This is a genomic window from Sporocytophaga sp. (genome assembly GCF_017745095.1).
Taxonomy (GTDB): domain Bacteria; phylum Bacteroidota; class Bacteroidia; order Cytophagales; family Cytophagaceae; genus Sporocytophaga.
Window position 1 is genome coordinate 1 of the sequence record NZ_JAGHZZ010000023.1, and the last position, 57,671, is coordinate 57,671.

The following is a 57,671-nucleotide window of genomic DNA, read 5'->3' on the forward strand; positions in this document are numbered from 1 at the left end:
ACTTTTCCTATAGAGTTATTGTATTTTACAAATTTCAAGATACCTTTGTATTAGAATTACATGCGGTTACTGCATTTAATTTATAAAGAATAGGGAAGAGAGCAGGCTCGATGAACCTATAGCAACCTGTTTCATTTCAAGGTGCTAATTCCTGCCCAATAAAGGGAACTATAAATAATTACTACCATGAACAAACGATGTAGAACAACCTCGAATAAGTATTGATAAACCATAAAGGTTTTCAACAATGAATTTTCAACCAAATTTTAACTCATGTAATTCACAAAAGCTATGAAATCCATTCAAATAGATAAGATAACACACAGTCATCTCAATGATGCTGCCGAAGATAATTTACATTTTAATACAACCTGGGATACTTTGAGAAAAATAGAAAAGAAAGTTGCTATTTCTGAATCAGGTATTGAGGCTTTAGCATTCAAATCAATTCGCTCTGCACGATATACACTTATAAAAAACATAGTCGGAGAAAGAAAAAATATTCTGACTTTCCATCTTGGTCAATGGGAAATTGAAGCTTTCAAACGGAACGGAATCAACTTGTTCTTCGCGAAAGATTATTCAGAGATTAATCTTAAAGATATTATCGCATTAAATAATATTGGTGTGATCTATTTGCAAACTATCGATAGTCTGACATTAGCTGTTGAAGATTTATCCCACATTATAGAACAGGCCCATCTGTCGTTGATTCCCGTTATCATTGACAATTCAGCGGGAGGTTTAGGAAAGATATTCAATCCTCTGGAAATAGGAGCTGACTACGTTATCACTTCAGTTAAAAATTATAGTGCATTTAACAATACTGCTATTGGAGCTTTTGTAGTACAAGGGTTGAATAGCTGGCAAAAAAAAGATCTATTTCAAATGCTTATTCAAAAGTCGTTGCTGGAAGAGCTTAAAGAGCAACGTGAAAAAAACATTACTCCTGAATTTCTTATAACTGACATAACAGGTGAGCTTATAGAAAATCAACTTAATATAGAAGAGAATAAATATAAAGAATATTCTTCAGTTGCTTTTCAACTTGCAAAATGGCTTAACCAATTGGAAACAGTGATGGAAGTGAGCTATCCTGGACTTAAATCTTCAATATCAAATTTAAATGCGGAAAGATTTTCTAAAGGCGGATTTGGCAACAGACTTAAATTCAATTTATGGGATGATAAATTTAGCTTTGGTTTATTAAAGGGATTCTTTGTCGCTGGTAAGCCTGATGGACTGGTCATTGAAGTGAATACTACGAACAGAGAGTTTTTAATCGAAATAAAGATTAATAACCTTCAAATAGTCCTGGAATACTTTCAGCAGGTATTTACCCAGCTAAACAATGAAGTAAACTATAGACTGTATTTGTCAAGACAACTAGAGCTCGAACAAGCATTACAAAAGTTTTTGAGTTTTGGAGTACCTATTGCATTGATAAAAGAAAAACTAACTAACCAAGTCTGATCATGAGACTATTCAAAGAAAATAAATCTGTAAAGACAAGTTTATTTCAATTTACTGAAGTAGGCTCTGGAGAGCCAATTTTACTGCTGCATGGGCTGTTCGGAAGGTTGAGCAACTGGCATGATACTGTAAAATATTTCTCTCAAAAATACAGAGTTATAATTCCAGAATTACCAGTATATGAAAAATCGTTACCTAAAGAAGGTCTCGATGGATTAGTTGACTATTTGGATAGCTTTATTCAATCACTTAATCTGGATAAAGTAACACTGGTAGGAAATTCTCTCGGTGGTCACCTGGCTATTCTATATACTGTTAACCATCCTGAAAAAGTTGAAAGACTTGTCCTTGCCGGAAGCTCTGGTTTATATGAAAATAGCCTCGGTGTTACATACCCTAAAAGGGGCAGCTATAAGTATGTGGAAGAAAAAGTCAGAAATATCTTTCACAATGAAAGAGTAGCAACGCCTCAGTTAGTTGACGAGGTATACGAGGTAGTTAATAACGTCAGGAAAACCATTAAAGTAATTAAAATGGCTCGTTCAGCAAATACTAATAATGTAGCGTCTGTGCTTGACAAAATAAATGTACCAGTACTGCTAATTTGGGGGAAACAAGATAAAGTAACACCTTTAGATATTGCATACCGCTTTAAAGATCTAATACCTGGAGATGTAACACTACATGTCATAGATCAATGTGGACATGTGCCTATGATGGAGCATCCTGAAGAATTTAATAATGTGCTTGAAACATTCTTAATACAAACTTCAGATTATGTCTTATCAAGCAAAAGAGCGTGATATATTAAATCCTAATCATCATAAATAAGTTAACGAGACTTTAAAATGATGTTAAAAATGGATTAAAAAAAAGAGCCGTCCATGGCAGGAACGGCTCTTTTACTTTAGATAGAAGCTTCATCTGAAGTAAATTGCTTCGTTTTTTTAACTTTCGTATCTTTTGAATACGTAGCGCAGGTTTCTTCTTTTCTGCATGCAGATAATAAAAGAACTGCAACAAAGAATAAGTATGGTATTTTTCTCATAATCCAACAAGTTTTTTAGCCTAACCATAATTACTAATCTAACCTGATTCCCTCAGGGATTGTTTAGTTCTCGTATCCGAGAATCTTTAGCATTGTATTTTTATCCTGCTCAGGCGCAAATAATGTATCTGTAAAGTTACCATTTTCATCCTTTTGAATTAGGACATGTTTAGGTGCAGGCACAAGGCAGTGCTGAATTCCACCATATCCTCCCAACGATTCCTGATAGGCTCCTGTATGGAAAAAACCTATTATCTGCTTCTTCTGTTCTTGCAGCTTTGGTAAGAATACCATGTTTAGGTGAGCTTCAGAATTATAATAATCCATACTATCGCAAGTAATACCACCAATTTTCACTTTGTCGTATTCCTTGTTCCAGTTATTTACAGCAAGTAAGATAAACTTTTGATTCAATCCCCATACGTCTGGCAGCGTGGTGATAAATGAACTGTCAATCATATACCACTCTTCTTTGTCATTCTGAAGTTTGCTTCCAAGCACTGAATAAAGCACTGCTCCGCTTTCACCTACAGTAAAGCTTCCGAATTCTGTAAAGATATTGGGAACAGGTACCTGATTCTCAGTACAGATTCTTTTGATAGTCTTCACAATTTGGTCTGCCATGTATCCATAATCATAATCAAAGTGAACGGAAGTCTTAATTGGCCAGCCGCCTCCGATATCTATAGAATCCAAATCAGGACATACCTTCCTTAACTCACAGTATTTGTGTACGAACCTGCTTAGTTCACTCCAATAATAAGTAGTATCCTTCATTCCTGTATTAATAAAGAAATGAAGCATTTTAAGCTTAAACTTCGGATTATCTTTTATTTTAGATTCATACAGAGGTAATACATCATTGTATCTAATGCCCAGTCTGCTTGTATAGAACTCAAATTTAGGTTCCTCATCAGCCGCTAATCTCATACCTACAAAACATGGATTGGTCACCAGTTTATCATAAGCATTGATTTCGTCAAGATTGTCCAGAATCGGAATACAGTTTTTGAAACCATCATTAATCAGATCACTGATATATTGCGTGTATTCTGGTCTTTTATATCCATTACAAATTACAAAAGTGTCTTTACTGATTTTGCCTTTTTCAAAGAGAATTTTTACAATGGGAATATCATAAGCACTTGATGTTTCGATATGGATATCATTTTTCAAAGCTTCTTCAAGAACAAACTGGAAGTGCGAAGATTTAGTACAATAACAGTATACATAATTGCCCTGATAGTTATTGTTTGTAATTGCTTCATTGAAGAATTTTTTGGCCTTCTGAATCTGACTGCTGATTTTAGGCAGAAAGGTTAATTTTAACGGAGTACCATATTTATTTACTATGTCCATTAAAGGTACTTCATTGAAATACAAATCATTGTCAACTACTTTAAACTCTTCTGTAGGAAAATAAAATGTCTGTTCAATCAGGTCAATGTATCTGTCCATTATTTGTTCTTAATTGCGGATAGTGCTGTTTAAAATTTGTGCAATATTGCTATAAAATTATAATCTTTGCAACGCCATTGAAGCAAACAAATAAAACTTAATACGGAATTCGTCCAATGGCTGAAAAATAACTTTAAAATGAATTTAGAAAAAAAGATAAAATCAGGAATATCAGAAGCTTTGAAAAGTCAATTCGGTCTGGAAGATCAGACTGAAACAATTCAATTGCAACCGACTAAGAAAGAATTTGAAGGTGCATTAACTTTTGTATCTTTTCCATATACTTCCAAAACCAAAAAGGCCCCGGAGCAGATAGGTGAGACGATAGGTAAGTTTTTGAAAGATAATCTGGAGGAAGTGGCAGATTTCAACGTTGTAAAAGGGTTTTTAAATCTTGTTATTTCTGATAAAACTTGGCTTTCAATATTTTCTAATAGCGTTTTAAGTGAAGACTTTGCCGTTTTACCTTCTAACGGCAAAAGGGTAATGGTAGAATATTCAAGTCCAAATACCAATAAGCCACTTCACCTTGGCCATTTAAGAAATAATTTCCTTGGTTATTCTGTTTCTGAAATCCTTAAAGCCAGCGGATATGATGTTGTGAAGGCCAACCTTATTAATGACAGGGGAATTCACATTTGTAAATCCATGTTGGCTTATCAATTGTGGGGAAATGGAGAAACTCCTCAAAGCTCAGGATTGAAAGGTGATCACCTTGCAGGCAAATATTATGTGCTTTTTGACAAAGAATATAAGAAGGAAATAGATGTGCTTAAAGGTCAGGGAGTAGAAGAAGAAGAGGCAAAGAAGCAGGCTCCTTTAATGAAACAAGCTCAAGAGCTTTTATTAAAATGGGAAGAAGGAGATAAAGAAATCGTAGCTCTATGGGAAAAAATGAATGGTTGGGTGTACGATGGGTTCAATGCAACATACAAAACAATAGGTGTCACTTTTGACAAGTTTTATTATGAATCGAATACCTATCTTTTAGGTAAAAACATAGTAGAAGAAGGGCTTGCGAAAAAGGTGTTCTTTAAAAAGCCTGATGGCTCTGTTTGGGTAGACCTAACTTCAGATGGACTGGATGAGAAACTCTTGTTAAGAGGGGATGGGACATCAGTCTATATAACTCAGGACTTAGGAACCGCAGACCTTAAATTCCAGGAATACAAGGCAGAGAAATCTGTATATGTGGTAGGAAATGAGCAAGATTATCATTTCAATGTTTTGAAACTTATCTTGAAAAAGCTTGGTAAATCTTATGCTGATGGCGTTTACCATCTTTCTTACGGAATGGTTGATCTGCCGAGTGGCAAGATGAAATCAAGAGAAGGAACTGTAGTAGATGCAGATGATTTAGTAAAGGAGATGCTTGAAACTGCAGAGGCAAGAACTAAGGAGCTGGGCAAAATTGAAGGGTTCAGTGAGGAAGATCTTCAAGCATTGTATAAGAAACTTGGATTAGGCGCTTTAAAATACTTCTTGTTAAAAGTAGATCCTAAAAAGCGTATGCTATTCAATCCTGAAGAATCCATCGAGTTCCAAGGCCACACAGGTCCTTTTATTCAATATACATATGCCCGTATTTCTGCTATTTTAAGGAAAGCAAAACAACTGGAAGTAGACTACAACAAGGAAACATTTAGCTCTTTGGGAAATCTTCATCCTTCCGAAAGAGAAGGAATTGTGCTTATGACAAAGTTTCCGGAGAAAATTCAGGAAGCTGCAAGAAATTATGCTCCTTCAGAAATTGCTCAGTACATCTTTGATCTTGCAAAAGCGTATAATCATTTCTATGGAGAGGTTGCTATATTCTCGGAAGAAAATAAAGCTGCATTGAGCTTCAGAATAGCATTTTCTTTCGCTGTAGCCAAAATAATCAATAGAGGGATGCAGTTATTAGGAATAGAAGTACCTGAAAAAATGTAAATTATGAAATTATCAATTAAATTTTCTTTTGTTGTTTTAGCTTTAACATTCATATATGTATTACCTGGATGTGGACAGATAAAGTCTAAACCTCTGGATAGTAAAGATGCATTCTTTTCATTCTATTCCCTTAGAGCTTATACTTTGGAAGGAGATTCAATTGATTTCTCAAAATTCAGAGGGAAAAAAGTTTTGATTGTAAATACAGCATCCAAATGTGGCTATACACATCAGTACGCTGAACTTCAGAAACTGCACGAAACACATGGAGATAAAGTGATAATCCTCGGGTTTCCTTCTAACGATTTCTTTAATCAGGAGCCAGGGAATAGTACCCAAATCAGGGAATTCTGCACAGCAAATTATGGGGTAACTTTTCAAATGATGGAAAAAGTTACTGTGAAAGGAAAAGGACAGCATCCTGTATTTGAGTGGTTATCGGTAGCAGATAAAAATGGCTGGAACGATCAGGCACCCAAATGGAATTTTTGCAAATATTTAATTAACGAAAATGGTGAATTGGTGAAGTTTTTCCCTTCCGGATCTACACCAATGGGTTTTGAAATTACAGAAGCGATCAACAAATAATGAGTTCAGCAAAAGCTTGGGTATCGGCATTCAGGTTAAGGACACTTCCCTTGGCACTTTCCAGTATTATTATGGGAAGTTTTCTTGCTGCGAATGATGGGAGTTTTAAACTTATAATCTGCCTTTTAGCAATTTTAACTACAATATTTCTTCAGATATTGTCAAACCTGGCTAATGATTATGGGGACTCTCAAAATGGTGCTGATAGTGTCTTCAGAAAAGGCCCTCAAAGAGCAGTACAATCAGGGAAAATATCTCCGGAAGCAATGAAAAAAGGCATGTATCTTTTTGGAACTCTCTCATTAGTTACTGGTATTATTCTTTTGGTAAATGCTATTTCATTTTCTGCATTTGGCACATTTGGCTTTTTCCTTATTCTAGGTATCCTTTCAATTGTGGCAGCTATTAAATACACTGCAGGAAAAAATCCTTATGGCTATGCAGGCCTTGGGGACATCTCCGTATTTCTATTCTTTGGGCTTGTTGGTGTTGGAGGTTGTTATTATCTGCATACCCATACATTGGATTATAAAATATTATTGCCAGCTTTTGCTTGTGGCTTTTTTTCTGCAGCAGTATTAAACATCAATAACATCCGTGATATAGAATCCGATAAACTAGCCGGAAAATATTCCATTCCAGTCAGGTTAGGTAAAGGAAAAGCGAAGATCTATCATTGGTTTCTTCTTATCGGAGGTTTTGGCTCAGCATTTACCTATATTCTTTTAAATGAAAATCATTCAATAGGAAAGTGGCTGTTCCTGTTAAGTTTCCCTCTGATATTGATAACCGGAATAAAAGTTACCAAAGAAAATGAATCAGAAAAAATTGATCCTCAGTTAAAACTCATGGCTCTTTCAACATTAGCCTTTGTAATCCTGTTTGGATTAGGCTTATTGTTGTCTTGAAGCTGTTAATAACTAAATTATTTTCCTCTTTCTATTTCCCTTATTTTTTCTGTATTTAAGCTTTCTATTTTATTATAAATTTTTCGGTGTGTGAAGAAGCTAGAAGGCAAAGTTAGTATTATTACCGGAGGAGCTCAGGGAATTGGCAAGAAGACTGTAGAGAGATTTTCATGTGAAGGTTCATCTGTTATTATTTGGGACATTGATATTGAAAAGGGAAATGAAACCCTTAAAGAAATAAAAGCAAATGGAATGGAGGATGTGACTTTTATGGAAGTAGACACCACCCGTTTTGCTCAGGTAGAGGAGGCCGCTCGAAGTGTTTTTGCATCAAGAGGACAAATTGATATTTTGATAAACAATGCCGGTATCACCAGGGACGCTGCATCTCTGAACATGAGCATTGAACAATGGCAACAGGTTATAGACCTGAATCTCACAGGTGTTTTTAACTGTACTAAAGCTATTGCTCCATATATGGTTCAAAAACAATTCGGCCGTATCATTAATACTTCGTCACTAGTAGGTATCTATAGCAATTTTGGGCAAGCAAACTATGCTGCAGCAAAATCAGGATTAGTTGGTATAACCAAAGTATGGGCAAGAGAATTAAGTAGAAATGGTATTACTGTAAATGCAGTTGCACCTGGCTTTATAGAAACCGAATCCTTGAAAAATGTTCCGGAAAAAATCGTAAGAAGTATTAAAGATAAAATACCGGTAGGAAGACTGGGCAAGCCAGAAGACGTTTCAAATGCCTACATATTTTTGGCCTCAGAAGAAAGTTCCTACATAAGTGGATCAGTGCTCACAATAGATGGAGGCTTTGTTTCGTAAAAATGCGGAAAGCTAAAAGTTAACGTAAAACTTGCATTGCAAGTCTTCACTTTTAGCTTTCTGCTTATTTAAACAGTCTCGAACTTTTCCTCAATAACGACTTCCTTTAGCCTTTCACTTTCAACTTTTAACTTTTTGTTTTTAGCTTTCCTCTTTCTGCCTTTATTCACAGGATATTTACGTCCTGAAAGGTTATTAAATACCATCGCAATTGCAAATAGAATAATTACTCCTGTTGCGACAGGAGAGACTACATACCAGTATCCCAAAGCTTTTATTTTAGCAGAGCCTATATTTGCAATAAGGGCTGTTGCGCCTCCCGGAGGATGCAGAGTTTTGGTCATTTGCATAACCATGATGCTTAGTGAAACTGCCAGTGTTGATGCAAACCAAAGTGTGTCAGGTAATAATTGAGCTACAGTTACCCCCACAAGAGCTGAAAGGATATGTCCTCCAAATAAGTTTCTTGGCTGAGATAAAGGGCTGTTTGATACACCGTATAACAATACTGCAGAAGCTCCAAAAGATCCTATTAAAAATAAATGATCCTGAACTTCGAAAATCTGACTATTGATGAGACCAATAAGTCCTATTCCGCAAAACGACCCAAGGAAAGTCCATAAGAGATCACTCTTATGCAACATGGTTTCCCGGTACATGACATATTTGGCAATTCTGTATTTTCGTGAAAGGTTAATGTTAGGGGAATTTTTAAATGGTTTCGATATTTTAAGTTTCATTTTAAGGTTAAACTGTATAAAAACGGAGGGCTGCTTCAATTTATATGAAGCAGCCCTCAAATTTATCTAAAAACCAGGAATTAATTCAGATTCCAGGTGCATTGTTTTAGCGGGGATTGACCAGCCACCGCCAGGTCACATTTATAATTAACCATTTCTGAAATGGTCAGATAAGTTTCGTAAGTCAATCCAGGTGTTTCGTTAAAAGGATACAGATTAACTGAATATACAGGATTGCAAACTTCGTTATTTTGAGAATTAGAAATTCCAGCTGTGAGTGCCAACGTCTTAAAAGTAATAGAAATAGTTTTTGTCATGGCATTAAGGGTTAAATTGTTAAAGAATTGATTTAAACCTGTTACTACAGGAAATTAGCCAAAGCCAACTACGAAAGCTTACAACAACAATAACTGTTGTTATATGCATTAAACGTAATGGCAAAACGAAAGTTTACTGAAGAACCTTGTCCTTTAGTCGCTTTTTCTTTTGAATCTCTAAATTGGGCTGTATTCATAAGTGTCAATTTATATGTGTTCCGAAAATCGAAACTAGGATTTAGCACCTTACATTTTTGGTGGCAGGTTGCTAGAAGTTCTCAGAGCCTATTCTCTCCCTTCTTCTTTATAAATCAACTACACACGGTAGGTGATCGCATTACAAATATATGCTGCTGGAAATTTTGTTCCAAATAGTTTAACAAAAATAAATTAACCGGTGAATTTATTAAAAAATAATATCCTCAGTCCGGCTTTGAATACCAAACTGAGGATCAGGCAAATTGTTATGAGAAATTTTAATGATGAATCAATTAACTAAGTCAATATCAAAGCTTTTCTATGAATTCAAATAATTCGTTTTTAAAGCTTTTCATTTCTTTGTAAAAGCCATCAACTTTTTCGGTAAGGTCGCGATGTCTTTCCCTGTATGCTTCGTCATAGTCTTTGGGACGGTTTTGCATAATTCCAGCCAAATACATTTCATGGGCCTGGGTTTGCATGAAAAGATGTTCCAGCCAGTCGTTATGCATTTTACTCAGAATTTTTTCATAATCTCTCAACTCCTCCTTGTCATCTTCTGATTTAACTTTCAGAAGTTGTTTATTGATAAGATTTTTAAAAAAACGTATCTCATCCTTCCACAAGTCCATTTCGCTCAGCCATTCGCTAGTCTGCTGATGTAAGACCTCAAGACTTCCTTCAAGAAGGTAAGTGGTTTTGGGTGATTCCAGTAATTGTGTCATAACCAACTATTATATTATTTGAGATATTTTAATTTCTGATACAGGAAATCTTAAAATTGTAACTAACTGATTTGACTTTAAGTCTTCCGGATTTTCAAAATATATTTCATGGTATTTACCAATGAATTCCAGATTATTACTTTTTGCAAAGGCTCGGACCTTTTCCAGAGATTTTTTTCCTTCTGTTCTGCCTCCTTTAAATGATGTCTGCAAACTTAAGCCCTCAGAAAGGTGACTTAGTGTAATAGACTGGGTAAAAGACCATCCCGGGTTCTCTTCCAAAACCATTTTCTGTGACAAGCTCAAGATATCTTCATTGATTAAGGTCGGCTCATTGATCATGATTGCCCATTTCCAAATGGCATCCATATTAAAATCAAATGGTCTGTCATCTTTCCACCACAAAACCTCAATAGGAGTGACTCCATTAGTGCAAATGTTAACCATTGGAGTTTTGGCAGATAAAATTCTTTTAGCATATTCATCAACTTTGAATAGTGTCAATGCTGCCTGCAAAAAATGCATATCAAATTCAGCCGGCCCTTCTCCATAAAGAGTGAAATAATTAAAATCAGGTACATCAACTAGTCTAACTTCCTCTATAGAAGGATCATACAAATGCTTATCCTGATCAATCAAAGTCTCCATATTATTATATTTTGCATTAACCTTAACCGAGGTAAATTTTGTTCTCCAGAAATACCAGGTCAATCCTTACTACATATATAAAAAGCACAAACCAAAAGGTATTTGTTCCATTTAAGTTTGGAGTAGTCTAGCCTTCAGGAAAATCAAATTGAGGATTTTAGAAGACAAATACCTTGTAATTTACTAATAAACAATAGTTTGCATCTATTTACTTAAAGTTCTAATTGTATACTGGTTTCATTATCAAAAAAACAGGAATATAAGGGCCTGAATGTGTATAAATAAAAGCCAAATTTAGGATGCCAAATTGTGGCCATTCACTAAAAATACTTATCTTGCTACATTAAAAAATCCTAATTTCCATTTATAATATCTATGGCTGAAGGCGAAAACATTATTCCTATTAACATTGAAGATGAGATGAGAGGAGCTTACATCGATTATTCGATGTCGGTTATCATTTCGAGGGCATTACCAGACGTAAGAGACGGATTAAAACCTGTACACAGAAGGGTACTTTTCGGGATGTCAGAATTAGGTGTTAACTGGAACAAACCTTACAAAAAATCGGCGAGAATTGTTGGTGAGGTCCTTGGTAAATACCACCCTCATGGTGATGCATCAGTATATGATTCTATGGTTCGTATGGCACAACCATGGTCTTTGAGGTATATGATGGTCGACGGACAAGGAAACTTCGGATCTATAGACGGTGATTCTCCTGCAGCAATGAGGTATACTGAGGCAAGGTTCAAAAGAATTGCCGAAGAAATGCTTTCAGATATCAATAAAAATACCGTTGATTTTCAGCCAAACTTTGACGATTCTCTTGAAGAACCAACAGTTCTTCCGTCAAAAGTACCCAATCTACTGATCAATGGGACCTCTGGAATTGCCGTAGGTATGGCTACGAATATGGCTCCTCACAATCTTCGTGAAGTGGTTGATGGAGTTTGTGCTTATATTGACAATAATGACATCACTGTAGAAGGTTTGATGGAATTCATAAAAGCACCTGATTTTCCTACAGGAGGAACTATTTATGGATATCAAGGCGTAAAATCAGCATTTGAAACAGGCCGAGGAAGAATTGTAGTTCGGGCTAATGCTACCTTCGAAAATACACCGACCGGTAGAGATATGATTGTGGTCCACGATATTCCATATATGGTGAACAAAGCCTCTATGGTTGAAAAGACGGCACAATTGATCAATGAAAAGAAAATCGAAGGAATTTCTGATATCAGAGACGAATCAGATAGAGAAGGACTTCGCATAGTCTATGAATTGAAAAAAGATGCTATCCCAAGTATCGTTTTAAATAACCTATACAAATACACTCAGCTTCAGTCATCTTTCGGAGTAAACAACGTTGCCCTTGTAAATGGCAGGCCAATGACTGTAAATCTGAAAGACATGATCAGGCACTTTGTGGATCATCGTCATGAAGTGATAGTCAGAAGAACGAAGTTTGAGCTGGAGGAAGCTGAAAAACGTGCACATATATTACAAGGATATCTGATTGCTCTGGATCACCTTGATGAAGTGATCAAGTTGATCAGAAATTCGAGAGATCCTGAAGAAGCCAAAAAAGGCTTGATGGAAAACTTCGGAATGTCAGAGATTCAGGCAAAGGCCGTTCTTGAATTAAGACTTCAGCGTTTAACAGGCATGGAGCGTGACAAAATCGTTAAAGAATACGAAGAAGTTATGGCTTTGATTGCAAGGTTAAATGAAATACTTAACAGTGTTGAGATCAGAATGCAAATCATCAAAGATGAGTCTCTTGAAATGAAAGAGCGTTATGGTGATGAAAGAAGAACTCAAATCGTACATTCTGCAGATGATATTGACATAGAAGATATTATCGCTGATGATGAAATGGTTATTACTATTTCACACGAAGGCTATATCAAGCGTACTCCATTAACAGAGTATCGTTCACAGTCAAGAGGTGGTGTAGGATCTAGAGGAGCAGTATCCAAAGAAGATGATTTTACAGAACATCTTTTCATTGCAACGATGCATAATTACCTCCTGATTTTCACGGATTCAGGAAAAGTTTTCTGGCAAAAAGTTTATGGAATACCTGAAGGAAGCAAAACTTCTAAAGGAAGACCTATTCAGAACCTGATTAATGTAGAAAAAGAAGATAAAGTAAGAGCTATTATTAATGTAAAGACATTAGAGAATGTTGACTACATCAATAATAACTTTATCATAATGGTGACGGAAAATGGAACAATCAAGAAAACTTCGCTTGAGGCCTTCTCTCGTCCAAGATCTAATGGTATTCAAGCAATTACAATTAATGAAGGAGACAAACTTCTAAATGTAAGGCTAACGAATGGAAATAATGAAATCGTTATCGCTCTTAAATCTGGAAGAGCAATAAGGTTTAATGAAGAGCATGTGCGTCCTATGGGTAGAAATGCTGCCGGAGTTAGAGGTGTCACTTTAGCTGATGATGATGACAGAGTAATCGGGATGGTTTGTCTGAGTTGTTCAGATAATAATTTGCTTGTTGTGTCAGAAAAAGGATACGGTAAGCGTTCTGATATTGATGACTACAGAGTAACAAACAGAGGTGGAAAAGGAGTTAAGACCCTTAATATCACTGAAAAAACCGGTAAACTAGTAGCTATCATGGATGTTTCGGACAAAGATGAATTGATGATCATCAATAAATCTGGAATTACTATAAGAATGCCGGTTTCAGATCTACGAGTTGTTGGAAGAGCAACACAAGGAGTTAGACTTATAAAACTTAGCGAAACCGATGAAATCGCATCTATAGCTAAGATTGAAAATTTGGCAACAGAGGAAAATCTATCTGAATCAACTGAAACAACATCAGAAATTCCGGACATTGAAGCACAGCTTCCAAATCCTGAAGCTCCTGAAGAGACTCAGTCTGAAGAGGAAGAAAATGATAATGAATAAAAATTAAAATGCCGGAATTACATTTCGGCATTTTTTTATAAGTATCACTTAAACAGTTTTTTAACTACTTAATTCTAAAGAATTGATTTAACTATGAAAAGAATCTTATTTAGTATTATATTTTCTGGCTACTGCCTAATTGGGGTGGCCCAGAACTCTGCTGTTACCAATGCAATCCTTTATCATAAAGATGGCGATTTGATAAAAGCCAAACAGGAAATTGACGAAGCCAGTCAACACGAAAAAACAAAAGCCAATGCAAAAACCTGGTATTATAAAGGGTTGATATATCAGGACATAGCAATGAACCAAAAGGCGGAAGTAAAGGCTGCTGCACCTGAGGCGCTTCAAACGTCTTATGAATCCTATAATAAAGCAGTTGAGTTAGAACCTTCCAAAGGAGAATATTCCAAAATGTCTTCAGCAAAATTGCAGGAAATATGGGGGTTATTTATTAATAAGGGATTTTCTGAATATGAAGCTAGTAACTATAAACAGGCTATCTCAAGTTTTGAAATTGCCCAAAAAATCAAACCTGCCGATACTCTTGCTTATATTAATGCCATTTATGCTGCAGAGCAAATACACGACATGAATGTCATTAAAAACAGCGTGGTTAAACTTAATTCTCTGAATTACAAAAGCCCTGTTCTTTATTATTATCAGATAACAATTGAAAACGAAATAGAAAAAAGCCCTGAAAAGGCTCTTGCTACTGCTAAAAAAGGGCTTGTTGATTTTCCTAATAATAAAACCATTCTAGAACTTCAAAAAAATCTTTATTTACAAACAGGTAAAGATTCAGAAGCAGCTGCTTCTATTGAAAATTTGGTTAAGAATAACCCTAATGATATAAATCTTCTTAATCAGCTAGCTGTATTATATGGCAAAACTGACACAGACAAAGCTTTGCAGACCTATGCAAAAGTATTAGCCATTGATCAAAATGATCTGATTGCCAATTTTAACACTGCTGTTATCTATTATAATACCGGAAAGGAGAAGCACCAGAAACTCGGTACTCTTAGCGTAGGAGCTTATCAGAAAGAGGGAAAAGCCCTTGAAACTGAAATTGATGAGTTATTCAAAAAATCTTTGGATCATGCACAAAAAGCTATTGCTAAAGCAGAAGATCCGAGCGATAAGCAACAACTTGATGTGCTAATCAAAGAATTAAATAAGTCAATTAAAAAATAAGTGCTAATTTATATAACTTAATTATTAATACCTGAAAGGTGACTTTCAGGTATTTTTTTTGGATTTCGACAAATATGTTTATCCCGATTTATTTGGTAACAATCTGAAGTTCAATTGTATTTTTTCAGTAATTAATTTACCTTACTGCGTGAAAATAGAATAAAAGCAGGATTATTAGTTAAAGTTCTTTTTTTAGTCATATTTAATCTTCATTAAAAACAAATTAAAACTTGTTAATTTTGAATCTTATCCATTAATTTTACTTCTTTATCGAATTTCCCTATGTAACTATACTTTAGTTTATTTCGTAAAAATACATTGAAACCTTCCTATACCGTTATGCAAAAAATTGATCAGGTAATTATTGTAGGCAAAAACAGCGACTTCACTAGCCGCATAAAGTCTTCCATTGAATCCTCTGGCATGGCTGACCAAGTTAAAATGGCCCTTAATGGAGGACATGCATTCCTATTTCTTGACCATCTTCATTTAGGCAGAAAGTTAAAAGAATCTAAAGTATTGGTATTACTTGACATGGACACCCCAATAGTGGATGGATGGGATTTTCTAAAAGATTATGCTCATGCATCAAGACTTGAAAAGGAAAATGTGATCATAGTTATATTGAACGAGCATCTTTCTAACGAAGAAAAAAGCAGAGCAAGTAAAATGGGAGCCAACTATTTCTTGTTTTCTTCATTCACTATTAATGCTCTTACATATATTGTACAGAAACATTTCTTTAATAGTACAGTCAGAAAAATCAGGAATTGTTACGAAACATTCAGACCATTGAGATTAGGTGCTGCTTAATTCTATATAAATTCGGAATTATCATCTGATTATTTTTTAAACTTCAACTTGTCAATCAGATGTACCAAAGCACATTATCCCATCGGATTTACCGATTCTTGTTATTTCTAATTTTGAATTAATTAAATAAATTATCTTATGTTGGAAAGTAAGACAATTTATCATTTTTAGGGGACTAAATTAATTCAAAAAATCATACTTCAGCTCTTGATAATGCAAATGGAAATTCTATTTTTGACATTCTTAAAAATAGATTTTTATAGCTATGAGCGAAATTAAACCTGGAGACTTTGTAAAAATCAATGGTCAGGATACCGTGGTGGAAGTCCTTTCTGTCAAAGGCAACGACCTTGAAGTTGCTATGGGTATTATGAAAATGACTGTTAAGAAAAATAAAGTCACCTTTTCACAACCACCTCCTGAATCCATCAAATCTTCCCATGAATATTCGGGAAATGTTAAAATTGACACCAAAGAAAAGTTATTACACTTTCAATTTGAACTTGATGTCAGAGGAAAGGCCAAAGAAGATGTAATTACTTTGTTGACAAACTGGGTTGATGATGCTCTTCTTTTGGGTTTACCCGAAGCTCGCATTGTACACGGAAGAGGCAGCGGAGTATTGAAAGATACAGTAAGGTCATTTCTACGAAAATATAAAGAAGTGGAAAGCGCAACAGATGAAGCCCGTGAAAAGGGAGGGGACCATGTAACGCTTGTAAAATTTAAAGCATAAAGGGAACATTCAAATTAAAATATCATAGCATCAGATTCTGTTATCGTATGAATCTGATGCTTTTTTTATTCCTACTGACACACTGTTGTCAGTCATCCTCTTTTTATTTGTATTGATAAGTTGCTACTTGAAAATAATTACATCAAAAATCATGACACCTTCTGAAATTTTAAACTATAGACTTATCAACCATGGGCTGGTGAATAGTAGAAATACATCTTGCGAGGAAGTTGTGCGAAAATCAGGTGTCATTCAGTCTCAGGATTTTCCAGCATCTAAATTGGCAATTGGAATACGTTTGCCCAATTCTTTCGAATCCGATATCATTAGGAGTATTAATGATGGATCCATTATAAGGACTTCCGCATTGAGAGGTACTTTGCACCTTGTTTCTTCAAAAGATATTAAGTGGATACTTGACCTGGCGGGCCCTGCGGTAATTACTAAAATGAAGAAACAGTATAACAGTGTGGGCTTAGAAGAAAAGATATTTTCAAAAGCTTTTAAAATATTTTCCAAAGAGCTTGATGGTAAATATCTGACAAGACAAGAGCTCTATGCATTGCTTATGAAAAACGGAATATCTCCTGAAGAAAACAGAGGTGTATACCTGATTAACCGTGCATCGCTTCAGAATGTCATTTGCCAGGGGCCGATGAAAGATGATAAAGAAATAACCTTTACACTACTTGATTCCTGGGCACCTAAATCCCCAATCCTTGAGCGAAAAGATGCTTTACATGAATTGGCAAAAAGATATTTTCAAAGCCATGGTCCAGCGACATTTGCTGATTTTGTAAACTGGTCAGGTTTATCGAATGCGGATGCAAAAAAAGCATTTGAATCTATCCAATCCGAGATAAATAAGGTATCCTTGAATCAATCTGAATATGGGTATTATGATAATATAAAAGTTGGACCTATGCCTAATAAGGTATATCTGCTTCCTGCATTTGACGAATACATTTTGGGATATAAAAACAGGGAGTTATTTCTGGATAAAGAATATAGTAAAAACGTTATTACTGTAAATGGTCTATTTTACCCAACAATAATTGTAAAAGGCAAAGTAATAGGGACGTGGAAAAGGAGTATATCCAAAGGTAAAGTAAACATTGAAATTCAGCCCTTTGAGTTATCAAATAAAATAAAGCATTCAGCAATAAAAGAAGAACTTAAAAGCCTTGAGAGTTTTCTGGATATGCCAATCGTCCTGAAAACCTTATAAACAGCAATAATCAATGATCCATGAAGTCGGAATTTAATATTATGAGAGAGCAATTTAAGAACGTATTAGTTTTCAAAACAGACAAGAAAGTTTTAACCTATCAGGAAATGGTTCAAGAAGCATTAATGGATTATAAAGACATAATAAAGTGGAATGTTGATATGGATGATCAAGATAAAGTGCTGAGAATAGAATGTGATTCACTTTCGGCAGAAGAGATTATTCTTAAAATGAAGCAGGCTGAGTTCTTTTGTGAGGAACTGAAAGATTAAAGCTGGAAACTCTGATTTGATGAAATCCGGAAAATCACCTATAGATTCAGTTCTTTTCTGTAATTTAAGATTTAATTTTCATTACAACCAATACCTCTATACAATTGTATGAAAGGGATTCTTAAAATACTTGTTATTCTCCTTCAATTTTCCTTCTCATCTATTAAAAATTCCAAGCCCGAAATATTTGTCTTCATTTCAGAAGATGTCTTTCAGCTTTCAGACGGAAGGCTTATTGTAAGTGGACAAATTAAAAGCGGGAATATAAATAAGAATGAAAGACTTATTGTAAAAGTTGATAACAGTGATAAACTCGTGATCATTCAACAAATGGAAGTTTTTGGAAAACCTAACGGAACAGAAACTGGCGTTAAAGGTGATTTTGTTGCATTTACTATTTCTGATATTGCCAAAGATAAAATTGGAAAAGGAACTGTCTTTTTGAAAAAAATATAGATTTGTTAATCTATAAAATCAATTTGCCAGGAAATGAAATTTTGATTGAATATTAATTAATATTTTAAAGTAAATTCAAAATGTACGTCCATTATGGCACCCAATAATGTCCGAAAAAGACATTTGTGTTTATACTCATAGTAAAAATGGGGCAATGTTTAAATCAGATTATAGGTACCGCTTAACTACATTCATCGTAGAAGGATTAAAGCCCATAATTCTGACTTTTTAAGTAAACCTCTATTGTTTTAAAGCAACCTAAGAGTAAGTTAGCTCCCTTTATATTAAGATAACTTATTTTTTAAGCTAAAAATCTTGTAAACCAGCTCTCGATTCTGTTTTTCATGAACAATCTCAAGTTCAAGATCTAACCATTGCTTCAAATTGACCTTAAAATTCAATTTTTATCTATCCAGAAGCCAATTTCCGAACATATCTATTAGAATAATTCAATAAAAGCTATTTTTTAGTCTACTTATTTTTAATCTAAAAAAATAAGTAGTTTTACTTACTTTTTAATTCGTTTTTCACTATGTTTGATTTGTGAGGCATTAAAAGCTAAAATGATATAAAAAACTTAAAAATAGGTTGAAATTTTAGGTGTAAAATCTATATTTAACTATTTTTTCATATCAAAGTAGTAGGTATAATGCCTTAAATATAAAATAAGCTGAGTTTTGTAATTTAAAATTGTAATACTATGTCATCAAACCATAAAGAAAGTTTAAAATCTACTTGCTCATATTGCGGAGTTGGTTGTGGTATCATAGTAGAAAAAGATAAAAAGGGTAAGATCAATGTAAAAGGGAATCCAGATCACCCCGGAAGCAAGGGAATGCTTTGCTCCAAAGGAATGAATCTTCACTATACAGTAAACGATAAAAGTGACAGGTTGCAGTATCCTATGATGCGCTATAGCAGGGGAGATCAAATGCAAAGAGTTTCGTGGGACAGTGCATTGGATAGAGCAGCAGCTGTATTCAAAAATTTTATCGAAAAATATGGCCCGGATTCAGTAGGACTCTATGCCTCAGGTCAGATGCTGACAGAAGAGTATTATGTTGCGAATAAACTGGTAAAAGGATTTTGGGGAACCAACAATATAGACACAAACTCCAGATTATGCATGAGTTCAGCAGTTGCCGGATATAAACTTGCACTTGGCGAAGATTCCGTACCAGTGAGCTATGATGACATTGAACTGGCTGATACATTTTTGATAACAGGTGCCAATCCTGCCTGGTGCCATCCGATCATTTTTAGAAGACTAGAAGCTCACAAAGCTCAAAATCCCAACACCAAAATTATAGTGGTAGATCCCAGGAAGACACAAACAGCTTCCGTGGCTGATATTCACCTGCAAATCAATCCGGGAACTGACATCGTCTTGTATAATGCAATAGGAAGAGGACTTATCGAAAGAGAAAGAATTGATGTTGATTTTATCATAAACCACACTGACGGATTTGAAGCTTACAAAGAGCAGGTAATGAAACGCACGCTTAAAGAAGCTGCTAACATATGCGGAGTAAGATTAGATGACATTCGTTGGGCTATAGAGTATATTGGGAGAGCTGAAGGTTTTATTACAATGTGGGCTATGGGCTTAAATCAAAGCGTAGTTGGGGTAAATAAGAATTTAAGCTTATTAAACTTAAGCCTAATCACTGGCCAAATCGGAAAACCAGGTTCAGGTCCTTTCTCGCTTACAGGACAACCAAATGCTATGGGAGGTCGTGAAGTTGGAGGATTAAGCAATCTATTATCAGCTCACAGAGACATGAAAAATCCGGAACATAGAAAAGAAATTGCGGACTTCTGGGGAGTGCCTTCTGTTCCTGATAAGCCGGGACTTTCTGCAACAGAAATGTTTGAGGCATTAAAAAGTGGGAAGATGAAAGCCATCTGGATTATGTGTACAAATCCACTGGTAAGTCTTCCGAATTCGAATATCGTTGAAGAAGGTTTAAAAAATGCAAAATTTGTAGTAGTTCAGGATGTCTTTAATACATCTGACACTGCAAAATTTGCAGACCTTGTTCTTCCTGCAGCAGGCTGGACTGAAAAATCAGGCACTATGACTAATTCAGATCGCAGAATAAGCTATCTTAATAAAATCACCGAAGCTCCAGGTGAAGCCATCCCAGACTCTGAAATCCTTATAAGACTGGCAAAGAAAATGGGATATGGAGATTCATTCAATTATAGCGGCCCAGCTGATATCTATTCTGAACATTGCAAATTAACCAAGGGTACCAATATTGATATCAGTGGACTTAGCCATGAAAGGCTAAAAGAAAAAGGGTCTATGCAATGGCCCGTTCCTTCGCCGAATTCAGAAGGAACTCCGAGGTTATTCACTGATAAACAGTTTTACACTCCTAACAAAAGAGCTAAAATTCATGCTGTGCCAGATGATAATAACTCGGAAGCGGTCTCTTCTGAGTTCCCGCTAATCCTTACTACTGGAAGAATTCGTGATCAATGGCATACTATGACCAAAACTGGGAAGGTCAATAAGCTCAAGAAACATATAGATAGCCCTTTTGTAGAGATTCACCCGCTTGATGCTGAAATAAGAGGTATTAAAAATGGAGATCCAGTATTGATTAACAACGACAGGGGAAGTGTTAGAGTTAATGCTAAGATAACTCAAGATATAAAATCTGGTGTGGTATTTCTTCCAATGCATTGGGGGCGTATCCTGAACAGAAGCTTTGCCAGAGCTAATAACCTAACAGGATCATTGATAGACCCTATCTCAAAAGAACCTGATTTTAAATTTTCTGCAGTAGAAGCAGTTAAGTACCAAAAGCCAAAACAGAAAATTATAGTAATAGGAGCAGGTGCAGGTGCTTGCAAGTTTGTAAGTTATTATAGGGAAATAAATACCACAGACGAAATTCATGTTTTCAGTAAAGAGATATTTCCTTTTTATAACAGAGTAATGCTTCCGGACTATATCAGTGGAGCCATGCCATGGCACAAACTTGTAAAGCTTACATGTGAGGAGAGTGAAGGGCTTGGAATTAAATTACACCAGGGTAATGGCATTACATCTATTGATAAGGAAAATAAAACTGTCACTGATGAGAAGGGGGAAGTTCATAGTTATGATGTCCTTATACTCGGAATGGGAAGCAGACCCTTTCTTCCAAAGGATATTGACCTGAGCTTTGAAGGTATATTTTCTATGAGAACTCGTCACGATGCTGACAAACTTAAAGAATATACATCTCCAGGCGACCATGTTGTAATTGTCGGAGCTGGTTTGCTAGGCCTTGAATTATCAGCTTCTTTAAGAGATATTGGTATTGAAGTGACAGTATTACAACGTTCATCAAGATTAATGGATAGACAACTGGATGAAACTGCAAGTATATTGCTACATGAGGAAGTTACAGACAGGGGAGTAGAAATACTTTATAATGATCAGGTTAAGTACTTTACAGGAAGAGAAAAACTTACAGGAATAAAGTTGGTAAGTGGACGTACACTAGAATGTAAAGCTGTTGTATTTGCTATCGGAACAACTCCAAACATTGAAATTCCTAAACAGGCAGGCTTGGAATCTAAGAGAGGGGTTGTTGTAAATGAATACCTACAGACTAGTGATCCGAATATTTTTGCAATGGGAGAACTGGCAGAATTTAATAGTAACCTCTATGGAATTACAGCAGCTGCAGAAGAACAGGCTGAAGTAATTGCCAGGTATCTCAATGGAGATATGTTGAGCTATTACAAAGGAACTCTTTCAATGAATATATTAAAAATGGAAGGGTTGTCACTTTGCTCATTAGGTCTGTCCGAAGTGCCATACGACAGGAAAGATGAATATGAAGAAATAACCTTTCTGGATCAGGCTCAGAGATATTACAAAAAATGTATCGTCCATGAAGACAAACTTGTAGGAGCTATTTTACTTGGAGATAAATCAGAGTTTCTGGAATTTAAAGAGCTTATTCAAAATCAAACTGAATTATCTGATAAAAGAACGGAATTGCTTAGAGGAAAAGGAGGAGGAGCTGAACCAGTTCTAGGTAAACTTGTTTGTTCTTGCAATAATGTCGGAGAAGGTAATATTGAAGCTGCAATTAAAAAAGGCTGTAAAGACTTTTCTGATTTATGTAAAACCACCGGTGCGGGCATGGGATGTGGCAGTTGCAAGCCTGAGGTAAAGGCAATCCTCGAAGGTTCGCTTGTGAAAGCTTAAAATTTTTAGTTATTCATTAATAAATAAAAAAGCTACCTGAATTTCAGGTAGCTTTTTTATTGGCTAAATCAATTTATAACACAATTTAATGGTACGTATTATTACGTATATTAAGGGTTTGCTAAAATAAATCTGCACATAAATTAACATGTTGTTTATAAGTAGTTTAATTTAACTTAATAAAATTTTAACTAAATATATTTCACAACTTTATGTGCAAAATATAAAGACAATTGTTAAATATACTGTACTTTTTAAAACAATAACCCCTATTTTAAAAAGGAGTTTTATGAAAAATATATACTTTTAAATATTTTATGTTAACATTTAAGGTCAAATATAATTTACCTTTAAAAAAAGTAAGTAATACTACTTAATTTTATTTTTTTTATTTATGTTTGTTTAAAGACATTATCAGAAACAAAACAGAAATATTCTATGACAACTAAAGATCTGATTTGGTGGAATCTGGAAACACTATTTCCAGTTGAAGAAGAAATCCCTGCACAATACTCTTATGGATCACCAATAAGCCATACAGAGTATTTGATAAATGGGGAGATCCGTCATTGGAATGGGCAAATGCAGGATATTTTTTCTCCAGTTTGTCTTGATACTGATAATGGTCCTGTAAAAAAACTTTTAGGTACTTCTCCATTACTTACCGAAAAGGAAGCATTAGAAGCTCTTGATGCTGCATACCTTGCATATAATAACGGAACAGGTGAATGGCCAACTATGGCTGTTGAAGATAGAATCAAAGCGATGGAAAAATTCGTGGTTGCGATGAAGGAACAAAGAGCTCTTGTTGTGAAAACACTTATGTGGGAAATCGGCAAGACCTTAAAAGATTCTGAAAAGGAGTTTGACCGTACAGTAGAATATATCATCGACACTATTGATGCATACAAAAATCTTGATAGAGACTCTGCTCAATATGAATTTGAACAGGGAATCATTGGCAAAATCAGAAGGTGCCCGCTTGGTGTGGTATTGTGTATGGGACCGTTTAATTATCCTTTAAATGAAACCTTCACCACGCTAATTCCAGCATTGTTAATGGGTAATACGGTCTTATTTAAACCGGCAAAGATAGGGGTATTGCTTCACAGACCGCTTCTGGAAGCATTCAAGAATTCTTTCCCTAAAGGTGTTATCAATATTGTTTTTGGAAGGGGGCGTGAAACAGTGGGGCCATTGATGAAAACCGGTAAAATAAACGTACTTGCATTTATTGGTACCAGCAAATCTGCTAATATCTTAAAAATGCAGCATCCTAAGCCAAACAGACTTCGTTCGGTCCTGGCACTAGAAGCAAAAAATCCTGCTATTGTTTTAGACCATGCTGATATAGATCTGGCGGTTAATGAATGTATCCTTGGGGCCTTATCCTATAACGGACAAAGATGTACTGCATTAAAAATCTTGTTTGTTCACAATTCTGTTGTTGATGAATTTAATTATAAGTTTACTGAAGCACTTGGAAAATTGAAATGGGGAATGCCATGGGAAAAAGATGTACAGATCACTCCTTTGCCAGAGCCTGAAAAACCAGCATTCTTAAATGAATTGATTGAAGATGCTATTTCAAAAGGTGCATCCATCATCAATGAAGGAGGAGCAACTGTGCATCAGACTTTTTATGCTCCTGCAGTTGTGTATCCTGTTACGAAAGATATGAAACTATATCATGAAGAACAGTTTGGTCCGGTAGTACCTATAGTTTCCTTCGAAAAGATTGAAGAAGTAATTCAATATATGGTGGAGTCAAATTATGGACAGCAAGTCAGTCTGTTTGGAACGGATCGTGAAGAAATGGCTGGCCTTATTGACAAGTTTGTAAATCAGGTTTGCCGTGTAAACATTAACAGTCAGTGTCAGCGTAGTCCCGACGTATATCCGTTTAACGGCAGAAAAGATTCGGGAGAAGGTACTCTTTCTGTAGTAGATGCTCTGCGGACCTTTAGTATTCGAGCTATGGTAGCGGCAAAAGAAATCTCTGCCAATAAAGAAATGTTGAGAGGTATCATAAAAGACCGTCAATCAAACTTTATGTCTACTGATTTTATATTTTAATAAAATTGACAATGACTCATTAATTAATACTCAATCCTGTCAAAAAGAACTATGGAAGAGGTAATCAGAATACTAACAACCGGTGGAATTATATCTCCGGGAGAGCTTGAGAAAATTGCTCTGAGTGCCAAAGAACATAATTGCTCGGGCATTAATTTCGGTTCAAGGCAGGAAATATATTTAACCTGCCCAGATAAAACAGCTAATAAGCTCAAAGATGACCTGAAATCATTAAGCTTTTTCTGTGAATCATCCTCCGGACAACATTGCAATATAGTAACATCATCTGCAAGCGTAGGATTATACCCATCTACAATATGGGTAACTGCTGATACTTTTTTTGATGTACTGGAGGAGTTTGACTATCAGCCTAAGCTTAAAATCAATATAACTGACCCTGCACAAAGACTGATACCTCATTTTACCGGACATCTGAATTTTATAGCTTCTCATCATCGCAACTACTGGTTTTTATATGTTCAGCTCCCAGGATTTGCGCTGCGAGAACTATGGCCTGCATTGATTTATATAGATGATGTAGCTCCTCTTTCAAAAAAAATTGAGGAACTGTATTATAAAAATAAGCCTGCTGATCTTAATGAAGTTTTTAATAAGATAACAACAGACGTTATCAGCAACAGTAGAGCTGTAGATGGTAATTGTAATATTGTCAAAGGGTCTATACCATACTATGAAGGCCTTAACCCTATGGCTGGTGTTTATTGGCTTGGTATATACAGGAGAAATTATGAATATCCGATTGAATTTATACTTGATGTTTGTGAAATATGTAATGAGGGTCGAATTGGTAAAATTAATCTGACAACTTGGAAATCATTGCTTATAAAAGATATAAAGGATGAAGAGCGAATAAAATGGGAGGTACTTTTAGGTAAGCATGGAATCAATATCAGACATTCTGCGCTTGAGTTGCATTGGCAATTGCCTGATCTAAACCCGAAAGCACTGGAACTCAAAAATAAACTTGTAAATATTTTTGACAGAAAGGATATCAGGACATATGGAATTTGCTTTGGAATAAGTACAAAGGATTCTGACAGTTATGGAAACATTATTATCAGATTCAATTCCAATGAGGCTCAAAATACTTATTCCATATTCCACACTGAAGATTTTGATCCCACCAATGCAGAATTGATATCATTTGCAGAAAGTATTACGGAAAATGAACTGGCAGAAAAGCTTCAAAGTCTTTGTCTTATTTTTTATTCGCAGCTAAACAAGAAAAAAGAGGATGAGGCTCCTGTTCAAACAAGATTGCTTAAACCTGAGATAGATCTTTTTCAGTGTAAAACCTGCTTTACGATATATAATCAGACAATAGGTGATGTGGTTGCTGGCATCAATCCAGGTGTGCCATTTAATCTACTTCCTGATAATTATTGTTGTCCGGTTTGTGAAGGTGAAAAAGAAAGTTATATAAAAATGGTTTCTTAAAAATATTCTATAATCCAAGGTTGCCAAAGAGGGAGTCATCGGGAAACCGGTACTTCCTCGTTTTTTAAAAGCTATTCCTCTTCCTTTTTTAGAAAATTTCTCACAACCTGTCTTAGATTCTCTTTAAGTTTAATATTATCCTGAGCAATTTTTTTTGTTTGCCCTTTCAATAATGACTTTCTATAGATTAATTGATTTTCAAGATCTTGTTTCTTATCCTTTCTAAACGGAGAATCTTCTGACATATACTAATTAAATTGATAGACCAAAACTATCATTTTCGTCTATTATAACCTATAGATCTACCCTTATTTTTGATTTAGAATATCAATTTCATTTTTTAACAAACCGTAAATAATTCAACTTTTTAACTGAATTAATTATAGTCAGAATAATTTTTTTTTGATACATTTTTTTTGAAATATATCCCCAAAAAAATAATTCAAAACTTTTCGAATATTTTATTAAAATAGTCGAAAAGTTAATTTACATTTGCTTTATCATTTACTCAACCAAATTAGTCAATTGTTCGAAAGTTACCATTCAAACAAATAAATTATTGATAATTAGTGATTTAGTTTTATGTATTTTATGAGAGTTATTTATTGTTTGCTTTTTTTTATCGGTATTGTCAATAGTGTCAGGTCTCAGACATCGTCAGACGGACCAACCTCCTTTTCTTTAAAAGAGGCTATTGATTATTCTATGGACAATAGTTTTAATGTTAAAAATTCAGTTTTACAGAGAAACATGACCTCAGCTAAAAAAGGTGAGGTGAGGTCTTTATTGCTTCCTCAAGTGAGTGGAAATGCAGATTTCAATCACTTCTTTCAGGTACAAAAGAATATTCTAGAAGGAGGAATTGGCTTGATGACTTCAGCAGCTCCAGGAGCTGTTGTTCCACTCCAACTTGCCCTGCCAAATCAACTTGTTCCTTCGGTTTCTGCATCTCAGGTACTATTTGATATGGCACATTTCTCCGGCCTGAAGGCTGCAAATGCTTCAGAAGTTATAGCCGATCAGACTATAAAAAAGTCTCAGATTGATATGACTGTAAATGTAACAAAAGCATATTATGGTGTACTTGTGAATGAGAAACAACTGAAGGCAATTCTCAAGAACCTTGAAAGGATGGACTCTTTATATAAAGAGACAATTGCCCGCTATGAAACAGGTCTTGCCAGAAAGATAGACGTGAGCAGAATTGAAGTAAGTCTTAATAACATGAGAGAAGAGAAGGAAAAGACAATCAGGGCAGTTGAATTAAGTCGGGCCATATTAAGGTATCAGATGAACTTGCCAGAGGAAAATCCATTGGTTCTTACAGATTCATTATCTGAAAACGTATTGCTGGAGGTAGAGCAAATCCTCAATTCAAAACAAAAAGTTAACTATTCAAACAGAATTGAATACTCCATTATTGAGTCTCAAAAAAAATTAAGCAAGTTGGATCTGCAGGCCACGAGGGCTGGCCATTATCCAAGGCTTTTTGCAGTTGCTTCTACAGGATATACTCCTTCGGCTTCCAAGATTGAAAACCTTACTCAAAGTAGTCGTTGGTATCAATATTCATCTGTTGGGCTAAGATTACAAGTACCTATATTCTCGGGCTTTGCTACGCACTACAAAGTACAGCAAAAGAAAATAGAAGAAGAGGTGATTGATAATAATAAAGTTGCATTAGAGAAAGGAATCAATCTAGAAGTAGATCAGGCTTTGATCAATCTGGAGAATAGCATGCAATCTTTAAAGATTCAGAAAAGGAACCTTGATCTTGCGCAAGAAAACCTACAGGTATTAAGAGCTGAATATGAACATGGAATTGCTCTCAACATAGAAGTCACGACAGCAGAGGCTTCTTTGATAGATGCTCAGACAAGTTATTATAACGCATTATATGGAGCCTTGCTTTCAAAAGCAGACTATGACAAGGCAATGGGGAATATCAGGAAATAAAAGCTGAATCGCTCCTCATTTAATAATTAGGTAACAAATTGATTTAAGAAAACACAAATAACCAGAATATACTCCAATGGATATGAATAAAAATCTATTATCAGGTGCTTTTTTGTTAGTAGGATTAGCAATACTGGCTTTTTCATGCAAAGGTCCAGCTCCAAATATGCAGGCAACAAACGTTCCTGTAAACCTGCAGAAGGTAAATTTTGAAGATGCCGTTTATCATAGTTTCTATCCGGGAAATGTGGTAGCATTGGATGAAGTGGAAATAAGCAGTGAGGTTAGCGGTTTCATAACAGATATATCTTTCCAAGAAGGACAGCTAGTCAGAAAAGGGCAGAAGTTATACGAAATTGAGCAAAGTAAATATGCTGCCTCTAATGCTCAAGCAGAAGCCAATGTAAAGATTGCCAAGGCTAATCTTGAAAAAGCGAAAAACGATGCAAAGCGTTATAGCGAACTTGGACAAAGAGGAATGGCAACTCAGCAGAAACTTGAATACTCAGCAACAGATCTTGAAAATGCAGAAAACCAGCTTGCAGTTGCAGAAGCTGAACTATTAAGAGCCAAGACCGATTTAAGACATGCAACTATATACGCTCCATTTGACGGAACAATTGGTATTTCTCTGGTAAAAAAGGGAGCCTTTGTTACAGGAGGGCAAACCAGGCTCAATACAATTTCATCCAACGATCCTATTGCTGTTGACTTTGTAATCAGTGAGAAGGAGATCAATAGATTCCTTGAATTAGAGAAAAGAAAAGTTTCCAAGACTGATTCCTTATTTACAATTGTATTACCAGATGGCAGTGTTTATAATCATCCAGGAAAAATTCTCTTTCTTGACAGAGCTGTAGATAGACAAACAGGAACATTAAAAGTAAGGCTTACATTCCCTAATGGTCAAAGAGGACTGAGAGCAGGAATGAGCTGTAATATAAGAGTTGAAAACAAGAATGCATCAAAGCTGCCTGTTATTCCTCAAAAGTCAGTGACTGAGCAAATGGGAGAATTCTTTGTATATGTTGTAAGTCAGGATACAGCAAGACAACGTAAAATTAAGCCAGGTCCGGTCATTGGTCATAATATTGTTATATATGACGGCCTATCAGAGGGCGAAGATATTGTTGTTGATGGAGTACAGAAACTTCGTGATGGTTCTGCTGTAGTAATCAATACAGAGAAACCGACAGCTTCAGCTAAATAATCTTAGGTTTAAAAGGCAAAATTTATGATAGCAGATATATTCATTAAAAGACCGGTAACAGCAATTGTAATATCGGTTGTTATCACAATCGTAGGGATACTTACGCTGATAAGCCTTCCGGTAAGTCAGTATCCTGAAATTACGCCACCATTGGTTCAGGTAACAGGTGCTTTTTCAGGAGCAGATGCCCAGACTGTGGAACGTACTATGACAACTCCTATAGAGTCGCAAGTGAACGGTGTTCCAGGAATGTCATACATTCAAACCAATGCAACGAGTGACGGAAGTATGACTATGAACGTTACGTTTGATGTTGGTACAAATGTGGATATTGCAACATTGGATGTTCAGAACCGTGTGAGTGTCGCTACTCCCCAGCTTCCAGATGATGTAAAAAGAGTTGGTCTTACAGTCAGAAAGCGTAATCCATCTATTCTGATGCTCGTTGCTTTGTATTCTCCAAAAGGGACACACGATATTAAATTCCTTGATAACTATGTAAACATTTACATAAAAGATGCGCTCTTAAGGGTGAAAGGAGTAGGAGATATTTTCAGCAGAGCGGATAACTTCAGTATGCGTGTTTGGTTAAAACCTGATAAACTTGCTCAATACGGAATTACAGCAAGCGAGGTAATTACCAAGCTACAGCAACAAAATATGCAAGTGGCAGCAGGTTCTACTGGTGCCGCTCCCCAGGCTAATGATCAGGCATTTGAATATACCATTCAGATCAATGGTATGCTTGAGAAAGAATCGGACTTCCAGAATATTGTAGTACGCACAAAGCCTCAAGATGGATCTATTGTATATCTGAAAGACGTTGCAAGAATCGAACTAGGTAAATACAATTATGCCAATAACAACTTTGTAGATGGTATGAGATCATCCTACCTTCTTATTTACCAGGCTCCAGGTAGTAATGCAATGGAAGTGGCTGAAGGAGTTACCAAGGCTATGGACGAATTGAAAAAATCATTTCCTTCTGATGTGCAGTATGTGGTACCATTTGAATCAGTTTCGGTTGTGGATGTTTCAATCAATGAAGTGGTACATACACTTGTTGAAGCCTTGATATTGGTTGTAATCGTTGTATTCCTCTTTTTGCAAAGCTGGAGAGCGACATTGATCCCGATACTGGCTATACCGGTTTCCATTATAGGTACATTCATTTTCTTCATCCCGTTAGGATTTACAATAAATACATTGACCTTATTCGGATTCGTACTTGCCATTGGTATAGTTGTGGATGATGCCATTGTGGTGGTGGAAGCTGTACAGCATTATATTGATCACGAAGGTCTTTCTCCTAAAATGGCAACTATAAAAGCCATGAAGGACATTTCAGGACCTGTAATAGCCATTGCTCTTATTCTTGCGGCTGTGTTTGTACCTGTAGGATTTGTACCTGGTATTGTCGGAAGATTGTATCAGCAGTTTGCAATTACAATTGCAGTTTCCGTATTGATTTCAGCCTTCGTGGCTTTATCGCTTACACCGGCTTTATGCTCATTGCTTCTTAAACCGATGCATCTGGATGAGAATTCAAAAGGATTGAACAAATTCTTCTTTAAATTCAATAACTGGTTTGCAAGAGTTACAGCTTCTTATTCTTCTGGTGTTCAGAAGACAATTAAAAAGGCACCTTTAGTACTCGTATTATTGGTTTGCCTGTTTGCAGGAACAGTAGGAATGTTTAAAGCGAAACCAACAGGTTTTATTCCAACAGAAGATGAAGGTCGTTTGCTGATCACATTTGAACTTCCTGAAGCATCATCCACAACAAGAACAGTAACAGTGTTGAAAAAAATGATGGGAATCATAGACGGAATACCAGCTATTCAGCACTATGCAGCCCTAGGAGGGTTGAATGCAATCACCTTTGCTTCGAAATCTAATAGCGGAACTTTATTCTGCCAGCTAAAACCATGGAAAGACAGGAAGGATAAGTCTATGCAGGTAGAAGCCATTATCGGACAGCTTCAGAAAGGGTTCTCGGAAATTAAAGAAGCTAACATCATTGTTATTCCACCTCCACCAATTCCAGGTTTAGGTAATGCTTCCGGTTTTAGTTTTGTATTGGAACAAAGAGAAAGTAACGATGATATTAAAGGTTTTGAAAAAGTGGTTCAATCATTTGTGATGGAAGCTAACAAGAGACCTGAAATCGCAAGAGCCTTTACTTTCTTTACAGCAAAAGCTCCTGGTTATAAAATAAATGTAGACAGAGCAAAATGTGAATTGATGGGTGTGCCTGTCACTGAAGTATTCAGTACCATACAGACCTATATGGGAGGGAAATATATCAATGATTTCACTGCATACGGACGTACCTTCAGAGTGGTGGCACAGGCAGATACTTTATATAGAAAAGACATGAATAATCTTGATCAATATTATGTAAGAAATAATAAAGGTCAGATGATACCTTTAAGTACACTTGTTTCGTATACAGTTATTGAAAGTGCACCGGTTGTGCCGCATTATAATCTTTTCAGGTCTGCTGAAATAAATGGCGTACCTAAGCCTGGTTTTAGCAGTGGTGAAGCCATCGTTGCTTTAAAAGAAGTAGCGGAACAAGTATTACCTGCAGGTTATGGATACGAGTTTTCCGGATTGAGCAGAGAAGAAATTAAGTCAGGGTCAACTACAGTATATATATTTGCGTTATCTGTACTGTTTGTATTCTTATTCCTTGCAGCTCTATATGAGAGCTGGTCTGTACCATTCTCTGTAATGTTAGCTGTGCCTCTTGGAGCCTTTGGTGCCATACTTACGCTTACATTGCTTCCTAAACTGAGCAATAACGTATATGCTCAGATTGGTTTGATTACACTTATCGGACTAGCAGCTAAAAATGCAATTCTTATAGTGGAATTTGCGAAAGAAAGAGTAGATCATGGAATGGAGATTGTTGCAGCAACTCTTGAAGCGGTAAGACTTCGTTTACGTCCGATCCTTATGACATCTTTTGCGTTTATACTTGGAGTATTGCCTTTGGTGGTAGCAACAGGTGCAGGAGCAGTTTCAAGACAGACGATAGGCTGGACAGTCTTTGGTGGGATGCTTGCGGCAACAGGTTTGGCAATATTTATAGTGCCTGTTTTGTTTGTTGTGATTTCAAAAATTGCTTACAGAAATAAAAAAGTTGTTTCTGAAGCACAAGGTGAATTTCAATTAAACAAAGAATTGATATCAGAAAATTAGAGCCCGCTACGGTCTTTTGTTTTCAGAAGATTGTACCTGGTTAATTTGTGTTTATTTGTAATTTCCCTCTGCCTATGCAGGGGGAAATATTTTCTTCCAATAAAAATAGTCCAGTTATGAAAAGAGAAATCACATTTCAGGTAAAATCAGCATGGTTGTCTCGCATGTTTTTCGGTGCATCTCAGTATTCTTATTTTAATACTAATCCAATTGATGATTATACGGTATTTTTAAATACTAAAATAGGATCCTTGTCATGGGGAAAGAACAAGAAAGAAGCTAAAGAAGATTTTGCAAAAAGTTTTAGAATCCTTTTAGAACTTTATGATATAAAGCTCCCTTTAAAATATATTCAGGAGCAACTGGAAAATGAATCGCAGACGAATATGCAAGCAGTAGAAAAATGGTCACAGTATTCTGAATTTCCTGCCAACTGGTAGTGTAAGCTTTTTTTGTAAAAAGATCAAAAAAAAATGATAAATTTAGAGTTTGAAAATATTTTTGAATGACTGAAAAAACGAAATCGGAAGATTCTTCAAAGCTTGATATCATTCTGAACGCTGCCCAGAAAAGGTTCGGGCACTATGGTTTATGTAAAACCACCATGAATGAAATCGCTGCAGATGTGGGAATGGGTAAGGCTTCTCTTTACTATTATTTCCCCGATAAAGAAGCTGTTTTTCAGGCTGTAATTCAAAAAGAACAGGAAGAGTTTCTGGCAGAAATGAAAAAACATATGAATGCCGAAACGGACGCCGCTTCACAACTTAAGCATTATGTGAAATACCGTCTTGATTATTTTCAAAACCTCCTCAACCTTTCCAAACTTAAAACAGAGTCATTTTTTAATTCAAAGCCAATTTTTGGAAAAGTTGTTGAAGACTTCTACAAACTTGAAATAGAACTGGTCGGCGACATTATTCAGACTGGTATTGATAAGCAGGAATTTCGTGAAGTGAATAAAGAAGAATATGCACTCCTGTTGATGAATATATTGCAGGGGTTAAGACTCATTAGGATTAAGTATAAAGCTATGGCAGAGTTTGATTCTGAAGATGTAGCCTATCTTAAGGAAAATAATGACAAAGTAATCTGTATGTTCATTAAAGACCTCAAAAAATAGTTATTCATAAACAACAATAAGGTCCCCGTTTATTTCATTATTTGTAACAGATCAGACCTTCATCCCAGTTATTAAGCTTTGCAGATGCTATGAATACTGCCTTAAAGAAAGATAGTATCATTTCTTTGGGCGATTCTGATTCTCTTACCTTTTCATAAGGTAATATAAATTCCCCTAATGTTTCATTGTAATAAGCTCCCTCTGACATTTTTGCAGTACTAAATTTATCCGGTTGAGGATAGGCATAAGCATAAAAGGCTGGCTCTCCAAGTCCAAGGCCTGGCCAGAAACCATAACTGCTCAATTCTTTTGAATAGGCTTCTACCATTACTTCTTTGCTTATATTGGGCACTCCCGGATGTGTAGGAGCATGTTTGCCGGAGAAGAAGGTTACCGCAAGATCCATCGCTCCCCAGAAGAAATGAACAGGACTGCTCTTTCCAGTAAACTCGGATCTGAAAACCCTCATTACATGATCAGCACATAAGAGAATTTTGTGAAATGTTTCAACATACTTTTTATCATATGTCTTGTGAGTAAAATCCCTTTCAAAAGGAATTCTTTCTTCCATTTCAACAGGAGTTGTCCAGATATTAATATCTATCCCCAAATGTCTTAGTTTTTCTTTTGTTTCTATATAGAAATCTGCAACAGACCTTGAGTATAGATCCAGGCTGTCAAACTTACCTTCATTGGTTTTGATATACAGTTTATGGTCTATAAAATCAAAATCTATTTGAAAGTATGAGTTGTGGTAAGGGATAAGTCCCGTTGTTAGGCCTTCTGCTGTGGGAGTAAAAGTAATATGCCACCAGTGATTAAGCTTAGGGGAGAAGCTAAGTTTTATTTTCCCTACAATCTGCATCCACAGATGAAGGGTTTTATAGGTTTTGATCCAGTCATCCAAAACCAAAGGTGGCCATGGATTTTCCCTTTCAGATATCAGAATATTATTGGAACTTTTATATAGAAAATTTTTCATAACCTCTTTTGTAATTAACTTTTGAAAATATTCAAAGGTTTTCAGAGGAGGTTATATCCCTTATATAATCAGCGAACTACAAAAGATTGGGTGATTTTTTTCGGAAGTCTGAAGGGGTAGTTCCCTTGTATTTTTTAAAAATTCTGTTCAGATGACTTTCATCCGTGAATCCTAATTCAAATGCAATTTCATTTATTCTAAGATCACTATATCGGAGCCTGGTTTCTACAAGTTGAAGTTTGTAATTGGTAATATATTGCTGAAGATTTTCTCCAGTGTGCTTTTTGAAATATTCTCCCACGTATGATTGGGAAAGATTAAAATGTGTAGCGATTTGCTCAGTTTTCAGCATTTCAGGTTTATAAATATTACTTTGAACATATCTTACCATAGATAACATCGCTTCAGATGATCCTTTCTCCTGCAGCTTTAAAGGGAAAGTCCTTGAGATGCTTCTGGCAACGAGCACAATAACCGTATTTACAAGCTGAACTATTACTTCCTGATGATAGACGTCTCTATTGATATATTCCTTAATAAGGCTGTCTACGATGTTCTTTACCAGTATCCGGTCCTCAATATTTTTTAGGATACAACCGGGAAGGTTACTCGCATTCTGAAAAATAAATTCAAGTCTTGATGTCCATGCTTCGAAATATGAAGGGTCCTTTTGCTCCTTTGATTTTAAATAAATATCTCCAAATCTTAAATAAAAGAATTTAGTTGTCTTTTCAATTTCAAAGGAATGATGGTCTTTGGGAGTTAATAAAAAAAAGTGGCCCTTTGAGTAGTCAAACTTGTTTTTATTAATGCATTGCTTGCCGGTGCCATCAATTATATAAACAAGTTCAAAGAAGTTATGAGAACGTCCGGATACAGGAGCTTCGTCCAGTTCCTGAAAAAAAATCTCGAAAGGTTGATATATATTTTCCTTAACCATTTGCCTTTAAATTTACAGGATAAACCTGAGAAAGTACAAGAAGAGGTATATAATTTCCTTGTTCTTTTGTAATATAAATTTAACAACAAAAAGATATGAAAGCATTTATAATTAACGAATTTGGTGGCCCGGAAAAACTTATTCCTACTAATATTAATATGCCATCACCTGGAAAAAACGATGTATTAATCGAGGTTAAAGCATTTAGCATTAATCCGGTTGATGTAAAAACCAGATCAGGTAAAGGACTTGCAGGAAGATTTAAGGATAACTTACCACTGGTCCTTGGATGGGATATATCAGGTATAGTAAGGGAAGTTGGAGATGAGGTAACAAATTTTGCGAAAGGTGATGATGTATTTGGAATGGTAAATTTTCCGGGACTGGCATCTGCTTATGCTCAATATGTTGTATCCCCTGCAGATCATATAGCTAAAAAACCTTCCAATATTACTCATGAGGAAGCTGCTGGTGCAACCCTGGCTTTATTAACAGCATGGCAGGCATTGGTGGATAATGCCAAGGTAAAATCAGGACAAAAGGTACTTATACACTCTGCAGCCGGCGGGGTAGGGCATTATGCTGTTCAGATTGCAAAATATCTGGGGGCATATGTTATAGGGACATCTTCTATAGAAAACAAGGATTTTGTACTTAGTCTGGGAGCAGATGAACATATCGATTACAAGTCTCAACGATTTGAAGAAATTGTTAAGGATGCAGATTTTGTATTAGACACCATGGGTGGTGATAATGCTTCCAGATCATTACTATCAACAAAAAAAGGTGGAACGGTCATTAGTATACCTTCCGGCTTGCAGGAAGGTTTGAAGGAAAAAGCAGAAGAGTTAGGAGTAAATGCTTATAACTTCCTTGTAACTTCTAATGGAAAAGATATGGAGGAACTTGCAAGACTTCTAGAGAAAGGAATTATAAAATCACACATCTCAAAAACATTTTCATTTGATGATATCCAGTCTGCTCACAAACAAATAGAGACGGGCAAAACAAGAGGAAAGATAGTTGTAACATTGTAATCAAATTAAATATTATATCATTCATTATAGCTTTTAAGATTGAATATCTTAAAAGCTATTTGAATTTATACACATTGAAAATATTATCTAAAAAGGATAACTTAAATCTGATATAAAACGAAAAATTTTCAGATCTTTCAGAACTTAATTCAACTTAAAACATATGCAAACAATATTAGGCTCCGGTGGTGCAATAGGAGTAGATCTTGCCAAAGAACTTTCATCATACACAAAGGACATCAGACTGGTAAGTCGTAATCCGAAGAAAGTAAATCCGGAAGATCAGCTATTCCCTGCAGACTTATCAGATCCGTCTTCTGTAGACAAAGCAATACATGGATCAGATATTGTTTATCTAACCATCGGATTCGAATATAAACTAAGTGTATGGAAACAAAAGTGGCCTCCGTTGATCAATCATGTAATTGATGCCTGCAAGAGATATAATGCTAAGTTGGTTTTCTTTGATAATGTATACATGTATGATCCTGATTACATAGGAAATATGACAGAAGAAATACCTGTAAAGCCATCAAGTCAAAAGGGGAAGATTCGTGCTGCCATTGCAGACAAGATCATGAAAGAGACTAAAAATGGGCTTACAGCCCTCATAGCAAGGTCTGCAGACTTCTATGGTCCTTCTATAAAAAACAGCGTAATGAATGAGCTTGTATATAAAAATTTAAGGAAAGGCAAGGCTGCAAACTGGATGGCGAATGTAAATAAAATTCATAATTTTACTTATACTCCTGATGCTGCCAAAGCAACAGCCATGCTAGGCAATACACCTGAATGTTACAATCAGGTTTGGCACTTACCGACTGATGCTACTAAAATAACCGGAAAACAATGGATAGAACTTTTTGCTAATGAATTGAAAATTACTCCTAGATACATGGTATTACCATCATGGTTAATAGGAATTCTGGGTTTATTTGTACCGATAATGAAAGAATTAAAAGAGATGAACTACCAGAATGAAAGAGATTATTTTTTTGACAGCAGCAAATTTGATAAGTATTTTAACTTTAAACCAACAACTCCGGAAGTAGGAGTGAGAAATGTAGTAAAGGCCGATACAGGAGGCTTCTAATTGGGCTGACCACCAGACTTTCTTTCGTTAAAATTGCTTCTTAAAGAACTCTGATAAATTATTGAGATTATAACTGAATATTGATAAGATAAGGAATAATAACGAGTGGAATACATAAAAAAAACAAGCCATCACCGGGACGAGATGGCTTGCTGAAAACAGGACAAATTAAACCTTACTTGTTATGCTTCTGTCCCTTTCCATTATTTGGGGAACCATGATTATGTTGCTTGTTTTTCAGTTCCTTATATTTGGTTAATTGATCAGCTGTTAATATTTTCTCAATTTCACCTTCACTGCTGGTTTTTAGAGCTTCCATTTCCTGATGCTCCGCTTTTTTATCTGTTGCAGTTTTATATTTTGCTCTTATTTCCTCAGCCTTTTGCTCCTGAGTTAAAATGATTGTTTTAACCTGGCCTGTCTGGTCTGCTGTTAATGACAATTCTTTAGTTAGTCTTTGTGCATGTGCTTCTGCTCTTTCTTCCGGAGTTTTTTGCTCATGACCACCACCATTATGCTGATGTCCCTGATGTTGTCCCTGATTCTGAGCGAAAGAAGTAAAGGCTATAAATGCAGAAAATATAACCGTTGATAATATCTTTTTCATTGTTATAGTGGTTAGATTGATTTTACTAAGGCTAAATTACTTCAATCACGTGAGGAGGTTGGCAAGAATAGACAAAAAGGAAATTTTTATATACCAAATAGACTTTATCTGGCAGATTAACTCTTATTATTTTCCTTGAAATTAAATTGATTAATTTGAAATAGCCTATTAAGAAACCTTCAATTAAATTCACCAGTATTAATTTCTACCTTTAAAGTCTTGAATACAATAAAATGCGGCTACTAAGTTTAAACCTGTTAATACTGATTATATTAAATACCCATCTATGTCAGGCTTTTAATTTAATTGAAAAAGATTATTCCATTAATATTCCTGAAGGTTGGAATGCAATAGCAAAGGATAAACTAGATGATTTAAGATCAGGTCATAAAATTGAATTGACCAATTCTATCAGGGGGTATGCACTCAATGACAGTTTGGGAGTGAAATTCCTTATCTCATTTTGAATTATACTCAAATCCCACAATTTGAAATTGCCCTTTTCAAAGATGTAATCAATGAGGAATCGGAAACATTAAATGGATCAGGCATAGAAGAGAATCTTGAAGTTGACAGCTCCCAGTATAAATTCTATTGTGAAACGAAGTTGGGAGATAAGATCGTTTTGATAGGATATATATTAGGAGGCAATGGAATATTTACCTAGACTTTTTCACAGATTCAGCTAATTTTAACCAGGATAAATCAAGGTTTCTGAGCATTTACAATTCTGCAGTTATGAATGAAAAATTCAGGAACATTAATGTTTATAATGAAGAAGTGAAGGCGCATGAAAAAAAAGCAGGAGAACATGCAACCTTTGCAATAATTGGATTTTCTGCATTTTTGATTTTTGTATATATCAAAAAAAAGTTTAATCTTAAATCAGAAAGAAGAATGATACAGTAATATTCAGGTTTGAAATATTCAAATTTAATAGTTATCAGTATTCAATTGACTAGCCTCCCATCCAATCATAGCTTTTTTCCTATGACTACCCCAGCGGAATTCACCAATGCCGCCAACACTCTTAATTACCCTATGACATGGAATTATAAAACCTACCGGATTACTTCCGATAGCTGTTCCTACTGCTCTTGAAGCGTTGGTTTGGTTCATACTTCCTGCAATTTGTCCGTAAGAGGTAAGGACTCCCTGAGGTATTTTTAGTAGTGCCTCCCAAACTTTGATTTGAAACTCTGTCCCTTTTAAATGAAGCTTTATTTTTTCTGCATCAGTAAAATCATTAGCAAAAAAGCGTGCTACCTTGGCTTGATCTTCATCGGTTCCTTCTTTAATATCGGCCTTCATCCATGAAACTTTCAAGTCTTCTATCACACTTTTTTCTTCACCGTCAAAGAAATATAGATTACTAATCCCTTTACCTGTAGAAGCAATTAAATAATTCCCAAATTGGCTATTTCTTAAACTATATCTGATCTTAAGGTTTTCACCTCCGTTTTTATATTCTCCTGGAGTCATTCCTTCTATGTTTACAAAGAGATCGTGTAAGCGGCTGGTTGTTGACAAGCCCGCTTGCTCGGCAGTTTCTGCAAGATTTTTTGAAGCTGAAGTTTCAAGTACTTTTTTAGCGTATCCAATTGTCAGAAACTGCAAAAACTTTTTAGGGCTTACACCCGCCCATTCTGTAAACATACGTTGAAAATGATACGGACTTAAATGAACTATTTCTGCAACCTCTTCCAGGGAAGGCTGGGCTTTTATATTTTTTGAGATGAAATCAATTGCTTTTGCTATTCTGTCAAAATCAAATTTATTGTTGTCCATATGTTGAATCTGCTTTATAAAAGAATATCAAAGATGAAATATTAATTGGCATATTTCAATCTGAATCTTGCGGAATTTAATGGATAGCCAAACTTCTCCATAAATAAATAACGATATAACTTTCCATGTTTTTATATCTTTCAAAAAAGAGTTTAATCTTTTGGGTGTCCTTTTTATCCTCTATAATATCATGATTTATAAGAGCTTTAAGCAATCCTGCATCTCCATGCGGAATGCTGTTCGGATCTCTTATTGTTTTCATAAGGACATAATTGGCTGTCCATGTGCCTATACCACGAAAGCTTGTAAGAAGCTTATGTCTGCTTTCTTCATCAGGCAATGATTGGAGAATACTTTTACTCAATAGCCCATCAGAAAATGCTTGGGCGGTGTTTATTAAATACGCAGCTTTAGCAGAAGAGAATTGCATTGCTTTTAATTCTTCAGCAGAGGCTTGTGCAAGTGCCTTGAAATCAGGAAAAATATAAAATAATGACCCTTCATATTCTAACTTTATTCCAAATCGTTCTACCAATCTTCGTTTTAATTTGTACGCAAAAGAAAGATTGATCTGCTGGCCAATGATACACCAGCAAAGAGATTCAAAGAGGTCAGTAATGCCCATAAGACGAAGACCGTAAAAGTCTTTATACATATAAGATAATTGCTTGTCTTTTCTGAGTGCCTTATAAAATGGCTCAAGGTTGTTATTAAGGTCAAACCATTCAACTACAAAAGATTCAATAAGCTTTTTACTTTTTGCACTTGCTGGCCCAACAACTACTTCAATTTTTATCGTTTTATCCTTTTCATAAATCTTGAGAAGATAATTCTCTTCTCCCAATTGTAAAGCCTTCCATACTGCGTCCTGCTTCACTGTGTGAGCACAGTCATCATAATTTCTGTCCAGAAACCAAAGACATTCTGCAAAACTAAAGAGGGGAGGTTTCTTAACTGTTATGATATTATTCTTAATAACCATTGTGGTAAATTATGTAAATATGATTCTTACCTTTTTAACATTGGAAAGACTTTTATATAATTCAGGATAACAAAAACGCTTGAATGATCTATATTATTCGGATGAAAGTACTGATAGTATAATTACTGATGTTTTATACTTTGTAAGTGTATACCTTGAATGTAATAAATATGACAGATTTTAAATTGATAAAGTTTTAGAAGAATGATTTGTTGAAGTAATGAAAACGTAATAAATCAATATTTAATAGATGTTCTTTTTACAAGAATTAAATTAATTAAATAAAAGGGCCAAGACCACTTTTTTTGATGTGAATAACTTTTTTGTTTACTTTTTACTCATTTATTACATCTTTATCTGTGTTAAAAATTAGAGTAATTATAAATTAATTATTTGTACTGTAGTTTATTAAATAAAAAATCATTTTATTTTTTTTATAATTTATGACACATGTAAATTTAAAGTTCAACAAATAGGTTATTTTTTGTCTTGAAGAATTCCTCTAATATTGTCTTATAATTTTTAACGAAGTAATTATTCAAAAGCTTTTTGTGTTGACTTGTGATTTTTAGAAGTGGATTGATAAAACTGAATTATTTAGCTTTTTGAGTTTTTAGATTGTTCAATTATACTGCAAATGGGATGTAATTTTTAATCCTCCTGCGCAGGAATGTTATGCTTTAATTAAATAATTAATAAATGCTTCATCCATTAAAGTTTTTTGTGTGGGTGGCCTTAGTTGTTGTACTATTCTCTTGTGAAAAAAGGAATTCTCCTAAAGTTGCTGTTCAGGAAGATCCCTTTAATTCAGAAGTCAGAATAATTGACAGCACTACTTGGCACACGTCAGCATCTCTTACTATTCCAGAGTATAAGAATTGGCTTAGGAAACAAAAGGGAATTACTTATGATATAATGAAGAATACTGCATATGATGCTGTAATATGGTATCAACCAGCAGTCCTTGATGTGGCGATGAGCACTAGAGAAAATGTCGATACTTCATTAGATTCATATGAAAAGAATATAAAAACTAAAAGTGGATATCACTACATAAATATTGAAATACTCTATAAAAATCCCTCAGTTAATGATTCTTTTAATAAAGAGCATTTTTACAATTCACTGAAAGATAATCTCTTTTTTGTAAAGGACGGAACTGATACGATTCAAAATTCTATAGTTGAAATTTTTCCATCAACATTAATGGGACAGCCACATCACTTATCAGTATTGATTCCAGCAAACATTTCATTTAAAAGCCTGACAGCAGGCTTGAAAGGAGACATCCTGGGATTTAAAAGAGACTTAAGAATAGATCTTTCAGAAAAGCAATATCAATCATTACCTGAAATAAAATTATAGCGACAATGCTGGCTACAATAAGAAAATATAAACGTCCGATTTCGATATTTTTCCTGTTCAATTTTATAACAGGAGCCTTGCCATATAGAGCTTTGGCTTTAACGTCAGGACCTTCACAACCGGAGACTCAACAATTTGCTCCCGCTGGTATGGACAACATGGTTGATCCGTTTACAGGGGACTTTAGTTATAATATTCCATTAATGGATGTTGGGGGATATCCGATCAATCTGAATTACGCAGCAGGGATAACACCTGATGCTGAAGCAAGCTGGGTAGGACTTGGTTGGAATGTAAATGTTGGTGCGATAAATAGAAACGTGAGGGGCTTGCCAGATGATTTTGCTGGTGACGAGGTTGAAACTGTTTACAATGTCAAACCAAATCAGACTTTTGGTCTTAATTTTTCATTTAATCCTGCGAAGCTTGAAGCATGGGGATTTAAAGTAGGACTTACTCAGTCAATGAATTTGTTTTATAACAACTATAACGGATTTGGTTTTGGGATGGGCATAAGGCCTTCGATTGATTTACCATTAAGCAGCAAATCCAAATACAAAGTTGGGCTTGGAGTTGATTTTAATATGAGTTCAGAAGATGGTGCTAGCATAACGCCTAGTGTAGGTCTTGGGCCCAGACAAGACAATGGAAGGAGCGAGACAGGATTTGGTGCTAACCTGAGTTTCCCTTACAGCACAAGGGAAGGCTTAAAAGGAATGTCCCTATCTACATCTTATTCCTATACAGGAAAAGACAAAGCAGGTAAAGCAACAGAAAGATCAGGTGGGCACGACTCCTTTATGGGATTTGCGTTCCCCACTTATACTCCTTCTGTAAGTCATGATCTTATCAATACTAATGCTACACTTAACCTTAGTTTTGAATTGAGTAATGAGGCTGTTGAGCAGGGTCTACTTGGTATTGGGGGATACTATTCTGGTCAGTTTTTAAAGAGTACATCAAAGAAGAATCCAGCTTATGGATACATGTATTCCGGACTAGATGGCCAAAGCGATGATGCGATGCACGATTTCAACAGAGAGAAAGATGGAGGAGGATTTAATGATGCAACTAAAAACCTTGCACTGACCAATTATACTTATGATATATTCAGTGTATCCGGCCAGGGTGTAGGTGGATCTTACAGATTATTCCGTGGCGATGTTGGTAACGTTGGTGATCCGATTAACATTGAAGAAAATCATGTAGGGGAACTTGGAGTTGGTTTTGGATCAGGTTCGACCCCTTCCATGAAGGTAAATGTGGATGTTAAATACAGCCATGTTGGTACGGTAAGTTCGCGTTGGTCAAATGGTCAGTTTCAAAATTTTAACGATCCTACTGCTGATTATAATACAGCCAGAGAAATGGTTTATTTTAAAAAGATAGGTGAAACAGCGCCAGAAACAGATGGGGACTTTTTGAATAATGTCCAGAAAGGTTCAAGCACATTGGGATATAATCTTATTTCAAATGATGGAATGCTAGATGGTAGTATGTTTGACAAGAAGAAACCCAATATAGGAAATGCTTCTTTAGGACAAAATAACAAAAGACAGGTAAGACGCAAACGTAACAACCAGTTTACTTACATTACTGCAGGTGAAGCATTCAACAAATATTCGCTGATGCCTATTCGTAATCATCATCTCAATGAATTTGATGTAAATACTAATACCTCTTCAAACAGTTATTCAAGAAAGGATAATGTCATAACTTATGTAGGAGACAATCTGGACAGGATTGATCAATACAGGAAAGGGCATCATATCACAGAGATAAGAGTTACAGATAATGGAGGCTCGAGATACTGCTATGGTATCCCCGTTTACAATAACTATCAGGAAGAGGTTACATTCGCTGTAGATGCTACTACTAAGGCAGATCCTAAATCAAACGCAATTAAAAAAAATCTGGTAGAATATTCATCAACTGAGGCAAGTACTGGTAATACCAGCGGGATTGACAGAAGCTATAATAAAGTTACTACAGGAGCACATGCTACATCTTATTTGCTGACATGTATTCTTTCTAGTGACTATGTAGATAGTGACAATATCCCAGGTCCATCAGACGGTGACCTTGGTAATTATACTAAATTTAATTATGTAAGAACTTCTCAGAATTTCCAATGGAGAACTCCTTATCAGGAAAATATGGCCTCTTTCACTGACGGTCTTGAAACTAAAGATAATGATGATAAAGCTAACTACCTATATGGTAAAAAAGAGGTTTGGTATCTGCATTCGATAGAAACAAGAACTCACGTAGCTGAATTTCATTTGTCCCCTAGAAAAGACGGAAGAGGCGTAAAATCTTCAAGCGGAGGATTGAGCACATCTACTGAAAATACACTTTACAAACTTGACAAAATAGATCTTTTCTCAAAAGCAGATAAACTTAACGGTTCTAAAGAACCGGTTAAAACTGTGCATTTTAAATATGATTATACACTTTGTCCCAAAACACCAAATAGCTCTGCAACTCTGGAAGAGGGAGAAGGCAAGCTGACCTTGAAGAAAGTTTGGTTTACATACGGCCTTTCAGGAAAGGGAGTTTTAAATCCATATGCTTTTGATTATTCTGATTATAATCCTGCCTATAACCTGAAGGAATATGATAGATGGGGTAACTATAAAGCACAAAGCGAGTTGGCAGGAACATTTGGTAACGAAGCTTTTCCTTATACAGATCAGGACACGACACTCCAGGACAAACAATGTGCAGCCTATTCGCTTACCAAAATATATACACCTACAGGGGGAACAATCCAAGTGCATTACGAAAGTGATGACTATGCTTACGTTCAGGACAAACGAGCTATGAGGATGTTCAAAATTATAGGCTTTAGCAGAACAAACTCATCAGCACCTAATAATACACTATTTGATATAACAGACGGAGGGCTTGCAGGAAAGATGTTTTTGCATGTAGATCTTGGAGAAGGGTTCACTGCCAGGGATGCAAATCATGCCAATGAAATACTTCGAAAAGAATATCTGGACGGTATCAATTTGATGTATTATAAGGCAAAACTAAACGTAATCAATGACCCAAATCCTCTGGTACAAGATAAATTTGAGTATGTACCCGGCTATACAGAAATTAATATTTCCGGAAGTATAGCAAAAAATCCTTTAGGTGGAAATAAATACACAACAGCAATTATTCAATTGATTCCAGATAAGACCAAAGGCTCAAACTCCAGGAACATTAATCCGATAGTCAGAAACGGATGGATGTTTGCGAAGATGAACCTTGGAAGAGAATTGAAAGGGCTTGGTGATGCAGAAACAAATGGTGTTATGCAGGTCATTAAAACGATGATTGCACAGGCAGACAATATCCTTTCTTTCTTTGCCGGATTTGCTTCAGTCATGGAAGCGAAAGGTAACAGTAACACAATTGAATCCAACAAATCTTTTGTGAGACTTAACGATGTTGACAAGAAAAAACTAGGTGGTGGCCATCGCGTGAAAGCAGTTATTATGTCTGATAACTGGAATATGATGGGGGCTTACAAAGAAACAACTTCAAACGGAAATAAAGAGGTGGCATATTATGGGCAGAAGTATGACTATGTTACCAACGAACTGTCAAATGTGCTTGACGAGAATGGCAAGCCAACCAAGAGACCAATTAGTTCAGGGGTGGCATCTTATGAACCTATGGTAGGAAATGATGAAAATCCATTCAGACTTCCTGTATTCAGTATACAAAAGCTGCCATTAGCTCCATCCAGAGAGTTTTATTTAGAAGAACCATTTGGAGAAATGTTTTTCCCGTCTCCTACTGTTGGTTATACAAAAGTAGTAACAACCCCAGTTAAAGTTTTGTCAGGTAATTATGATGTAGAAGAGTTGGAAGGTAATGGCACTGGTTTTGTAGAGCAGGAATTCTACACTGCCAAAGATTTTCCTACCATAACAGAAAGAACAGAACTTAAACATAAGAGAGATAAACCAAATCTGATCCTTAACTTCCTTAAAGTAGGAGCAACTGATATCGTTACATGTAGCCAGGGATATAAGGTAGAGTTGAATGATATGCATGGTAAGGAGAAATCGAAGAAAGTCATGCCTGAAGTTGCAGGAAATGAAACGGATGTTCAGCCAATTTCATATGTGGAGTATAGATATAAAAAGAATACGGATGGAAGTTTAAGTAATTCTGTTCGATATATTAATCCTACCAATCTTGCTATAGAAAATGAATCTATCAATACTCAGTTAGGTGTGGATGTTGATATTGTTCATGATACTAAATACTACAAGTCGGTTACAGCAGGTGGAGGTCTTGATTTTAATGTCAAAGGGATTTTCCCGGTAATACCGATAGTTGGAGTAATACCAATGCCTACATGGAACCTGGAATCGACAGAATTCAAGTCAGTGGTAACTACAAAAGTTATCAATAGAATCGGTATTCTGGAGAAGACTATAGCAATGGATAATGGCCAGACCATTACTACAGAGAATCTTGCATGGGATAAGGAAACAGGAGAAGTTTTGTTGACAAAAGTCGATAATGAATTCCATGATCCTATCTGGACCTTTAATTACCCAGGATACTGGGCTTATGATGAAATGAAACTGGCTTATAATAATGAAGGCATCATTTATAGGAGCGGAGGGAACTTTACATTAGATAACTTTAAAACAGCCTTTCTGAATGATGGAGATGAGCTTCTTTGTGAATCATCTGGTGGGTATAAACTCGGGTATTATGACAATAACAGATACGTTACAACAGGCAAAAAGATTATAATCGACAAAGACGGTAATGAAATCACCGGTATAACAAGGATAAAAATCATTAGATCCGGTTTGCGGAATGTAGCTATGACTCCTATTGGTTCAATTTCATGTATGGATGATCCATTGGCTAATAATGTCCGCCTCCAGTTCAGCAGAGTTATCAATGCAGGAGCAACAGAGTTCAAGTTTATTTGGAAGGCGTTTTGTAATTGTTTGGATGATAAACAGGTTGCAGAAGGAAATCCGTTTGTTCTTGGCAAACGAGGTAGTCTCAGGTCTTATAAAGCATGGACTTATCTTACCGAGAGATATCAGGCAAACGTTAATAATAATGTTGATATCAAAAGAGATGGTTATTTTTCCGATACCTTCATTCCATTCTGGACCTACGCAGGCAGCAAGTTCGATAAAGTGAATAATATTGCTGCAACTAAATGGCAATCTGTCGTTCAAATTGAAAACTATAACCAGATTGGAATGGAGATAGAGAATAAGGATGCATTGGACAGATACTCCATGGCGCAGTTCGGGTATGGAAGAAATCTACCAACAGCTACTTCCAATAATTCAAGGTATCAGGAGAGTGCATTTGATGGATTTGAAGACTATGACTATGGAGACTGTAATGATGATCACTTTAGCTGGAGGTCACAAAATCCGACGATAACTCATACAGAATCGCATACTGGAAGGTCAGCAATTCAGGTGCCACCTAAATCTTCTAAAAAGATTAATAAAATCATAGATCCATGTAATCCGACTTCAGCTCAATAAATGACTGATTCAAATATTACATATAGATAAATAATAATGCAATACAGATATATGTTGCTTTTATGAAAAAAATTATTCCATTTCTATTGTTGTTATTTTGTTCTAGCGTATTTGCGCAGGGAGGATTGGAACATAATGAGGTTAAGGTTGCTTCAACAAGAAATTATCCTTTTGAACAATATGTAGTAAGCACTAAGCTTAGTGTAAGTATGAAATATAACATTGATCTATACAAAGACTATGTTTTGAAACTTACTATACCTCATGAATTTTGCTTTCCTGGTTCAGGTGGATTTAGTACTAATATTACTGCCGGTACAGAGCAAGTAAGAATGACAAAAGTTTCTGATATCCAATCTGGAAATAATCACGAGATCATTTTTAACGTGGAATTATTGACAATAACTACAGGTTGGAACTCAATAAATATTCCAATATTCAATATCAGAAATAATTATCTGAACGAAGATTGTTCAAATACTTTATCCAGAGATATTCTTTTTGATCTGAAGGCAAAATTAATATCACCTGCCAACAGTCCATTTGAAGATGCTCTACAAGCAAAAACGATTGTGACTATTCCAAAAGGAACAACAGGAGATCGTCAGCCTTCAATCGAACTGTCACATAATCAAGGAACGGTAGATAAACCTTTTTACTATGACATGTCAGTAAGTAATGTGTATTTCGTGAATAAGATACGGTTTGCCATGTATTATGATAAAACAGATTTTGATTTTATCACAGTCAGAAGATATTATGACCAGTCATTTATTTCAGATATTTATGGCTATCAGCATGGTGAACAAATATCTGCAAATGTTGTAGGTGACAGTCTTATTTTCGAGTTAGACAACTCGGGTGGAGGTAATTATTATCGCTTCATGATCTATATGAGACCACATAATAGTGCAACATTGGACGCTGCTCATCAGGTTGCGGTTAACATCAGAGAAAATGATCCCTTAAAGCAACTACAAGAACAAACCAGCTGTGGCCTTATCAAACGATTTGCTTCTAAAATATATGACACCTATGGACAAATCACATATACTCCCGGCACATACAAACAATCATTGTCCCATTACTTTAGAAGTATAAATTACAGTACTTGTAAAGATTATTGCTCAAAAACATATCCTGATAATTACATCGTAATAGAGACTAATGGCACTTACCTTACAAGCTCGTCTTCTAGGGGAATTAGAGTTAATATGAGGAAGAATACAAAAGTTAAACATATTGATTTCTTTAACCAATACACAACCCCAATCCCTGCAAGTTTTATAGTGAAATATAAGGTGTGCGGTCAATCTGCAGAAAGCTCAACATTGTATAGTACTATCAATTCCAACAATAGAATTTTAAACCTTAACCAAAGTCTTGAATATATAATTGTAGAGGGAATGCCTTTAGCAGCACAGTCAGCTAATGACTTTGTGGTGTATTATGAAGATGATGATCTCCCATCTTCCTGCGGATTTGATAATAAGTTTGAAATAGGATATACAGATCAAACATTAACGTCTTACCCATCAAGCGTAACCATAACACCTGGATGCACGCTCTCAAAAAACATATCTGATTCCTATCTTGCTGACGCTGTATTTAACTCAGGGGAAGAAGGTTATGTGAGAATAGGCCTTTATGCTGCCAATGGGAATTTACCAGGTACATATAACTTTAATAATATTATCTATTCATTAAATTCTAAAATGTCTTTTACCAATGAGGCTCTTAAATTCTACATTGGTACAGACAGCGATCCGGATTTGTCTGATTTCAAGCCCTATGCAAACTGGACCAATAGTACTTTAGTCGGACAAGGTTTTGTTGTCAGCAAAGCACCTTTACCACTGAATAAAAAGAATTTGGTGATTAACAATGTTAAGCTTAATAATACCTGTGGTACAGCAGTATATTTTTATATTCTTGCAAAAGTTAAGGCACAAGCCAAATTACCAAGGCTGGATGCTGGCTATATATCTTCTGTTACAGAGAATGATCCAAACCTAGAGTCTTATTTGCAGACATGGAATAATGCCGGATCTTTCGTGTTGAAAGGAGGGGCATTCCTTGCATGTGGTGGACAGAACAATGGTAATTCTTCAGTAAGACTTGGTGAGAACATAATGGTAAATTATGTCATTGAAAATGCAGGTCCGGAAAAAATGAATCAATTTACGCTCATCATAGATAAGCTTTCTATTGGTGCATTTGATTTAGTTCCTGATGCAACGGGAGTCCTTTATAAGGTAGATGATAATAACGTAAGAACTCTTGTTAACAATTCAATTACTATTTCAGGTAATCAGGTTAGTATCAATTCGGAATTATTGGGCTATAATAAACTTGAACTTGGATTGTTTTATAAAATTCCTAATGGTAGTCAATATACAAATCAAATAGCAATCACCAACTTTTCCGTAGAAGGCCTAGGTGCAGATGGTACACCATCCAATGTTGTTAAGTCAAATGATCTTCAATTAACAATCTCTAAAAGCTATTCATCCTGTACTCCAGTATCATGCTCGGAATGTATAACTTCTTTTTCCCCATTACCGGATCAGAAATATTTATTATCTGCATGGGTAAAAGAGCCTTTAACAGATGTAACCAATACATTTCTTAACACAGGAATCAAGATCACATTTAATAATGGAGAAGTTGATGAATTTCCTCTTTTCCGTCCCTCTGGCCCAATCATAGACGGATGGCAAAGAGTTGAGCAATCTTTTATTGTACCTTCAGATGCAAAAAATATTCAGATAGAACTGGTCAATGAAAGTGAAGGAAATAATGCATTCTTTGATGACATACGGGTTCATCCTTTTAAAAGCAATATGAAATCTTTTGTTTATGATCCTTCAACACAAAAATTGGTAGCAGAACTTGATGAAAACAATTATGCCACTTTTTATGAATATGATGATGAAGGTATACTTATCAGGGTCAAAAAAGAAACTGAAAGAGGCGTCATGACCATTAAAGAGTCCAGAAATAACCAGAGTAAAATTTTTAAAAATAAATAAAATTATTTTATGATCAGGATAATTATTTATCTAGCATTTTTATTATCGATCAATACAGTATTCGCCAAGGAATTTGTGGATAAAACAGATTATTCCAAATCGGATATGAATGTTTCGCCCACAAATAATCTGGGAGAAGAATACCAAAATTTTGCTCTTGTTCAAAATACGATTTCAGATCCGGCAAGCAGGACATTTTTCGTAAATAAGGCTTTTGGTGTTGTTCAGCTGTATTATCCTCTAACTTCCAATACTGTTCCTACTAATGGAACTGCAGAAGTTACTGTTGATCTTACTTATACAGTAGAGGAAAACAATGTTCTAGTTGACCGTCATAAAATTTCGGTTCTGAAAATAGATATGAGTGCAGCTCATTTTGCACCGATTGCTTTGGAAAGACTTGAGAATGCATTGAAGATCTCTGGCCGTATCACAAATGTAAACATACCAGCTACAGGCTTTGAAGATATTAAGCTACAATTCAGAGTTGAGACAGAAGTGTTTGAAAATATGTCTTATTCTCAGGCAGTGACAGGAATTTTAAAAGACGATCAGTTTGTCAATACAGAAGGTAGCCTTCTTGTTTCATGGAACGCATTAAATAATGCAGAAAGTTATGAACTAGAATGGACATATATCTCTAATCAGGATCCGGAAAATATAAATAATACCTTACCTCTTGCTCAAATTCAATTAAGAGATAATCTTCTTTTCAGAACCAATAGCTCTAGAGTGGAATTAAAATCAAATTCATTTAAAATTCCATTAATATATGAGAAAGGTTTGATTTTTTACAGAGTCAGACCTATAGGAAGAAACATTGCAAATGGAGGATTGGTAACCGTAAAAGGTAAATGGACTCTTGAAGAGAATTCAACAAGTGTGGCGGGAATTTCTACTGATCATTATTACGAATTCTCGGGTCTTGAACAAAGTATGAACTGGCAATCATCTGTTAGTTTTGCTGAAGAGGGAAAGAGCAAGGTTGTATTAAGTTATCACGACGGTTCTTCGAGAAACAGACAGGCAGTTACCCGTGTCAATACTGATGAAAGAGCAATTGTAGGAGAAACATTCTACGATTATAACGGACGGCCTGCTATTCAGATATTGCCGGTTCCGGACAAGGGCGCCAATAATTTATATTATCATCCTCAATTCAACAAGATAGAAGATGAAAACGGAGCTCCTTTACCTGTAACAAAATCCAGCTATGATATTGCCACAGAAGGGGCAGGTTGTGATGTTGACTCTCCAACTCTTGATGAGGGTTCAGGGGCTTCTCATTATTATTCTCCTTCCAACTCGTTTGAAACGTCAGGAAATAAAGGGATTAATATTATAAATAAAGGTCTGATTCCGGATGCCAAAAAATATCCCTATACTCAGACTAAATACACCAATGACAATACCGGAAGAATTGCTGCACAATCAGGAGTAGGTGATGCTCATCAGATCAAGTCTGGTCATGAGACAAAATACTTGTATGGTACACCTGATCAGGAGGAGTTAACCAGACTTTTTGGGACACAGGTAGGTAATAATGCACACTATAAGAAAAATGTAGTTGTTGATCCGAATGGTCAGGTAAGCGTTTCTTATCTGGATATGGACGGAAAAGTTATTGCTACAGCACTAGCTGGTGGAAGCCCTGAAAATGTTAAAGGTTTGGAAGGGCCAAAGGGAAGACATATTAATTCTCAACTTCTTTCAACTATTTCAAATATTCTGTCAGAAGATAAAAGGTCTAAAAGCTACCTTAAGAAACTTGTAGTGAGTGAAAACAATACAAGTTATGTATTCTCTTATAACTTTTCAGCAAAACCATACATTATCAAGTGTACAAATAAATCTGAAAATGCTGTACAAGATATTAATTTGTCTGCAGTACTGGATGCTGAAATAGAACTACAAAGTTGTGGAGAAAGGATATTTCTTCAGCCATTATCGAGTACCTATCAGTTTGGAAATGGGGCAATCCAGACTGGAAATACCACTATTACGAAAGTACTTAATGCAGGTGAGTATACATTAACAAAAAAGATTAAAATCAATGAAGCTAAGTTAAATGATTACCTTAGCCAGTATTTAAGTAATTCAGCTTATACATGTGTAATTCCGGTTGGAGATTACATTAAAGATTCTATCGATATTGCTGACCTTTCAGGTTGTGGATACTCATGCGAAACGTGTCAGAACAATGTAGAGACATTGATTACCAACATTGATTCCAGAAGAGATGGCGTAACAACTCCAAAACTTACTGAATCGGAGAAAGAAGGAATGAGGTCTAAGTGTTATGACCTTTGCAGAAGCAATATAGCTTGTGTCTCTGCTCTTAACGGTATGCTTGCAGATCTTTCGATAGGTGGTCAATATGCTGAAATCAGGGAAAAAAATCTTGAGTCTCCTAAAGCACCCAGTATTCAATCTGACGACTTTGTCAATAAAGGAGATATAACAGAATCTGAATATGATGTCCCATTAAACAATGATCCGGAAGGGAATATGATGGGTACTCCTATTACAGATATCAATGTATCTAAGTTCAAGTTGTCAGTTTTCAATCCTGATAATATTCTTTCTGTTGTTCCTATTACTTTAACGGATGGAACCAAAATTTCAAGAGCTGATTGGCACAAACCAATAAGAATTATAATTGATGGATATCCTAATGCGGAGGCAGATTACAATCAATCTATTTTTAAGGATGAAGTCAATTTAAATACAGCTGAATATGAAGAGACTAATTATTACGGAACTGATGGCAAGCTTGTGTATGCTAAGGTTATCAAATCCGGAAATACTTACTTCCCTGAATTTATTCCTGATGGAGCTTCTGCACTGGTAACAGTGAATGAAGAAATAGGAGAGTATAAAATTCCTGTGAAGTACTTAAAAGATATTGCCATCTTCGAAAATTACTGGAAACCTCATTTCGCCAATTATCTGGTTGTATATCATCCGGAATACAAATACTTTGTAGAATGTACTGGACAAAATACTATTAATGAGTTTGAATATAAGCTTGTTACTTCTGAAAATATTTCAGATGATACAAATCATCAATTCGTGAACTCTGACGGAACTGTCAGCATAGTTGACAATGATCCCTTATTTGCGGGTAATGCAATCCTGAAAAAGCATTTCAAACTACTTTTCAATAATTATAAAGTTGTAGGAGGTAATACATCACTCTCAATGGTGCAAGTTGCAAACCTTGGAGTAGGATGCCCTGTTTCGACTGTTACCTGCCCGGGCCCTAGCTGTCCATCAAATCTGATGACTACAGGAGCTGCCTGGAACATGTTCAAGTCTTTATATCTAACAGAGCGCCAGAAAGTGTTAAGAAGTCTCGCTACTGCAAAAGCTATAGAAGGTGGATATTATAATGGCTGTATCGGGGATCCTGATTTTACATCTACAGACGAGGCTTCACCATTCTTTCAATTCAGGGAATATACTTCCAGTCGCATTGAAACGCAAAGGAACTGTAGCGGTTGGTGGGTTTGGCGCAATTGCACAGAGAGCCAGGTGGAAGTGAAAGATACTTATTATTCAATACCATATTTTGACAGCAAACAAACCTGCTTTGTTTGGAGATCCAGATTCTATGGAGACAGAATAAGAAAATTTTATCAGAAAGTATACCCTCTTGGAGCAGAGTTGCAGCAAGGTAGATGTATTAGGAAAGTTCATGATCCTGAAACAAATACTGATGTAGATATGGTAGTTAATTGTCAGGAAGACGAGGAGCTTTACATTAACCAGATTAATGATGCGGTTGCAAGACAACGTTATGAGGATTGTGGATTATGCCCCATTGCTTCGGATATCCAGGATTTTATTATACAGGCTCAAAGAAAGAAGATATTAAAAAATACTTCTCCTATAGTAGTAGCCTGCCCTCCATCAACAAGTTTATTAATGCTCGGAGGTACACTTATAAGGGAGTTTAAGATTGGCTCCACAATTCCTGCAATAAGATGGACAGGAACGTATGATGAAGCGACAAGAATTCTGACAGGAGAACTATCTTCCTCTGCTGATAATACTTTTACGCCACCGACCAAGACAATTAAAATTACTCTTAACTTCAGCACATTACCTTCTGGAATGGTGGTAGATTTTAACAAACTTAAAATCTGCTGTCTAAACCCAACAGATGCTACACATTTTAAAATGACTGTATACTACACCGGTTATTACAAAACTTCCGATAATTCTTTATTAGCAAGTATTGACAGAATTGCTCCCGAATTACAAAGTGGTTATCAGAAGGCATCATTTGAAATAAACGGGGAGGTAGAAAATACTTCGTTAACGCCATGTATAATTGCCCCAAACTGCCAGGTTACAGGAGCAAGCAAAAATATAGTCGGCTTCCTCAATATGCTGAACAAGCAGGTTATTAATGATAAAACTGCTCAGCTCGTTTCTTCAACGGATGTTAATTTGTCAAGCTCAGCAATGATAAAGTATTATGAATATCCTTTGAGAAAGCTACTTAACATTAACGCGCTTGATGCAAACGGAGATCCGGCCATTACATTAACTTCCATCGCACCTAAATGGAAAAGTTCTGTAAATGCTAATGGTATCCTGATGGGGGAGTTGACTTATTCAACAAGCAATAAGGTCAGTATTAATATCAGGAAAACAGGTAGCGCTTCTACTGCACTTGATTTCAATACAGTGAATTATTTTACCAACATACAACCGGTCACTGATGTGTCATCTTGCACTGGCAATGAATGTTCATTGAATCTCTTCACTGCCGATGCAGTGACTGTTGATTCAAATAACAATAAAATATACACAAAGGTAGAGATTGAAGTACCTAACTATACAATGACAGTTTGTAAAAAGGCTGTACAAGGATCTAATTAAGAATATAATTTTTAGAGATGAAAAGCTTAAGAATACTTTTGGGACTCATTTTTGCAAGTTTTGTGGCCTATTCACAAAATTGCAATATTACAATAGTACCTACTGGAGTCACCTGTTTTGGAGGAAAGGATGGCAAAGCAGAAATCTACAAAGATGGTAAGCTAGTTGTACTGGATAATGGTGGAACATGTGTAACACCGGAAATATCATCTTATTCATGCGGTACTCCTGTTGCTGGGTCTATTGTAAGTAGCGCAACCAGCGGTTTGGTCGAAATTCCGGATGGCAAAACATTATATCTGACTTCTCCCTCCTTTAACGGAAGTATCAGGTTTCTGGGAACTAACACTCTTGTAGTTTGCGGGGGAGCGACAATCACAAATTTTGAAATGAATAATAATTCCAAACCGATAACAATTATTGTTAACGGTCAAGCGACGCTTACAAGTCCAAATATCAATCTTGATTATCAGAGTGTGCTTAAGAATTATGGAAACCTTTCTATAACCAATACCATTGGATTTAATGGAAAGCTTTATAATCATGGTGTTCTTACAGCAACTCAGACTCTAAACATCAACGCCAATACAGGCCAGTTTTATAATGCTGGAAGAGTTCAGGTAGGCGGAACATTTAATAATTATAATACTGCAACAAACGGAGGTACAATGGAAATAACCGGGGACTTTAACAATAACGGAGGCTCCGGATTTATAAATCTTTGCAAGATCAATGTTGGAAACAGCTTTTCAAATTCTACTACTATCGAAAACTATGGTAAAATTGCAATAGGAAACTTGACCAATATCACTGGGGGGAAGCTGTATAAAGGTTATTCAAATAGTTTGCTTTCAACGAAAGATTTAACTGTAGATGGTGTTATTGACGGAGTGGGAACTACCTGCGCAGCTGTTAAAGTTTCAAGAACCACAACTATCAATGGATCTGGGGTGGTGAAAGGATTAACTGATCTTTGTGATGCAAATGGCATAGAAACTGTCAGCGCAGGAACTATACAGGGCGGAGCAACTACCAATTGCAGCTGTAATGCTACAGGAGCTGGTTCCGGTGTCTCAGGAACGATTACTTGGAGCTCAGGAACTCCTATGTTAGGAGGCAGTACTGTAACAGGACTTGCAGCTAACACTTATAATGTTTCTGTTAATCTTATCGGATGTAATGCTGTTAACCAGCAATTTACAATTCCGACACCTAACAAAATAATGGCCACTGTTTCTGTTAATGGAGGAACAGCTACAGTGAGCACTCCAACAGGAGGTAATCAGGGACAATTCTATTATGACTGGAAACTGGCGTCGTCAACCGAAATTACTACAACTACTACAGGAAGCAAATTTTTTTCCACTCCTGGTAATTATACCGTAACTGTAAGAGACAGCAAAGGATGTACAGGAGATCCATTACCTTTTACAATTGTAGGACAAGGTACTACCTGTAATTTTACTGTAGTTACAACTCCTGTAACTTGTTATGGAGGCAATGATGGAAAAGTGGTAGTTTATAAAGATGGTGTACCTCTTGATGTACCTGTAAATCAAGGAGGAGGTAGCGGAGGTAGCTCTGATCTCCCTACAGGAAATCCTGGAAGCTGTATGTCACAGGCTGTATCTACCTATTCATGTTCTTCTATTCCATCAGGTGCTGTC

At 35.7% G+C, this 57,671-nt stretch carries 43 protein-coding genes and 2 riboswitches (1 of these 45 running past the window's edge); of the genes, 31 read left to right on the forward strand and 12 right to left on the reverse strand.

Going from position 1 to position 57,671, the window contains the following annotated elements; translation table 11 throughout:
* Nucleotides 1-77 precede the first annotated feature (77 nt).
* Nucleotides 78-177, forward strand: a riboswitch (SAM riboswitch).
* A 114-nt stretch (nt 178-291) separates the two neighbouring features.
* Both J7604_RS22535 and J7604_RS22540 read left to right on the forward strand, forming a co-directional pair.
* Nucleotides 292-1,473, forward strand: coding sequence for a PLP-dependent transferase (locus J7604_RS22535; protein ID WP_293901261.1), 1,182 nt, complete (start codon nt 292-294; stop codon nt 1,471-1,473).
* Nucleotides 1,474-1,475: 2 nt separating this feature from the next.
* Nucleotides 1,476-2,276, forward strand: coding sequence for an alpha/beta hydrolase (locus J7604_RS22540; RefSeq protein ID WP_293901263.1), 801 nt, complete (start codon nt 1,476-1,478; stop codon nt 2,274-2,276).
* Nucleotides 2,277-2,380: 104 nt separating this feature from the next.
* Here J7604_RS22540 and J7604_RS22545 read toward each other — a convergent pair whose 3' ends face one another.
* Nucleotides 2,381-2,521 (reverse strand): hypothetical protein, encoded by a 141-nt coding sequence (locus J7604_RS22545; RefSeq protein ID WP_156026795.1) that lies wholly within the window; start codon nt 2,519-2,521, stop codon nt 2,381-2,383.
* 63 nt (nt 2,522-2,584) lie between these two features.
* A complete protein-coding gene (locus J7604_RS22550; protein ID WP_293901270.1) occupies nt 2,585-3,979 on the reverse strand; it encodes an arginine decarboxylase in 1,395 nt (464 codons plus the stop codon).
* Between the two features lie 138 nt (nt 3,980-4,117).
* On the opposite strand from J7604_RS22550, the gene argS reads away from it, so the two are divergent.
* The 4 genes from argS to fabG all read left to right on the forward strand — a co-directional run bounded on the left by argS (nt 4,118) and on the right by fabG (nt 8,241).
* A complete protein-coding gene (gene argS / locus J7604_RS22555; RefSeq protein ID WP_293901273.1) occupies nt 4,118-5,908 on the forward strand; it encodes an arginine--tRNA ligase in 1,791 nt (596 codons plus the stop codon).
* Nucleotides 5,909-5,911: 3 nt separating this feature from the next.
* Complete coding sequence (locus J7604_RS22560) at nt 5,912-6,496, forward strand: glutathione peroxidase (RefSeq protein WP_293901276.1); 585 nt, start codon at nt 5,912-5,914, stop codon at nt 6,494-6,496.
* A complete protein-coding gene (locus J7604_RS22565; protein WP_293901279.1) occupies nt 6,496-7,404 on the forward strand; it encodes a 1,4-dihydroxy-2-naphthoate polyprenyltransferase in 909 nt (302 codons plus the stop codon). The genes J7604_RS22560 and J7604_RS22565 overlap by 1 nt, the downstream gene beginning before the upstream one ends.
* A 90-nt stretch (nt 7,405-7,494) precedes the next feature.
* A complete protein-coding gene (fabG, locus tag J7604_RS22570; protein ID WP_293901282.1) occupies nt 7,495-8,241 on the forward strand; it encodes a 3-oxoacyl-ACP reductase FabG in 747 nt (248 codons plus the stop codon).
* Nucleotides 8,242-8,309: 68 nt separating this feature from the next.
* On the opposite strand, the gene J7604_RS22575 is transcribed toward fabG, so the two are convergent.
* From J7604_RS22575 to J7604_RS22590, 4 genes are all read right to left on the reverse strand, one after another.
* On the reverse strand, nt 8,310-8,981 hold the full coding sequence (locus tag J7604_RS22575) for an HPP family protein (RefSeq protein ID WP_293901285.1): 672 nt from the start codon (nt 8,979-8,981) through the stop codon (nt 8,310-8,312).
* Nucleotides 8,982-9,061: 80 nt separating this feature from the next.
* Nucleotides 9,062-9,298 carry a hypothetical protein gene (locus J7604_RS22580; protein WP_293901288.1) on the reverse strand — a complete coding sequence of 79 codons (237 nt, stop codon included), beginning with the start codon at nt 9,296-9,298 and terminating at the stop codon, nt 9,062-9,064.
* Nucleotides 9,299-9,502: 204 nt separating this feature from the next.
* Nucleotides 9,503-9,611: riboswitch (SAM riboswitch) on the reverse strand.
* Nucleotides 9,612-9,804: 193 nt separating this feature from the next.
* Entirely contained in the window at nt 9,805-10,221 is a 417-nt protein-coding gene (locus J7604_RS22585) for a hypothetical protein (RefSeq protein ID WP_293901293.1), read from the reverse strand.
* 9 nt (nt 10,222-10,230) lie between these two features.
* Complete coding sequence (locus J7604_RS22590; protein WP_293901296.1) at nt 10,231-10,869, reverse strand: GyrI-like domain-containing protein; 639 nt, start codon at nt 10,867-10,869, stop codon at nt 10,231-10,233.
* 375 nt (nt 10,870-11,244) lie between these two features.
* Between J7604_RS22590 and gyrA the strand changes: the two genes are divergently transcribed.
* The 10 genes from gyrA to J7604_RS22640 all read left to right on the forward strand — a co-directional run bounded on the left by gyrA (nt 11,245) and on the right by J7604_RS22640 (nt 26,261).
* Nucleotides 11,245-13,812: a DNA gyrase subunit A gene (gene gyrA, locus J7604_RS22595; RefSeq protein ID WP_293901299.1), complete on the forward strand. Its 2,568-nt coding sequence runs from the start codon at nt 11,245-11,247 to the stop codon at nt 13,810-13,812.
* A gap of 93 nt (nt 13,813-13,905) precedes the next feature.
* The gene (locus J7604_RS22600; protein ID WP_293901302.1) at nt 13,906-15,009 is read left to right on the forward strand and encodes a hypothetical protein; all 1,104 of its coding nucleotides are present in this window, start codon (nt 13,906-13,908) and stop codon (nt 15,007-15,009) included.
* 339 nt (nt 15,010-15,348) lie between these two features.
* On the forward strand, nt 15,349-15,822 hold the full coding sequence (locus J7604_RS22605) for a response regulator (RefSeq protein WP_028978242.1): 474 nt from the start codon (nt 15,349-15,351) through the stop codon (nt 15,820-15,822).
* 265 nt (nt 15,823-16,087) lie between these two features.
* Entirely contained in the window at nt 16,088-16,558 is a 471-nt protein-coding gene (locus tag J7604_RS22610) for a Smr/MutS family protein (RefSeq protein ID WP_293901309.1), read from the forward strand.
* Between the two features lie 151 nt (nt 16,559-16,709).
* The gene (locus J7604_RS22615) at nt 16,710-17,786 is read left to right on the forward strand and encodes a winged helix DNA-binding domain-containing protein (RefSeq protein ID WP_293901312.1); all 1,077 of its coding nucleotides are present in this window, start codon (nt 16,710-16,712) and stop codon (nt 17,784-17,786) included.
* Between the two features lie 41 nt (nt 17,787-17,827).
* Nucleotides 17,828-18,058, forward strand: a complete 231-nt coding sequence (locus tag J7604_RS22620; protein WP_293901315.1) for a hypothetical protein — start codon at nt 17,828-17,830, stop codon at nt 18,056-18,058.
* A gap of 108 nt (nt 18,059-18,166) precedes the next feature.
* On the forward strand, nt 18,167-18,514 hold the full coding sequence (locus J7604_RS22625) for a hypothetical protein (protein ID WP_293901318.1): 348 nt from the start codon (nt 18,167-18,169) through the stop codon (nt 18,512-18,514).
* A 700-nt stretch (nt 18,515-19,214) separates the two neighbouring features.
* Nucleotides 19,215-22,727: a nitrate reductase gene (locus J7604_RS22630; protein ID WP_293901321.1), complete on the forward strand. Its 3,513-nt coding sequence runs from the start codon at nt 19,215-19,217 to the stop codon at nt 22,725-22,727.
* A 438-nt stretch (nt 22,728-23,165) separates the two neighbouring features.
* Nucleotides 23,166-24,803, forward strand: a complete 1,638-nt coding sequence (locus J7604_RS22635) for an NADP-dependent glyceraldehyde-3-phosphate dehydrogenase (protein WP_293901324.1) — start codon at nt 23,166-23,168, stop codon at nt 24,801-24,803.
* 51 nt (nt 24,804-24,854) lie between these two features.
* Nucleotides 24,855-26,261 (forward strand): rubredoxin, encoded by a 1,407-nt coding sequence (locus J7604_RS22640; protein ID WP_293901327.1) that lies wholly within the window; start codon nt 24,855-24,857, stop codon nt 26,259-26,261.
* Between the two features lie 71 nt (nt 26,262-26,332).
* Here the strand turns inward: J7604_RS22640 and J7604_RS22645 are convergent, their stop codons facing one another.
* Nucleotides 26,333-26,506: a hypothetical protein gene (locus J7604_RS22645; RefSeq protein ID WP_156026791.1), complete on the reverse strand. Its 174-nt coding sequence runs from the start codon at nt 26,504-26,506 to the stop codon at nt 26,333-26,335.
* Nucleotides 26,507-26,852: 346 nt separating this feature from the next.
* On the opposite strand from J7604_RS22645, the gene J7604_RS22650 reads away from it, so the two are divergent.
* The 5 genes from J7604_RS22650 (at nt 26,853) to J7604_RS22670 (ending at nt 33,757) form a co-directional block, all read left to right on the forward strand.
* Nucleotides 26,853-28,217: a TolC family protein gene (locus J7604_RS22650; protein ID WP_293901332.1), complete on the forward strand. Its 1,365-nt coding sequence runs from the start codon at nt 26,853-26,855 to the stop codon at nt 28,215-28,217.
* Between the two features lie 76 nt (nt 28,218-28,293).
* Nucleotides 28,294-29,427 carry an efflux RND transporter periplasmic adaptor subunit gene (locus tag J7604_RS22655; RefSeq protein ID WP_293901335.1) on the forward strand — a complete coding sequence of 378 codons (1,134 nt, stop codon included), beginning with the start codon at nt 28,294-28,296 and terminating at the stop codon, nt 29,425-29,427.
* Between the two features lie 24 nt (nt 29,428-29,451).
* Nucleotides 29,452-32,634: an efflux RND transporter permease subunit gene (locus J7604_RS22660; protein WP_293901338.1), complete on the forward strand. Its 3,183-nt coding sequence runs from the start codon at nt 29,452-29,454 to the stop codon at nt 32,632-32,634.
* 116 nt (nt 32,635-32,750) lie between these two features.
* A complete protein-coding gene (locus tag J7604_RS22665) occupies nt 32,751-33,074 on the forward strand; it encodes a hypothetical protein (protein ID WP_293901341.1) in 324 nt (107 codons plus the stop codon).
* Between the two features lie 65 nt (nt 33,075-33,139).
* Nucleotides 33,140-33,757 carry a TetR/AcrR family transcriptional regulator gene (locus J7604_RS22670; protein WP_293901344.1) on the forward strand — a complete coding sequence of 206 codons (618 nt, stop codon included), beginning with the start codon at nt 33,140-33,142 and terminating at the stop codon, nt 33,755-33,757.
* 37 nt (nt 33,758-33,794) lie between these two features.
* On the opposite strand, the gene J7604_RS22675 is transcribed toward J7604_RS22670, so the two are convergent.
* Entirely contained in the window at nt 33,795-34,739 is a 945-nt protein-coding gene (locus J7604_RS22675; RefSeq protein WP_293901347.1) for a DUF5996 family protein, read from the reverse strand.
* A 76-nt stretch (nt 34,740-34,815) separates the two neighbouring features.
* Entirely contained in the window at nt 34,816-35,679 is an 864-nt protein-coding gene (locus tag J7604_RS22680; protein ID WP_293901350.1) for an AraC family transcriptional regulator, read from the reverse strand.
* 95 nt (nt 35,680-35,774) lie between these two features.
* Between J7604_RS22680 and J7604_RS22685 the strand changes: the two genes are divergently transcribed.
* Nucleotides 35,775-36,716, forward strand: coding sequence for an NADP-dependent oxidoreductase (locus tag J7604_RS22685; protein ID WP_293901353.1), 942 nt, complete (start codon nt 35,775-35,777; stop codon nt 36,714-36,716).
* 163 nt (nt 36,717-36,879) lie between these two features.
* Nucleotides 36,880-37,809 carry an NAD-dependent epimerase/dehydratase family protein gene (locus J7604_RS22690; RefSeq protein ID WP_293901356.1) on the forward strand — a complete coding sequence of 310 codons (930 nt, stop codon included), beginning with the start codon at nt 36,880-36,882 and terminating at the stop codon, nt 37,807-37,809.
* 175 nt (nt 37,810-37,984) lie between these two features.
* Here J7604_RS22690 and J7604_RS22695 read toward each other — a convergent pair whose 3' ends face one another.
* Nucleotides 37,985-38,416: a hypothetical protein gene (locus J7604_RS22695; RefSeq protein ID WP_293901359.1), complete on the reverse strand. Its 432-nt coding sequence runs from the start codon at nt 38,414-38,416 to the stop codon at nt 37,985-37,987.
* A 233-nt stretch (nt 38,417-38,649) separates the two neighbouring features.
* On the opposite strand from J7604_RS22695, the gene J7604_RS22700 reads away from it, so the two are divergent.
* The 3 genes from J7604_RS22700 to J7604_RS22710 all read left to right on the forward strand — a co-directional run bounded on the left by J7604_RS22700 (nt 38,650) and on the right by J7604_RS22710 (nt 39,325).
* On the forward strand, nt 38,650-38,883 hold the full coding sequence (locus tag J7604_RS22700) for a hypothetical protein (protein WP_293901362.1): 234 nt from the start codon (nt 38,650-38,652) through the stop codon (nt 38,881-38,883).
* Nucleotides 38,880-39,083, forward strand: coding sequence for a hypothetical protein (locus J7604_RS22705; RefSeq protein ID WP_293901365.1), 204 nt, complete (start codon nt 38,880-38,882; stop codon nt 39,081-39,083). Before J7604_RS22700 ends, J7604_RS22705 begins: the two co-directional genes overlap by 4 nt.
* A gap of 71 nt (nt 39,084-39,154) precedes the next feature.
* A complete protein-coding gene (locus J7604_RS22710; protein WP_293901368.1) occupies nt 39,155-39,325 on the forward strand; it encodes a hypothetical protein in 171 nt (56 codons plus the stop codon).
* A gap of 24 nt (nt 39,326-39,349) precedes the next feature.
* Here the strand turns inward: J7604_RS22710 and J7604_RS22715 are convergent, their stop codons facing one another.
* Both J7604_RS22715 and J7604_RS22720 read right to left on the reverse strand, forming a co-directional pair.
* Nucleotides 39,350-40,204 (reverse strand): methylated-DNA--[protein]-cysteine S-methyltransferase, encoded by an 855-nt coding sequence (locus J7604_RS22715; RefSeq protein WP_293901371.1) that lies wholly within the window; start codon nt 40,202-40,204, stop codon nt 39,350-39,352.
* Nucleotides 40,205-40,280: 76 nt separating this feature from the next.
* The gene (locus tag J7604_RS22720) at nt 40,281-41,186 is read right to left on the reverse strand and encodes a DNA glycosylase (RefSeq protein WP_293901374.1); all 906 of its coding nucleotides are present in this window, start codon (nt 41,184-41,186) and stop codon (nt 40,281-40,283) included.
* 699 nt (nt 41,187-41,885) lie between these two features.
* Between J7604_RS22720 and J7604_RS22725 the strand changes: the two genes are divergently transcribed.
* The 5 genes from J7604_RS22725 to J7604_RS22745 all read left to right on the forward strand — a co-directional run.
* Complete coding sequence (locus tag J7604_RS22725) at nt 41,886-42,551, forward strand: hypothetical protein (protein ID WP_293901377.1); 666 nt, start codon at nt 41,886-41,888, stop codon at nt 42,549-42,551.
* A gap of 5 nt (nt 42,552-42,556) precedes the next feature.
* Nucleotides 42,557-48,082: a hypothetical protein gene (locus J7604_RS22730; protein ID WP_293901380.1), complete on the forward strand. Its 5,526-nt coding sequence runs from the start codon at nt 42,557-42,559 to the stop codon at nt 48,080-48,082.
* Between the two features lie 62 nt (nt 48,083-48,144).
* Nucleotides 48,145-51,114 (forward strand): hypothetical protein, encoded by a 2,970-nt coding sequence (locus tag J7604_RS22735; protein WP_293901383.1) that lies wholly within the window; start codon nt 48,145-48,147, stop codon nt 51,112-51,114.
* 9 nt (nt 51,115-51,123) lie between these two features.
* On the forward strand, nt 51,124-56,004 hold the full coding sequence (locus J7604_RS22740; RefSeq protein ID WP_293901386.1) for a hypothetical protein: 4,881 nt from the start codon (nt 51,124-51,126) through the stop codon (nt 56,002-56,004).
* A gap of 17 nt (nt 56,005-56,021) precedes the next feature.
* A protein-coding gene (locus J7604_RS22745) for an RHS repeat-associated core domain-containing protein (RefSeq protein WP_293901389.1) crosses the window boundary here: on the forward strand, nt 56,022-57,671 show its beginning. It continues 10,437 nt past the right edge of the window; only the first 1,650 of its 12,087 coding nucleotides appear in the window; it begins with the start codon at nt 56,022-56,024; its stop codon lies beyond the right edge, outside the window.

Coding starts and splice junctions, on each gene's coding strand:
- J7604_RS22730 (WP_293901380.1), top strand. CDS start 42,557: ATGCTGGCTACAATAAGAAAATATAAACGTCCGATTTCGATATTTTTC.
- J7604_RS22660 (WP_293901338.1), top strand. CDS start 29,452: ATGATAGCAGATATATTCATTAAAAGACCGGTAACAGCAATTGTAATA.
- J7604_RS22550 (WP_293901270.1), bottom strand. CDS start 3,979: ATGGACAGATACATTGACCTGATTGAACAGACATTTTATTTTCCTACA.
- gyrA (WP_293901299.1), top strand. CDS start 11,245: ATGGCTGAAGGCGAAAACATTATTCCTATTAACATTGAAGATGAGATG.
- J7604_RS22630 (WP_293901321.1), top strand. CDS start 19,215: ATGTCATCAAACCATAAAGAAAGTTTAAAATCTACTTGCTCATATTGC.
- J7604_RS22690 (WP_293901356.1), top strand. CDS start 36,880: ATGCAAACAATATTAGGCTCCGGTGGTGCAATAGGAGTAGATCTTGCC.
- J7604_RS22565 (WP_293901279.1), top strand. CDS start 6,496: ATGAGTTCAGCAAAAGCTTGGGTATCGGCATTCAGGTTAAGGACACTT.
- J7604_RS22575 (WP_293901285.1), bottom strand. CDS start 8,981: ATGAAACTTAAAATATCGAAACCATTTAAAAATTCCCCTAACATTAAC.
- J7604_RS22590 (WP_293901296.1), bottom strand. CDS start 10,869: ATGGAGACTTTGATTGATCAGGATAAGCATTTGTATGATCCTTCTATA.
- J7604_RS22605 (WP_028978242.1), top strand. CDS start 15,349: ATGCAAAAAATTGATCAGGTAATTATTGTAGGCAAAAACAGCGACTTC.
- J7604_RS22735 (WP_293901383.1), top strand. CDS start 48,145: ATGAAAAAAATTATTCCATTTCTATTGTTGTTATTTTGTTCTAGCGTA.
- J7604_RS22710 (WP_293901368.1), top strand. CDS start 39,155: ATGAATGAAAAATTCAGGAACATTAATGTTTATAATGAAGAAGTGAAG.
- J7604_RS22620 (WP_293901315.1), top strand. CDS start 17,828: ATGAGAGAGCAATTTAAGAACGTATTAGTTTTCAAAACAGACAAGAAA.
- J7604_RS22645 (WP_156026791.1), bottom strand. CDS start 26,506: ATGTCAGAAGATTCTCCGTTTAGAAAGGATAAGAAACAAGATCTTGAA.
- J7604_RS22715 (WP_293901371.1), bottom strand. CDS start 40,204: ATGGACAACAATAAATTTGATTTTGACAGAATAGCAAAAGCAATTGAT.
- J7604_RS22685 (WP_293901353.1), top strand. CDS start 35,775: ATGAAAGCATTTATAATTAACGAATTTGGTGGCCCGGAAAAACTTATT.
- J7604_RS22650 (WP_293901332.1), top strand. CDS start 26,853: ATGAGAGTTATTTATTGTTTGCTTTTTTTTATCGGTATTGTCAATAGT.
- J7604_RS22740 (WP_293901386.1), top strand. CDS start 51,124: ATGATCAGGATAATTATTTATCTAGCATTTTTATTATCGATCAATACA.
- J7604_RS22665 (WP_293901341.1), top strand. CDS start 32,751: ATGAAAAGAGAAATCACATTTCAGGTAAAATCAGCATGGTTGTCTCGC.
- J7604_RS22670 (WP_293901344.1), top strand. CDS start 33,140: ATGACTGAAAAAACGAAATCGGAAGATTCTTCAAAGCTTGATATCATT.
- J7604_RS22545 (WP_156026795.1), bottom strand. CDS start 2,521: ATGAGAAAAATACCATACTTATTCTTTGTTGCAGTTCTTTTATTATCT.
- J7604_RS22695 (WP_293901359.1), bottom strand. CDS start 38,416: ATGAAAAAGATATTATCAACGGTTATATTTTCTGCATTTATAGCCTTT.
- J7604_RS22540 (WP_293901263.1), top strand. CDS start 1,476: ATGAGACTATTCAAAGAAAATAAATCTGTAAAGACAAGTTTATTTCAA.
- J7604_RS22610 (WP_293901309.1), top strand. CDS start 16,088: ATGAGCGAAATTAAACCTGGAGACTTTGTAAAAATCAATGGTCAGGAT.
- J7604_RS22585 (WP_293901293.1), bottom strand. CDS start 10,221: ATGACACAATTACTGGAATCACCCAAAACCACTTACCTTCTTGAAGGA.
- argS (WP_293901273.1), top strand. CDS start 4,118: ATGAATTTAGAAAAAAAGATAAAATCAGGAATATCAGAAGCTTTGAAA.
- J7604_RS22720 (WP_293901374.1), bottom strand. CDS start 41,186: ATGGTTATTAAGAATAATATCATAACAGTTAAGAAACCTCCCCTCTTT.
- J7604_RS22560 (WP_293901276.1), top strand. CDS start 5,912: ATGAAATTATCAATTAAATTTTCTTTTGTTGTTTTAGCTTTAACATTC.
- J7604_RS22700 (WP_293901362.1), top strand. CDS start 38,650: ATGCGGCTACTAAGTTTAAACCTGTTAATACTGATTATATTAAATACC.
- J7604_RS22680 (WP_293901350.1), bottom strand. CDS start 35,679: ATGGTTAAGGAAAATATATATCAACCTTTCGAGATTTTTTTTCAGGAA.
- J7604_RS22535 (WP_293901261.1), top strand. CDS start 292: ATGAAATCCATTCAAATAGATAAGATAACACACAGTCATCTCAATGAT.
- J7604_RS22600 (WP_293901302.1), top strand. CDS start 13,906: ATGAAAAGAATCTTATTTAGTATTATATTTTCTGGCTACTGCCTAATT.
- J7604_RS22625 (WP_293901318.1), top strand. CDS start 18,167: ATGAAAGGGATTCTTAAAATACTTGTTATTCTCCTTCAATTTTCCTTC.
- J7604_RS22675 (WP_293901347.1), bottom strand. CDS start 34,739: ATGAAAAATTTTCTATATAAAAGTTCCAATAATATTCTGATATCTGAA.
- J7604_RS22615 (WP_293901312.1), top strand. CDS start 16,710: ATGACACCTTCTGAAATTTTAAACTATAGACTTATCAACCATGGGCTG.
- J7604_RS22725 (WP_293901377.1), top strand. CDS start 41,886: ATGCTTCATCCATTAAAGTTTTTTGTGTGGGTGGCCTTAGTTGTTGTA.
- J7604_RS22635 (WP_293901324.1), top strand. CDS start 23,166: ATGACAACTAAAGATCTGATTTGGTGGAATCTGGAAACACTATTTCCA.
- J7604_RS22580 (WP_293901288.1), bottom strand. CDS start 9,298: ATGACAAAAACTATTTCTATTACTTTTAAGACGTTGGCACTCACAGCT.
- J7604_RS22640 (WP_293901327.1), top strand. CDS start 24,855: ATGGAAGAGGTAATCAGAATACTAACAACCGGTGGAATTATATCTCCG.
- J7604_RS22655 (WP_293901335.1), top strand. CDS start 28,294: ATGGATATGAATAAAAATCTATTATCAGGTGCTTTTTTGTTAGTAGGA.